The organism is Actinacidiphila bryophytorum (assembly GCF_016916835.1).
In the GTDB taxonomy this organism is placed as follows: Bacteria; Actinomycetota; Actinomycetes; order Streptomycetales; family Streptomycetaceae; genus Actinacidiphila; species Actinacidiphila bryophytorum.
The window spans coordinates 1-50286 of sequence record NZ_JAFFIX010000036.1; the positions used below are offsets into that span (position 1 = coordinate 1).

Consider the following 50286-nt stretch of genomic DNA (forward strand, 5'->3'; position numbering starts at 1 on the left):
GAGGCCGCTTCCCCCACCCCGCCGACCGCCGCCACCCTCCCGCCGGGCGGGACGGCCGAGGCCGCTTTGCCCGCCCACCCCAGCCTGCCGATCCCCGGTTCACCGGAAGATCTTTTCCCCGCGTCATCCCGGGGAGCCGGGAAGTCGTCCTCGCGGGGGCTTCCCGGTGACCCGGAGGCGGGTTCGGCCGCGCAGGCCGAGGGTCTTGCCCCTGGGGGGGAGCCGGGGGCGGGCGGCACGCCCGAGAATCCCTTGCCCGCGTCCTCCCGGGGAGCCGGGGAGCCGGGGGCCGGGGGGGCTGCCCGAGGCGAGGGCACGTTCCCCGGGGCAGCGCAGGGGGGGCGGGTCGTGGTCGGGGTCGAGGATGCCGTCACGTTGTTGAGTTCGCCGCTCGGCGGGATGGACGCCGCCGATCTGCGGCGGCTGGGAAGGGCGCTGCGGGAGGAGGAGCGCGCGGCCGGCGCCGCCGTGCCGCGCCCTTCGGACGAGCTGATCGCCGAGGCCGTCTCGGAGCCGGAGCGGCTGGCCGCGCACGACCCGTCGTACGCGCGCGGCGCCCGCCGCGTGGGCGCGCTGCTGCGGGCCGCCCGCGACACCCTGGCAGCGGGCGGCACCGCGGAGGACGCGCTGTGGACGCTGTGGAACGGCACCCCGTGGGCGTCCCGCCTGGAGCGCGCGGCCCTGCGCGGCGGCGCGGCGGGCCGCAACGCCGACCGCGACCTGGACGCGGTGTGCGCGCTGTTCGAGACCGCGGCCCGCGCGGAGGAGCGCACCGGCGGCCGGGGCGCCCTGAACTTCCTGGAGGAGCTGTCCGCCCAGGACATCGCCGCGGACACGCTGGGCGGCCGTACCGTACGGCCGGACGCCGTCCAGTTGATGACCGCCCACCGCTCCAAGGGCCTGGAGTGGCGGCTGGTCGTCGTGGCGGGCGTACAGGAGGGCGTGTGGCCGGACCTGCGCCGCCGCGGCTCCCTGCTGGAGGCGGACCGCATCGGCAGGGACGGCATCGCCCCGCCGCTGAGCCAGGGCGCGCTGCTGGCGGAGGAGCGCCGGCTGTTCTACGTCGCCGCTACCCGGGCGAGCGACCGCCTGCTGGTCACCGCGGTGCGGTCGGCGGCGGACGACGGCGACCAGCCGTCCCGTTTCCTGGCGGAGCTGGGGGTCGAGCCGCAGGACGTGACGCACCGCCCGCGCCGCCCCCTGGCGGTGTCCGCGCTGGTCGCGGAACTGCGGGCGACGACCGTCGACCCGGCGGCCTCGCCCGCGCTGCGCGAGGCGGCGGCCCGCCGGCTGGCCCGCCTGGCGGCGCTGAGCGACGACGGCCACCCGCTGGTGCCGGCCGCGCACCCGGACCGCTGGTGGGGCCTGTACGAGCCGACCCGGTCGGCCGTACCGCTGCGGGACCGCGACGAACCGGTGGCACTGTCGGGCAGCGCGCTGGACCAGCTGGCCAACACCTGCTCCCTGCAGTGGTTCCTGGGCCGGGAGGTCAAGGCGGAACCGCCGGCCACCGCGGCCCAGGGCTTCGGCAACGTCGTGCACGTCCTGGCCGACGAGGTCGCCTCCGGCAGGACGCCGGCCGACCTGGACGTCCTGATGGCCCGGCTGGACTCCGTGTGGGACGCGCTCGCCTTCGACGCGCCCTGGAAGTCCCGGCAGGAGAAGGACAACGCGCGCGCCGCCCTGGAGCGGTTCCTGCGCTGGCACGTCATGGAGCGCGGCCGTACGGCGGTCGCCACCGAGCTGGACTTCGACGTCACCCTCGCCGCGGGCGACGCCCGTGTCCGGATCCGCGGCAGCATGGACCGGGTCGAGACCGACGCCCAGGGCGCCGCTTACGTCGTGGACTTCAAGACCGGCCGCAGCAAGCCGACCGGGGACCAGGTCGCGCACCACCCGCAGCTCGCGGTCTACCAGCTGGCGGTGCGCGAGGGCGCGGTCGACCCGCTGTTCGGCGGGAGGACCCCGCCGGCGGGCGGTGCGGAGCTGGTGCAGCTGCGGCTGGGCGCGACCCGCCGCGAGGGCGGCGAGGCCCTGCCCGCGGTGCAGCGGCAGGAGCCGCTGACGGGGGAGTGGGCGCAGGAGCTGCTGGCCACCGCGGCAGGCCGGGTGCTGGACGAGCGCTTCACCCCGGCGACGGGCCAGCACTGCACGCACTGCGCTTTCCGCGCGTCCTGCACGGCACGTCCCGAGGGCCGGCACGTCGTGGAGTGACGGGGCCTTGCCGGATACCCGGGCCGGGTAATTGTCAGCGCCCGGGGCTATGTTTGCCGTACAACCAGGGGCGGGGGTCGCGCGTCCAACGCGCGCGTAGGTGTGCAATCCGAGGGGGGACGGCCGATGCCGGCCAGGAGCAGGACCATGGCGGCCGTGTGCGCCGCCACCGCGGCGACCGCCGCACTCACCGGCTGCAACAGCACGGACGACTCGTCGGCGCCGCTGGTCGTGCCGGCGGCGACGACGTCGGCGGACCCGGCGGCGTCCGCGGCACCGGGCAAGGACGACCCGTTCTCGTCCATGACGGCCGACGGCATCGTCTCCCTCGCGGAGGCGAACATGCGCAAGGCCGGCTCGATGACGGTGAGCGTGAACGCGATGGAGGAGGGCAGGGTCCTGCAGATCAAGGCCTCGCTCACGGACACCGGCAAGTGCGCCGCCGCCCTGCGCACCGGGACCGCGTCGATGCAGCTCATCAAGACCGACGCCACCCACGCCTACCTCAAGGGCAATGCCGCCTACTGGCGGATCGCGGGCGGCGCCAAGGGCGACAAGGTGGCCGCCACGATCGGCGACCGGTGGGTCAAGCTCAACAAGAAGGTGCTGGACAGCCCGTCCCTGGGCGAGTTCTGCTCCTTCGACGGCCTGATGACGGACATGCTCTCGGACGGCGAGGACGACAGCGACGCCGAGGTCGTCAAGGGCGCTCCGACGACCCTCGACGGGCAGCAGGTCCTCCCGCTGGTCGAGAAGCTGGACGACGAGACCGACACGCTGTACGTGACCACCGGCAAGACGCCGTACGTCGTCAAGCTGGAGGGCCTGGGCGGCGACTCGCCGGGCTACGCGACCTTCACCGACTTCGGCAAGAAGCCGCACATCGCGGCGCCGCCCGCCTCGCAGACGCTGGACATGGCCGACCTCGGCATCGACCCGAACGGCATATCGGTCTGACCTGCGGCCCGCCGCGTGACCAGGAGGCCGTCCGGGGCCTGCGATGTCCGCGGTTCCGGATAGCCTCCATGAGGTGGCAACCCGCATCGAATCGCCCGAGCAGCTCAAGGAGCTGCTGGGCATCCCCTTCACCCCGGAGCAGACGGCGTGCATCACCGCGCCGCTCGCCCCGGGTGTGATCGTGGCCGGTGCGGGGTCGGGCAAGACGACGGTGATGGCCGCCCGGGTGGTGTGGCTGGTCGGCACCGGGCAGGTCGCACCCGAGCAGGTGCTCGGCCTGACCTTCACCAACAAGGCGGCGGGCGAGCTGTCGGAGCGGGTGCGCAAGGCGCTGGCGCAGGCCGGCATCACCGAGCGCGACCCGTACGAGCCGGGCGCCCGGCCGCCGGGGGACGGGCCGCAGGAGCAGGGCGAGGGCGCGGCCGGCGACCCGAACATCTCGACCTACCACGCCTTCGCCGGGCAGCTGCTCAAGGACCACGGCATGCGGATCGGCCTGGAGCCGACCGCCCGGCTGCTCGCCGACGCCACCCGCTACCAGCTCGCGGCGAAGGTGCTGCGCGCCGCCCCCGGGCCGTATCCGGCGCTCACCAAGGGCCTGCCGACCCTCGTCGGCGACCTGCTCGCGCTGGCGGGCGAGCTGGCCGAGCACCTGGTGCCCGCCGAGGAGCTGCGCGCGTACGACACCAGGCTCGCCGGGCAGCTGTCCGCGCTCGACCCGGCCAAGCGCGGCAACGCATGGGTGCGGGAGGTGCGCCAGGCCGTCGCCGCCCGCCGCGACCTGGCAGAGCTGGCCGCGGCCTACCGCGACGGCAAGCGGCGCCGCGACCTGCTGGACTTCGGCGACCAGATCGAGCTGTCGGCGCGGCTGGCGCAGACCAGACCGGAGGTCGGTGCGCTGTTGCGCGAGCAGTACCGGGTGGTGCTGCTCGACGAGTACCAGGACACCTCGGTCGCCCAGCGGCTGCTGCTCGCCGGGCTGTTCGGGGGCCGCAGCGGGCACGCGGTGACCGCGGTCGGCGACCCCTGCCAGGCCATCTACGGCTGGCGCGGCGCGTCGGTGGCGAACCTGGACGACTTCCCGCGGCATTTCGCGCACCCCGACGGCCGGCCCGCCGCCCGCTACTCGCTCAGCGAGAACCGCCGATCCGGCGGCCGGCTGCTCGACCTGGCCAACACCCTGGCCGAAGAGCTGCGCGCCCGCCACGAGGGCGTCGAGGCGCTGCGCCCCGCCCCCGGGGCCGAGCTGGACGGGCGGGTGCGCTGCGCACTGCTGCCGACCCAGCAGGAGGAGACGGCGTGGCTCGCCGACTCCGTCGCGCACCTGGTGCGCACCGGCACACCCCCCGGCGGCATCGCGGTGCTGTGCAGGACCGCCGCGCACTTCCCGGAGATTCATGCCGCGCTGGTGGCCCGCGACATCCCCGTCGAGGTGGTGGGCCTGTCCGGGCTGCTGCACCTGCCGGAGGTCGCCGACCTGGTCGCGGTCTGCGAGGTGCTGCACGACCCGACCGCCAACGCGGCCCTGGTCCGGCTGCTGACCGGACCGCGCTGGCGGATCGGCCCGCGCGACCTGGCCCTGCTGGGCCGCCGCGCCCGGCTGCTCGTACGCCACGGGGCCGGCGCCGCCGAGGGGCGCGACCCGCTGGCGGCGGCGGTGGAGGGCGTCGACCCGGCCGAGGTGATCTCGCTCGCCGACGCCCTGGAGACCTTCCTCGACGCCGACCCGGACGACGGGCTGCCCTTCTCCGCCGAGGCCCGGGTGCGCTTTGCACGGCTGGCGGCCGAGATACGGGACCTGCGCAGGGCGCTCGCCGACCCGCTGATGGACGTGCTGCACCGGGTGCTGGCCACCACCGGGCTGGACGTCGAGCTGTCCGCCTCCCCGCACGCGCTGGCCGCCCGCAGGCGCGAGACGCTGACGTCGTTCCTGGACGTCGCGGCCGGTTTCGCGGCCCTGGACGGCGAGGCGACACTGCTGGCCTTCCTCGGCTTCCTGCACACCGCGGCGCAGTACGAGAAGGGCCTCGACAGCTCGCTGCCGGGTGGCGAGAACACCGTCAAGGTGCTCACCGCGCACAAGTCCAAGGGCCTGGAGTGGGACGTGGTGGCCGTCCCCGGGCTGGTCGCCAAGGGCTTCCCCAGCGAGCGCGGGCGCGAACTGTGGCCGGTCAACGCCAAGGTGCTGCCGCACGGGCTGCGCGGTGACGCGGCGACGCTGCCCGACGTGCCGGAGTGGACGAAGGCCGGGCTCGACGGCTTCCGCGGCGCCATGAAGGAGCACCAGCGCGTCGAGGAGCTGCGGCTCGGCTACGTGACCTTCACCCGGCCGCGCTCGCTGCTGCTGGGCTCGGGGCACTGGTGGGGTCCGACGCAGAAGGCGCCCTTCGGCCCCTCGGTCTTCCTCGACGCCCTGCGCGAGCACTGCGAGGCGGGCCACGGCGAGATCGAGGTGTGGGCCGACCCGCCGGAGGAGGGCGCGGCCAACCCCGCGCTCGAAGCGGTGCAGGAGCACGCCTGGCCGCTGCCGCTCGACCCGGTGGGCCTGCGCAGGCGGCGCTGGGCGGCGCGCACGGTGCTGGCGTACACCGAGGAGGAGGCGGTGGAGGCGCGCGGACCCGGGATTCCCGGTGCGCGCGGCGAGTCCGGCGTGCCCGCGGAGCCCGGGGCGGACGGCGCCGGCGGCGGTCCCGGGGCGCAGGACGGCCTCGACCCGGCCGAAGCCAGGCTCGTCGCGTCCTGGGACCGCGACCTGGACGCCCTCGCGGGCGAGCTGCGCAGGGCGCGGGCCACCGTGAGGGACGTGCCGCTGCCCGCGACGCTCACCGCGAGCCAGCTCATGCAGCTGGCCGCCGACCCCGACGGGCTCGCCCGCGAGCTGGCCCGCCCCATGCCCCGCCCGCCGGCCCCCGCAGCCCGCCGCGGCACCCGCTTCCACGCCTGGGTCGAGTCCCGCTTCGACGCCCGCCCGCTGTTCGGCCCCGAGGACCTGCCCGGGATCGAGGGCGGCGACGACATCGCGGACGAGGCCGACCTCGCGGCGCTCAAGGACGCCTTCCTGCGCAGCCCGTACGCCGACCGCACCCCCTACCGCGTCGAGGTCCCCGTGCACCTCACCCTGGGCGGCCGGGTCGTCAGGGGCCGGATCGACGCGGTCTACCGCGGCCGCGCGGATGAGACGTCCGACACGTACGGCGACCCGGACGCGGCGGCGGACACGTACGAGATCGTCGACTGGAAGACCGGCCGCAGCCCCGCCGCTGCCGCCGACCCGCTGCAGCTGGCGATCTACCGGGTGGCCTGGGCGGAGCGGCAGGGCGTACCGCTGCACCAGGTGAGCGCCGCCTTCCTGTTCGTGCGCACCGGCGAGGTGGTACGCCCCGCGCACCTGCCGGGCCGCGCGGAGCTGGAGGAACTGCTGGCCCCGGGGGACTGAACCGGTGGCTGCGGCACGTACCGGCCCCGCGCGGACCCGTACCCCGGCCGCAGCGGCCACCGGGCTAGGCTGCATGTGGCGCGCTCCAGCTCGGACGACGCGGCGTATCCATACCGTCACCGGGAATTTCCCTGCCTGCCGGCGGTTGGCACCGGGTGGACGACAGGGTGGGCGCCTGCGGTATGCCACACCACGTACTTCGGGGAGATGGAAGCAGCCTTGACCGGACTCGACGCGACGGACCGACCGCTGGCACTCACGTACTCGGGGGTGGACCGCGCCGCGCACCACCGCATGGACGAGGCGTGGCTCGCCGCGGCCTGGAGCCACCCGACGACCCGGGTGTTCGTGGTCTCCGGCGGGCAGGTGCTGGTCGAGGACGGCCCCGACGGCCGCACGGAACTGGTCATGACCCCGGCGTTCGACGCGCCGGAGACCGAGATGCACCGCTACTTCCTGGGCATCGCCCCCGACGGTGTGCGCTACTTCGCGCTGCAGAAGGACGCACTGCCCGGGCGCATGGACGGCGCGGCAAGGGCCGCGGGCCTGCGCGAGGTCGGCGGGCTGCTGTCGCCCCTGGAAGCCGGGCTCATGGTGCACGCGGTGGCGCTGGAGAACTGGCAGCGCATGCACCGCTTCTGCTCCCGCTGCGGCGAACGCACCGTCATCGCCGCCGCGGGCCACATCCGCCGCTGCCCCGCCTGCCTGACCGAGCACTACCCGCGGACCGACCCCGCGGTGATCATGCTGGTCACCGACGACCAGGACCGCGCGCTGCTCGGCCGCCAGCTGCACTGGCCCGAGGGCCGCTTCTCGACGCTCGCCGGCTTCGTCGAACCCGGCGAGTCCATCGAGCAGGCGGTGCGCCGCGAGGTCGCGGAGGAGGTCGGGGTCACCGTCGGCGACGACGTCAGCTACGTGGCGAGCCAGCCGTGGCCCTTCCCCTCCAGCCTGATGCTGGGCTTCAACGCCCGCGCGGTCTCCTCCACGATCACCGTGGACGGCGAGGAGATCCACGAGGCCCGCTGGTTCTCCCGCGAGGACCTGCGGGCGGCCTTCGCCTCGGGCGAGGTGCTGCCGCCGTTCGGCATCTCGATCGCCGCCCGGCTGATCGAGAACTGGTACGGCGCCCCGCTGCCGCGTCCGTGACGGCCGCGGGGCTGCCCCGCCGGTACGTTCCGCGCCGGAGCGTCAGGCGCCGAGCGCCTGCTTGACCTGCGCCAGGCTCGGGTTGGTCATCACGACCTCCGCGCCACCGGACGCGGGGACGATCTGCAGCGTCGGCACGGTCTGGTTGCCGCCGTTCGCCTTCTCCACGAACGCCGCCGACTCCGGGTGCTCCTCGATGTTGATCTCGGTGTAGGCGATGCCCTCGCGGTCGAGCTGCCCCTTGAGTCGGCGGCAGTAGCCGCACCAGCTGGTGCTGTACATCGTCACGGTGCCCGGCATCGGTGTTCGCTCCTCGTCGCGAGAGAAATCTGTCAGCCCTTCAACGCGCGTGCGCTCCCGCGCATTCCACCGCACCCTCTTCCGCCGCAGCCTGTGGATAACTTTCCCGGCCTGTCGGCGAGACCTGGCACAGTGGCGGTTGTGACTGCGACAACCCACGAATCGCTCTTCCCCGCGGTGCCCGACTCCGCCGACGCGGTGCTCGAAGGACTCGACCCCGAGCAGCGAGCCGTCGCCACGGCGCTGCGCGGCCCGGTGTGCGTGCTGGCCGGCGCCGGGACCGGCAAGACCCGGGCGATCACCCACCGGATCGCCTACGGGGTGCGGGCCGGCATGCTCCAGCCGGCCAGCGTGCTCGCGGTCACCTTCACCGCGCGGGCGGCAGGCGAGATGCGCGGGCGGCTGCGGCAGCTCGGCGCGGGCGGGGTGCAGGCCCGCACCTTCCACTCGGCTGCGCTGCGCCAGCTGCAGTACTTCTGGCCGCGGGCGATCGGCGGCGAGATGCCCCGGCTGCTGGAGCGCAAGGTCCAACTGGTCGCCGAGGCCGGCGCGCGCTCCCGCATCCGTCTTGACCGCAACGAGCTGCGGGACGTCACCGGCGAGATCGAGTGGTGCAAGGTCACCCAGACCGTCCCCGAGGACTATCCGGCGGTCGCCGCCAAGACCGGGCGCGACGTGCCGCGCGACCCGGCCGAGATCGCCCGCATCTACACCACCTACGAGCAGCTCAAGCGGGACCGCGGGGTCATCGACTTCGAGGACGTGCTGCTGCTGACGGTCGGCGTGCTGCAGGACCGGCCCGACGTGGCCGACACCGTCCGCTCGCAGTACCAGCACTTCGTGGTCGACGAGTACCAGGACGTCAGCCCGCTGCAGCAGCGGCTGCTCGAACTGTGGCTGGGCGGCCGGGACGACCTGTGCGTGGTCGGCGACGCCTCGCAGACCATCTACTCCTTCACCGGCGCCACACCGGACTTCCTGCTCGGCTTCCGCGCCCGCTACCCGTCGGCCACCGTGGTCAAGCTGGTCCGCGACTACCGCTCGACCCCGCAGGTGGTCGGCCTGGCCAACGGGCTGCTGGCCCAGGCCCGCGGCCAGGCGGCCGCGCACCGGCTCGAACTGGTCTCGCAGCGCGAGTCCGGCCCCGAGCCCGCCTACGCCGAATACGCCGACGAGCCGGCCGAGGCCGAGGGCGCGGCCCGGCGGATCAGGCAGCTCATCGACTCCGGGGTGCGGCCCAGCGAGATCGCGGTGCTCTACCGCATCAACGCCCAGTCGGAGGTCTACGAGCAGGCGCTCGCCGACGCGGGCGTGCCCTACCAGCTGCGCGGCGCCGAGCGGTTCTTCGAGCGGCCCGAGGTGCGCGAGGCGGGCCTGCTGCTGCGCGGGGCGGCCAGGGCGTCCGCCGACCCCGAGGACACCGCCACGGTGCCCGAGCAGGTGCGTGCGGTGCTCAGCTCGCGCGGCTGGGCCTCCGAGCCGCCCGCCGGCTCCGGGGCGGTCAGGGACCGCTGGGAGTCGCTTGCCGCCCTGGTGCGGCTGTCGGAGGACTTCGCCGCCGCCCGGGCCGACGCGACCCTCGGCGACTTCGTCGCCGAGCTGGACGAGCGGGCCAACGCGCAGCACGCGCCGACGGTCGAGGGCGTCACCCTGGCCTCGCTGCACGCGGCCAAGGGCCTGGAGTGGGACGCCGTCTTCGTGGTCGGCCTGACCGAGGGCACCTTGCCGATCACCTTCGCCAAGACCGACGAGCAGATCGAGGAGGAGCGGCGGCTGCTCTATGTCGGCGTCACCCGGGCACGGCTGCACCTGGGGCTGTCCTGGGCGCTGTCCCGCTCGCCCGGCGGGCGCGGCGGCCGGCGCCCCTCACGTTTCCTCGACGGCCTGCGGCCCGGCTCCGCGCCGCGCGGCGCCCGCGGCGCGGGTGGCGGCGCGGGCGGGGTGGAGCGCGGCTCCGGCGGGCGCAGGAAGCGCGGCCCGGTGCTGTGCCGGGTCTGCGGGCGCACCCTGTCCGACGCCGGCGAGATCAAGCTGATGCGCTGCGAGGACTGCCCCTCGGACCTGGACGAGGCGCTGTACGACCGGCTGCGGGTGTGGCGCACGGCCCAGGCCAAGGCGCTCGGGCAGCCCGCCTACTGCGTCTTCACCGACAAGACGCTGCTGGCCATCGCCGAGGTCAGGCCGGAGGGCGCGGCCGAGCTGTCCTCCATCCCCGGCGTCGGCGCCCGCAAGCTCGACAGGTTCGGCCCCGACGTGCTGGCGCTGTGCGCCGGCCTGGAACCGGGCGGCGAGGACGGTGCCGAGGACGGCCCTGACGACGGCCCTGACGACGGCCCTGAGGACGGTGCCGAGGAGGGGTTCGCGGACGGCCCGGAGGAGGGCTCGGCGGAGGATCTGAAATCTTCTGCAGAAGAAGCTGATAAATAGTTTGCGCATCCCGCGGAGGTCCCCATAGCCTTCACGAGCGCGGTTGGGAACGGCTCTTCCAAGAGCCCACCCGGTCGTGATGTACTAGGCAAGTACGGTCCTTCATCCTTACGAGACGCCGAGAGGAGGCGAGCCCAGTGACCAGCCAGCTGATTACCCAGAAACTGACCGATCGCTCGGTCGTCGCCACCTGCCCGCTCGGCATCTCGCTGCCCGCCACCGGTCTCATGTCCGCCGCTCTGCTCCCGGTCCTTCCGACCCGTGTGCGCAGCGAGCGACCGACCGAGGCGCCCGCGGTAGCGGCGGCGGCGAAGGTGAAGGCGCATGCCTTTACCTCCGCGGCGGCGGCCAACGGCGCCGGCAACGGCACCGCCAAGGGCGCAGAAGGCGCCAATGGCTACGCGAACGGACAGCAGAAGACGCAGCAGTACGGCAAGTGGGCCTTCCGCGGGCTCGAACCCTGGAGTGATCCAGCCTGATAGCGCATCAGGTCGGCACCTCAGGGCCGCGGAATCCCAGACCGGGATCCGCGGCCCTTCTGTTTTCCCCAGAAGACAGCGTCTCCACGGAGACACCACCGACGACCGGCCGACCGGCCGGACCGACAGACGAGGAACGAACCCACCGTGCATACCGCCCAGCACGAACCGTCCGGACCCACGCCAGACCTGAGCCGCCCACCCGCACAGCCCCCGGAGAACACCTTGCTGCCCCTCACCGAGCTTGACGACGAGATCGAGCGCCTCGGCGTGCCCGTCCCGTGCCGCACCTACGACCCGGAGGTCTTCTTCGCCGAGTCGCCGGCAGACGTCGAGTACGCCAAGTCCCTCTGCCAGACCTGTCCGGTCCGCGAGGCCTGCCTCGCCGGCGCCAAGGACCGCCGCGAGCCCTGGGGTGTCTGGGGTGGCGAGCTGTTCATCCAGGGCGTCGTCGTACCCCGCAAGCGGCCGCGCGGCCGCCCGCGCAAGGACGCGGTTGCGGCATGAACGCCAGGAAGCTTCCGACGCCGGGGACGATCGACCGCCCCCTCACCCACGACCCGATGAATCAGGCCCCGATGACACCCTCCCGCACCGAACAGACCGCACGTACTTCCGACGCGATGGCGTCGCATCAGAACAGGAACCACGAAATGCAACTCATGCCTGAAGCCCTGGCCCGTGCCCATATGCAACAGCGGCTCTACGAGGCCGAGCACGAACGCAGGGCATCCCGGCTGATCGCCGCCCGGCGGCTGCAGCGGCGCGCGGAGCGCGCGTCCCTGCGGGCCCGGCGGGCACTCGCCCTGGCCGTGATGCAGTAGGCGTCACGCCTGAACAGCACCGGGCGCCGCCACGGCGCCCACCACCACCGCACCACTACCGCGGGGCCGGTCCGAAAGGGCCGGCCCCGCGCCGCGTTATGCCGACAAATACGGCAGGTGCGGAGGTATCGTCACCCAGTGGATCAGAAGAACGCATCGACCACGACGACATGTGCCCGCTGCGGCACCACCCGGCCCGGTCTGCCCGTGACGTGGACCTGCTCCGTCGAGAACGGCCGCCGTGTCCACTTCTGCGACGACTGCGCCCGCAAGCATCTGCGCAGCATCGAGAGCCGGCTGGACTCCGCCTGGTGGTAGCGGGCCTCAGGCGGACTCGGCCGCGCCCTCCGGGTCGAAGCCGGGCAGCCACTGGCTCAGCTCCGCCCGCAGCCGCACCGTCGCGCCCAGCTGGCAGAGCACGCCGACGGTGCTCAGTGTCACCCGGTGGATCAGCAGATACGACGGCGGCAGGTTCAGCTGCTTGCCCAACTGGTGGGCGGGGGAGCGCGGGTCGGCGATCCTGGCCGCCTGCGCCCGCATCCACGCCCGGTCGAAGGAGAACTCCTCGCGCCCGGCCGGCTCGATGATCGGCTTGAGGTAGTCGAGCACCGCGTCGGAGTCGAGCGTGATCGTCGGCTTGACGAAGCCCTCCTCGCGCAGCATGGCGTGCACCTGCTCCGCGTCCCCTGCCAGGGCCAGCCGCAGCGCGGTGCCGATGGGCAGCGGCAGTCCCTCGGGCAGCCGGTCGACGGTGCCGAAGTCCAGCACGCCCAGCCGCCAGCCCGAGGCGGGGCCGTCGTCGGTCAGCAGCCGGAAGTTGCCCGGGTGCGGGTCGGCGTGCAGCAGGCCCGTGCGGGCGGGGCCGGCGAAGAGGAAGTGCGACAGCAGCTGCCCCGCCCGGTCGCGCATCTCCCGGCTGCCCCCGGAGATCACCTCCGACAGCGGCACCCCGTCCATCCACTCGGTGACCAGCACCTGGTCGGCCTGGTGGACCACGTCGGGCACCGCCACGTCGGGGTCGCCGGCGAACTCCACGGCGTGGACATGCTGCGCCCGCGCCTCCAGCTCGTAGTCCAGCTCCTCCTCGACCCGGGCGCGCAGCTCGGCCAGCAGCGGCTTGACGTCCATTCCCGGGATGAGCGGCCCGAAGAGCCGGGCGACCCGGCCCAGCTGCGCCAGGTCCGACAGCAGTGCGTCCCCCGCGCCGGGATACTGCACCTTCACCGCGACCTTGCGCCCGTCGCTCCACACCCCCCGGTGCACCTGCCCGATCGAGGCCGCCGCGGCCGGCACGTCCTCGAACTCGGCGAAAAGGGAGCGCCAGTCCTTGCCCAGCCGCTCGGCCAGCACGCGGTGCACGGTGCGGGCCGGCATCGGCGGGGCGGCCTCCTGCAGCTTGGTCAGCGCGGCCCGGTAGGGGCTCGCGACGTCCTCGGGCAGCGCGGACTCGAAGACCGACAGGGCCTGGCCGAACTTCATGGCCCCGCCCTTCAGCTCGCCGAGGACCTTGAACAGCTGCTCGGCGGTGCGCTCCTGCAGCTCGACCGCCACCTCCTCGGCCGGCCTGCCCCCCAGCCGCTTCCCGAGGCCGAGTGTGGCCCTCCCGGCGAACCCCAGGGGGAGCGCTGCCAGCTTCGCGGTCCGGGTCACCGCCTTACGCGGAAGATCAGACATGCGCTCCTCATTTCGGCTCGGTCCCTTCGCCATTGTGCCCCTCCCCACCGACGCCCCGGTCAAGAGCGGGTCAGCATCCTTCGGCTGTCCGGTTTTGTGCGTTTCTGTCCGGCAGCTCTTCCTGATCGGCGTCCGCCGCCGCCGATCGTCACTCTCCGTGTGCGACTTCTTCAGAATGCCCCATTCCGTCGCATCCTCGACCGGGTTATCCACAGGTTGTGGGGAATAGTCGTTCAATATGCGTAAGAAGGGAGGTGATTCCGATGCCAACCGGCCTGGGGGCAGGACTTCCCCCGCGTCCAGCAGGTACGGTCGAGAGCGTGTCCGCCGATCCAGCGCGAAATCTCGCCAGTCAGCCCACCCGCGGCCACCGGACGAGCGCGGTGGAGGTACGCCGCAGCGCCCGGCGCCGGCAGACGGTGTCCGCGTACCGCGACGGCGACCGCACGGTCGTCCTCATCCCGGCCCGGATGTCGGCCGCGGAGGAGCAGCGCTGGGTCGCCGTGATGCTGGAGAAGCTGGCGGCCCAGGAGAGCCGCAGGATGCCCGGCGACGACGAGCTGGCCGCCCGCGCGGAACGCCTCTCCGAGCAGTATCTGAGCGGCCGGGCGGTGCCCGACACGGTCCGCTGGGTGACCAACCAGAACTCCCGCTGGGGTTCGTGCACCCCCTCCGAGGGCAGCATCCGCCTCTCGCACCGTCTGCAGGGCATGCCCGAGTACGTCATCGACTACGTGCTGCTGCACGAACTGGCGCATCTGCTGGTGCCGGGCCACGGTCCGGCCTTCTGGAAACTGCTGGAGTGCTACCCGCGCACCGAGCGGGCGCGCGGCTTCCTCGAAGGCGTCGTCGCCGCCGACCGGCTGCCGCACGCGCCCGCGGGCCGGGACGGCCGAGGGGAATAGCCGCTGTCGTCCCGACCGGTTAGCCTGGCGCAACGCACCAGCAGCGAGGACGGGATGGGGGCCGGTCGATCCATGGCCAGGGAATTCCAGCGTGGCCACAAGGCCAAGATCAGCGATCTGACCGCAGGGACGGATCTCTATGTGGGGGTGTCGATCACAGGCCCCGGCCTGAGCTTCGACATCAGCTGCTTCGGCCTGGACGCCAAGGAAGAGCTGTCGGACGACCGCTACTTCGTCTTCTTCAACCAGCCGAAGTCCCCCGAGGAGTCGATCCAGCTGCTCGGGGCGCAGGCAGGCGACACCGAGTCCTTCCGGGTCACCCTGGACCGCATCCCGGCCGCCGTGCAGCGGCTGTCCTTCACCGCCACCATCGACGGCGCCGGGCAGATGTCCCAGGTCGCCCCCGGCTACCTGCGGATCGTCGCGGGCGGCGAGGAGGTCGCGCGGTACGCCTTCACCGGCACCGAGTTCAGCACCGAGCGGGCCGTGATGCTCGCCGACATCTACCTCAAGGACGTGTGGCGCTTCGCCGCGGTCGGCCAGGGCTTCGACGGCGGACTCGCCGCGCTGCTCCAGCACTTCGGCGGCGAGGTCGCCGAGGAGGAGCCGGCGTCGCAGCAGTCCGCCGCACCCGGCTTCGCGCCCCCCGTCGCTGCCGCGCCCGCACCGGGCTTCGCCCCGCCCGCCGGCGGCCCCCCGCCGGCCCCGGCGCCCGCGCCCGCCCCCTCCTTCGGCGCGCCCCCGCCGGCCCCGGCCCCCGCGCCGTCCTTCGGTGCCCCGCCGCCCGCCCCTGCGCCCGCGCCCGCTTTCGGCGCCCAGCAGCCCGGCGGCCCCGCGATGCACCAGGCGCCCACCATGGCCGCGCCGCTGGCGCCCGCCCCCGGCCAGCCCGGCCCGCCGCCCTTCGGGCAGGTCCCGCCGCCAGGGCCGACGCCGGGCCAGATCCCCGGCCAGCCGGCCCCGCCAGGGCCGCCCGGATACGCCCAGCCGCCCTTCGGCCAGCAGCCGCAGCCCGGATACGGCCAGCAGCCCGCCTTCGGCCAGCAGCCCGGCGGCTATGCGCCGCCCGCCACCCAGGCGGTCGGCATGGCGGTGGCCATGCAGAAGTACCGCGAGCTGCCCACCGGGCAGCGCTGGACGCAGCAGAACCCGAAGATGATGCGCGCCGACCTCAGCCAGGCCGGCGGCCAGCCGGTGCTGGCCCGGCAGGGCAGCATGGTGCTCTACCAGGGCAAGGTCGACTTCGGCTACAAGGGCGCGGGCTTCACCGGCCGCATCGTCGGCAACATGACTGGCCAGGAGATGCAGCTGATGCGCTGCACCGGGAACGGCCAGGTCTTCTTCGCCGAGAACGCGGCCTATCTGCACCCCGTCGAACTGCAGGGCGACGCCATCTGCGTGTCCGCGGAGAACGTGCTCGCCTTCGACGAGAGCCTGCAGCACGAGGTGCGCAGGATCGAGGGCCACGGCATCCCCGGCGGGGCGCTGTTCACCATGCAGTTCCAGGGCACCGGCACCGTGATCGTGAAGACCCACGGCACCCCGGTCGTCCTGCCCGTCACCCCGACCACCTACGCCGACAGCAACGCGATCGTGGCGTGGTCGTCGGCCGCCCAGGTGATCGTCTCCAGCCAGGTGCGGCTGCGCAGGACCGCCTACCCCGGCCACAGCGGTGAGACCGTGAACCTCCAGTTCCGCGGCGCTCCCGGCAACTTCATCGTCGTCCAGCCCTACGAGGTGTGACCCGCCATGGACCAGCAGATGATCGCGGGCTACGCACCCACCCCGGTGGCCGCCCGGATGGAGAACCACGGCTCCTCGATGCTCAAGGTCGCCATGGTGACCGGCCAGGACCTCTTCGCGCGCACCGGCTCGATGGTCGCCTACGAGGGCTTCGTGCAGTACGAGCCGAACCCGCCCGCCGTGCGGCAGATGGCCTCGGCCTGGCTGACCGGTGAGGGCACACCCGTCATGAAGTGCAGCGGCGACGGCCTGCTCTACCTCGCCGACTACGGCGCCGACGTGGTGTGCCTGAACCTCAACAACGAGTCGGTGTCGGTCAACGGCACCAACCTGCTGGCCTTCGACGCCCATCTGACCTGGGGCGTCGAGCGGGTCAAGGGACTGGCGAAGTTCGCCGGGCAGGGCCTTTTCAACGTCGGGGTGTCCGGCAGCGGATGGGTCGCCGTCACCTCCCGCGGCACCCCGATCGTGGTGGACTGCGGCAGCGGCGCCGACGAGACGTATGTGGACCCCGACGCGCTGGTCGCCTGGTCGTCGGGGCTGAAGATGAAGGCCAAGCGGAGCTTCAAGGCGTCCTCGCTGATCGGGCGGGGCAGCGGGGAGGCCTTCCAGATCGCCTTCTCCGGGCAGGGCTTCGTGGTCGTACAGCCGAGCGAGGACAGCACCGACCGCCTGCGGGCGCGGGGCTGAGGGGGAGCGACAGATCATGCAGAGTCCGCTTTTCGCGTTCACCGAGGTCCAGAACCAGGACCACTACAGCCTGCAGAACTCGTACCTGCTGCGGGTCCGCCTCGACGGCAACTCCGGCCCCGACTGCCTGGCCCGCAAGGGCTCGATGGTCGCCTACCAGGGCATGATCGAGTTCGACGGCGAGTACCAGTCGCACCAGCAGCGCGGGGCGCGCTACCGCACCGGTGAAGGCCTCGACCTGATGCGCTGCTCGGGGCAGGGCACCGTCTACCTGGCCAACCTCGCCCAGCAGATCCACATCCTCGACGTCGACCACGACGGCCTGACCGTGGACAGCGCCTACGTCCTGGCGCTGGACTCCGGGCTGCACTGGGACGTCATCGCGGTCGACAGCCAGTTCGGCCTGTCCGGCACCGGGCAGTACAACCTCAACATCTCGGGCAGCGGCAAGGTCGCCCTGATGACCTCGGGCAAGCCGCTGCTGATGCCGGTCACCCCCGACAAGTACGTGTCCTGCGACGCGGACGCCGTCGTGGCCTGGTCGAGCAGCCTGCGGGTGCAGATGCAGGCGCAGACCAGCAGCAGCTCGGTCTTCCGCCGCCGCGGCAACACCGGAGAGGGCTGGGAGCTGAACTTCGTCGGCCAGGGATACGTCCTGGTGCAGCCCAGCGAGCTGATGCCGCCGCAGAACATGCCGCTCGGCGGCGGCCTGCGCGCCCAGTACGGCCTCGGCCCGCAGGGCTCGCACGCGCAGAACCAGGGCAACATCTGGTCGAACTGACCGCCTCGCCCGCCCGTGACCCGCGCACAGCAGGTCACGGGCGGCGGCATGTCACAGCAGTGCGCGCGTCCTGGCCAGCAGCGAGCGCACCGAGCCGTCCGCCGTCGCCTCGGCCTCGTCGTAGCCGAACCAGCGCAGGTCGAGGGACTCGTCGCTGATCACCGGGGCCGCGCCCTCGGGCGCGAGCGCCGCGTACTGCACGTCCAGGTGCCAGGCGCAGGGCGTCTTGTGCCGGTCGAGCTGCAGCGGCTGCGGAACCAGCAGCCGCAGGCCCCCGATACCGGACTCCTCGACGCCCTCGCGCAGCGCGACCTCGGCGACCGTGGAGTCCTGCGCCTCGCAGTGGCCGCCCATCTGGAGCCACATATTCAGCTTGGCGTGCAGCGTCAGCAGCACACGCTCCCGCGGCGGGTCGATCACCAGCACGCCGGCCGTGATGTGCCCGGAGGCGCAGGGCTTCCACATCCCGTCCGGGTGCGCGGCCAGATACGCCAGGTAGTCCTGGCGCAGCCCGTCCTGGCCGGGGTCGGGCGCGTCCCAGGAGTCCAGGACGCGCACCGCGTCCTCGTGCAGCTCGCTCACCGGCCGCTCTCGCCGTCGCCCGAGCCGCCCTCGTCCTCGCCGTCGGCCTTGCCGCCCTTGCCGTCGTCGCTCGCAGGGCGCTCGGCTGAGCCGTCCGCCGAGTCGTCCGCCGAGCCCGGGCCGGACTTCTGCGCGGCCTCGCCGAGCATCCGGTCCAGCTCGGAGAAGTCGAAGTCCGGGGAGTCGCGGTGCACGAACCCGTCGGGGTCGTCCAGGTCCTCCGCGGTCGGCAGCATGTCGGGGTGCGCCCACAGGCCGTCGCGCCCGTCCACGCCGTGCGCGTCGGTCAGCGACGCCCACAGCCGGGCCGCGTCCCGCAGCCGCCTGGGCCGCAGTTCGAGCCCGATCAGGGTCGCGAAGGTCTGCTCCGCCGGGCCGCCGGTCGCCCTGCGGCGGCGCAGCGTCTCGCGCAGCGCGCCGGCGGAGGGCAGGTGCGGGGCCGCGGCGGCGTGCACGACCGCGTCCACCCAGCCCTCGACCAGCGCGAGCGCGGTCTCCAGGCGGGCCAGCGCGGCCTTCTGCTCCGGGGTGTCCTCGGGCTGGAACATGCCCTGCTGCAGGGCCTCCTGCAGCTGCTCGGGCTGCGTCGGGTCGAGCTGGCCCACCGCCTCCTCAAGCCGGGCGGTGTCCACCTTGATGCCCCGCGCATAGCCCTCGACGGCGCCGAAGAGATGCGCCCGCAGCCACGGCACATGAGCGAAGAGCCGCTGGTGGGCGGCCTCCCGCAGGGCGAGGTACAGCCGCACCTCCTCCTGCGGCACCCCCAGGCCCGCGCCGAACGCGGCCACGTTGGCCGGCAGCAGCGCAGCCTTGCCCGCGGGGCCGAGCGGCAGGCCGACGTCGGTGGAGCCGACGACCTCGCCGGCCAGGGTGCCCAGCGCCTGCCCGATCTGCGAGCCGAACATCGCCCCGCCCATCGAGCGCATCATGCCGAGCAGCGGGCCGGTCATGGCCTGCATCTCCTCGGGCAGCACGTCGCCCATGGCGCCTGCCACCCGCTCGGCGACCGGGTCGACGAGTTCCTTCCACACCGGCAGGGTCGCCTCGACCCATTCCGCGCGGCTCCAGGCCACCGCGGCGCCGGAGCCGGAGGGCAGCGACGTGACGCCGTCGAGCCACAGGTCGGCGAGCCGGACGGCCTCCTCGATCCAGGCGCGGTCGGCGCGGCCCACGGAGGTGTCCTTGACGCCGTCCGGGGTGCCCTGGGCGACCGTCTGCCGGGCGATGTCCTTGGCCATGTCCCAGTTCACGGGACCGCCGTCGTAGGAGAGCATCTGGCCGAGCTGCTGGAAGGCGGCGCCCAGGTCATTGGGGCCGAGCGAGCCGAACATCGCGGCGAACGGGTTGTCGCCGCCGCCGGCGCCGAACGGGTTGCCGCCGCCGAAACCGAAGGGGTTCGCCGGCTGACCGCCCCCACTGCCGCCCTTGCGCTGCTTGCCTTCGTCGCCGTCTTCCGGCTCCTCGGGAGGGACGCCGAATCCGAATGGAGTGTCGCTCACGGGATTCCTCGGATCTGTGTCGTGGTGGGCTGTCGTGGTGGGCCGGGTGTGATGGGCTGTACCTCCAAGCCTAGACACCTGTCCGGCAGGATGGCTGCGTACGTCGTAGCAGGTACAGCTGAGTACGCAACTGAGACAACCGTGGGAGACACCCGGTGAGTTCCCCAGAAGCACACGTTCGCCCAGAGCGGAGCGCCGCCAGGAGCGCCGCGGGACCGGTGGTCGCGATCACCGGCGCCGCCTCGGGAGTAGGCCTCGCGCTGGCCTCCCGGCTGGTTGATTCCGACCAGGTCAAGAAGGTCGTGGCGATCGACGAGCGGCGCGGGGACCTGCCGGGGGCGACCTGGCGGGTGCTCGACGTCCGCGACCCGGCGATCGCCGAGAAGCTGCGCGGCGCGGACGTCGTGGTGCACCTGGCGCTCGACCTGGACCTGGAGTCCGACGCCAAGGCGCGGTCCGCCTTCAACGTGCGCGGCACCCAGACCGTGCTGACCGCCGCCGCGGCGGCCGGCGTGCACCGGGTGGTGCTGTGCACCTCGGCGATGGTCTACGGGGCGCAGGCCGACAACGACGTGCCGCTCGCGGAGGACGCGCCGCTGCGGGCCACCTCGGAGGCCAGTTTCGTGGACGACCTGCTGGAGATCGAGCGGCTGGGCCGCAGGGCGCCGCGCGCCCACCCCGGGCTGAACGTGACGATACTGCGGCCCGCCGTGCTGGTCGGCGGCACCGACACCGCGCTGACCCGCTACTTCGAGTCGCCGCGGCTGCTGGTGGTCGCGGGCAGCCGGCCCTGCTGGCAGTTCTGCCACGTCGAGGACCTGGTCTCCGCGCTGGAGTACGCGGTGCTGGAGAAGGTCGACGGGGAGATGGCGGTCGGCTGCGACGGCTGGCTCGAACAGGAGGAGGTCGAGGAGCTGAGCGGAATCCGGCGCATGGAGCTGCCGCCGGCCATCGCCTTCGGCGCCGCCTCCCGGCTGCACCGGCTCGGCCTGACGCCGTCGCCCGCGGGCGACCTCGCGTACACGATGCACCCGTGGGTGGTCAGCGGCAGCCGGCTGCACGAGGCGGGCTGGCGGCCGAAGTGGACCAACGAGGAGGTGCTCGCCGAGCTGCTCGAAGAGGTCGCGGGCCGTAATTCGGTGGCCGGGCGGCGGCTGGGCCGCAAGGACGCGACCACGCTGGGCGCGGCCGGTGCCACGGTCGCCCTGGTCGGCACCGCCGCGCTGGTCCGCAGGGCGCGCAGGCGGCGCGGCATCTGAGGCCGGGGCCGTACCCCGGGCCGTACCGCAGGCTGTACCGCCGACCCCGGCGCCGCAAACAGCGCGGCCGCCGATAATGGAAGGCCCTTTCCGTATCGCGGGCAGATGAGGCAGCATGGGCGGCATGGCATCCACCGACGACTCCGGCCCGATCAGGCTGCTGGCCGTCCGCGACACACCGCTGTCGCTGGACGAGGTCTTCACGGCGGTCGGCGACGACGCGGCCGGCGGCACCGCGCTCTTCGTCGGGACGGTACGCGACCACGACGGGCACGGCGGCGCCGCGGTCACGGGGCTGGCCTACTCGGCGCACCCCTCGGCCGAGCAGGAGCTGCGCCGGGTCGCGGAGAAGGTCGCGGCCGACTTCCCGGTCCGCGCGCTGGCCGCCGTGCACCGGGTGGGCGACCTGCGGGTCGGCGACCTCGCGGTGATCGTGGCGGTGTCCTGCGCGCACCGCGGCGAGGCCTTCGCGGCCAGCCGCCGGCTGATCGACGACCTCAAGAGCGAGGTGCCGATCTGGAAGCACCAGACCTTCGCCGACGGCACCGAGGAGTGGGTGGGCTGCTGAGCCGCCGGGGCCGAGCCTGCCCAGAGCCGCTGTGCCGTCCAGTGCCGCTGAGCCCGGCAGAGCCGCCGAGCCCGCCGGAGCCGCTGAGCCCGGCAGGGGGAATTCCGGTTGCGTAACCCCGTGGCCCGGCAGAGCGTTGACCCGTTGAGTCGTTAATCTGCTCATAGGTCCGTTTTGCTGGTGTGTGGGGTCGGGAGTTCACTGTGGCAGCACTCGCTTGGTTGCTCATTCCGCTGGTCGGTGTCCTGGTCGCCGTGGTCTGGGCACGCTGGGCCGCCCGTGCCCGCTCCACCGCCGACGGCGCCTCGCTCGCCGGCTACGAGCGGTTCCGTACGGCCATGCAGCCCGGCGAGGCGCCGCCGCTGCGGCTCAAGGAGGGCGAAGCGGGCGAGTCGGGCGCGACCGACGCCGAGCCTGTGTGAGGCCTGTGCCCCGCCGGTGGGCGCGGCCCTTTCGGCGTACTCGTCCGGACTCACCCGGGGAGCCGAATCGCCGGCCGGTCACGTACTGTCGTTCCATGCCCAGCCGTACCGCGACGCTGCTCGCCTCGACACTGACGCTGATAGCGCTGCTGAGCGTCGCGCTGCTCGTGCCGACCCCGTATTCGGAGATGTCGCCGGGTCCCACGGTGAACACCCTGGGCACCTACGGCGGCGACACCGTGATCCAGATCTCGGGGCGCAAGACCTACCCGGCCGACGGGCACCTGAACATGACGACGGTCCGGGTCACCGGCGCCGACTACCACATGAACCTGATCGAGTCGGTCTTCGGCTGGCTGCGGCACGACGACAAGGTCGTCGAGCACGACACGCTCTACCCCAAGGGGCAGACCGCCGAGCAGGCCGACCAGCAGAATGCCGAGGAGTTCACCCAGTCGCAGGACAGCGCCAAGGTCGCGGCACTCGACGAGCTGCACATCCCGGTGCCCTCCCGGGTCATCGTGGGCGCGGTCGTCAGCCGCGGCGCCTCGCAGGGGCTGCTGCACGCCGGTGACGTGATCAAGGCGGTGGACGGCACCAAGGTCGCGCAGGCCGACGACGTCGCCAAGCTGGTCACCAAGCACCAGCCGGGCCAGCAGGTGGTCTTCACCGTGGTGAACGCCGCCGACGCCAAGGGCAGGTCGGCCGACGGGCTGCCCACCCACCAGGTGACGATCACGACGAGGAAGTCCGCCGACGACGGGCCGAGCCGCGCGGTCGTCGGCATCCAGGCCGGCGTCGAGCACCTCTTCCCGTTCCCCATCGACATCAAGCTCGCCGACGTCGGCGGCCCCAGCGCCGGCATGATGTTCGCGCTGGGCATCGTGGACAAGCTCACACCCGGCGACATGACCGGCGGCAAGTTCGTGGCGGGCACCGGGACGATAGCCGACAACGGGGACGTCGGCCCGATCGGCGGCATCAGCCTGAAGACGATCGGTGCCCGCGACAAGGGCGCCCAGTACTTCCTCACCCCGGCGGACAACTGCGGCGAGGCGTCCAAGGACGTCCCGCACGGCCTGACGCTGGTCAAGGTCAAGACCCTGGACGACGCCATGGCCGCGCTGGCGGACATCAAGTCGGGCAACACCGCGGACCTGCCCAGCTGCACCAAGAGCTGACCGGGCGGGCTACGCCTCGAAGGTCGCCTTCAGCGCCGTCGCGAGGCCGGGCACCAGGTCGGCGCCGGTCAGCACCTCGGAGGCGGTGTCCTTCTCCCGCAGCCGCACCGCCGACTCCCGCGCGCCGTCGCGCAGCACCGCGACCGTCATCCGCACCTCCTGCCGCTCCGGGTGCGCGGCCACCCACGACGCCAGGGCCGCGTCGTCCAGGTCGTCGGGGATCGAGGCCTCGGCGGACGGCGGCAGCATCAGCCGCTCCACGGTCAGCGCGCAGCCGGCGATCACCTCGGGCCAGGCGATGGTGGCGAGGAACTCGTCGAGCGCCGTGCCGGACGGCAGCTCCTCCTGCTCGATGGGGGTCAGGGAGCCCGCCGCGCTCTCCTCGCCGATACCGAGCTGGTCGGCGAGCCCCGGCTCCTGGCTGCGCAGCTGGGCGGTGTCGACAAGGGCGAACAGCCGGGCCGGCTGGTCCCAGCCGAGGCCGGCCGCGTACTCGTCGATCTCCAGTACGGCGCGGGTCAGCGGGTTCGCCGCGAGGGGTGTTCCGTCGGTCGCAATGTTGGACATGGTGGGTATCCTCCCCCTTCCCCCGCCGGAATCGGGAACCGGCCAAAGCGTGGTGAAGTTGCATCTGTGGGAGTCCGACCCGGGACACCGCAGAAAACGCTGACATTTCGAGGTGCGCAACCCTTGGTATTCCAGATGCCGGACCGCGGCGAAGGGGCGGCAGGACCCAGCGGCACAAGAGCCGGACGCCCCTCCCGCAGGGTCGTCGCGCTGATCGTCGTGCTCGGCGTCCTCGCCGTGCTGCTCGTCGGCTTCGCGACCTTCGCCGGTCTGTGGACGGACTGGCTCTGGTACCGCTCGGTCCACTACTCCTCGGTCTTCTCCACCATGGCCTGGACGAAGATCGGGCTCTTCGTCGTCTTCGGGCTGTTCATGGCCGGAAGTGTCGGCTCCTCGATGTACCTGGCGCACCGGCTGCGCCCGCCGCTGAGCGCGATGTCCAGCGAGCAGCAGAACCTGGACCGCTACCGGATGGGCATCGCGCCGTACAAGACCCGGGTGCTGCTCGGGGTCAGCGCGGTCGTCGGGCTGATCGCCGGCGGCTCGGCCGCGACCCAGTGGCGGCTGTGGCTGCTCATGGTCCATGCCACGCCGTTCCACACCAAGGACCCGCAGTTCCACAAGGACGTGTCCTTCTACACCTTCGACCTGCCCTGCTACCGCTTCCTGCTGAGCTTCGGCTTCGCCGCGGTGATCCTCTCGCTGATCGCCGCGACCGCGGTGCACTACCTCTACGGCGGCCTGCGGATCACCTCGCCGGGCGCCCGGGCGACGTCGGCGGCCACCATGCACCTGGCGGTGCTGCTCGGCCTGTTCGTGTCCCTCAAGGCGGTCGCCTACTGGCTGGACCGCTACTCGCTCGCGGTGCGCTCCAGCGGCTTCAGGAGCGCCGACAAGTGGACCGGGCTGCGCTACGTCGACGCCAACGCCTACCTGCCGGCCAAGACGATCCTGTTCTTCATCGCGGTGATCTGCGCGCTGCTCTTCTTCGCCACCCTGTGGCGGCGTACGTGGTCGCTGCCGACCATCGGTTTCGGCCTGATGGTGCTCTCGGCGATCCTGATCGGCGGCCTCTACCCGGCCATCGTGCAGAAGTTCCAGGTGCTGCCGAACGAGGCCGCCAAGGAGGCCCCCTACGTCCAGAAGAACATCGACGCCACCCGGGCCGCGTACGGCCTGACCAAGACCGAGGTGACCCCCTACCCGGGCAAGCCCTCGGCCGCCACGCAGGCCGCCGCGGGGAGCCCTGCCGCCGCCGGCACGCTGCGGGCCGACGCGGACGCCTCGGCCAGCCTGCGGGTCCTCGACCCGAACGTGGTCTCGCCCACCTTCCAGCAGCTCCAGCAGGGCAGCGACTACTACCAGTTCCCCTCGACGCTGGACGTCGACCGGGCGTCGGCCGGCGGCACGGGCCAGGACAGCGTGATCGGCCTGCGCGAGCTGAACGTCAAGGGCATACCCCAGAACAGCTGGATCAACGACCACTTCAAGTACACGCACGGCTACGGTGTCGTCGCCGCCAAGGGCAGCGAGGTGACCAGCCAGGGCACCCCCTCCTTCACCGAGCAGGGCCTGCCGGGCGGCGCCGACGCGGGCGGCGTCCAGCAGCGGATCTACTTCGGCGAGCAGACCCGGCAGTACTCGATCGTCGGCGGCCCGACCCCGGAGCTGGACTACGCCGACAAGGGCCGCGAGACGACCACCGCCTACGCCGGCAAGGACGGTGTCAGCCTGCGCAACCCGCTGACCCGCGCCGCCTACGCGGTCAGCTTCGGCGAGCCGAAGATCCTCTACTCGGGGGCCATCGGCAAGGACTCCAAGATCCTCTACAACCGCACACCCAAGGAGCGGGTGGAGGCGGTCGCGCCCTGGCTGACCATCGACGGCGACCCCTACCCGGCGGTCGTCGGCAAGAAGGTGGAGTGGGTCGTGGACGCCTACACCACCAGCAACAGCTACCCGTACGCCTCCCGCACCACCCTCGGCGACACCACGGCCGACTCGCAGACCGACAGCCAGCGCTCGGTGGTCGCCCGGCAGAACCAGGTCAACTACATCCGCAACTCGGTCAAGGCCACCGTCGACGCCTACGACGGCACGGTGACCCTCTACCAGTGGGACACCGAGGACCCGGTGCTCAAGACCTGGATGAAGGTCTTCCCGCACACGGTCAAGCCGAAGGCGGACATCCCGGCCGACCTGCTGGCGCACCTGCGCTACCCCGAGGACCTGTTCAAGGTGCAGCGGGAGATGCTCTCGACCTACCACGTCACCAAGGCGGCCGACTTCTCCAGCGGCAGCCAGGTCTGGGCGGTGCCCGACGACCCGGCGGCCAAGGCGGGCAAGGCGGTGCCGCCGTACTACATGAGCCTGCGGATGCCCGGCCAGAGCGCCAAGTCCTTCTCGCTGACCACGACCTTCACCCCCAGCGGGCAGAACCGGCTGAGCGCCTTCATGGCGGTCGACGCGGACGCGGCCAGCAAGGACTACGGCACCATCAGAGTGCTGCAACTGCCCACCAGCCCCACGGTCGACGGACCGAAGCTGGTGCAGTCGAAGATCAACGCCAACAGCAAGTCCGCCCCGAAGATCAACGAGCTGAAACGCTCCGGCTCGGACTCCACCGTCGAGTACGGCAACCTGCTGACGGTGCCGCTGGACGGCGGGCTGCTCTACATGGAGCCGGTCTACGTGCGCACCACCGGCGTCGACTACCCGCAGCTGGCCAGCGTGGCGGTGCTCTACGGCAACGAGATCACCTACCAGCCCACGCTGTCGGCGGCGCTCGACGACCTGTTCGGCCCGTCGGGGGCCGACCCGTCGGCCAAGACGCCGGAAGCGCCACCGCCCGCCGCCAAGGCGCCGCCTTCGGCCGCCAAGGGCGACCCGGCGCTGCACCAGGCGCTCGCCGACGCGCAGAAGGCGTACGAGGACGGGCAGGCGGCGATGAAGAAGATGGACTGGGACGCCTACGGCGAGGCGCAGCAGCGGCTGGGGGACGCGCTCAAGCGGGCGCAGGCGGCTTCGCAGACCGCCGCGAAGAAGGGCTGAACGGGTGACACCCCGCGTCGTGGTACGGTTGGGACACAACGACGCGGGGTGGAGCAGCTCGGTAGCTCGCTGGGCTCATAACCCAGAGGTCGCAGGTTCAAATCCTGTCCCCGCTACTGCATGAAGTAGGCCCGAAGTCAAGTGACTTCGGGCCTCTTCGCTTGTTCGGGTGAAGCCGGAGCAACGGTGTTTGGCATGCCGTCATGTCGGGAAGTCGACAAAACGCTGTAGAGACCAAGTGGGTTGCGGTATACCAGGTGTACGCCGGTAGCAGGTGGTGCGACGATGGAGCTCATGGGGGATGGTGCAAGGCTGCTGAACGCTCGTCAGAACCGTGGTCGCCATGGTCCGGCGGGCGACCTGGCGCTGCCCGCCGCAGCCGCGGCCGTGCCGGTGCCCGCACCCGCGGAGCCGGCCGTGCTGCTGCCCGCACCCCGCGAGGGCGACGCGGTCGCCCTCCCCGACCTGGTCCCCGCACTGCCCGCCGACCTGCCCGACGAGGACGCGCTCGCGCTGCGCGAGGAGGCCGAGATCGAGGCCCGCCACCGGCGGGCCGCCGAGCACGGCGACCCCTTCGCCATGAGCGCGCTCGGCACCCTGCTGCTGCGCCGCGGCGACCTCGACGGCGCCGAGCCGTATCTGCGCGAGGCCGTGCAGCACGGCGACCGTGCCGCCGCCAACAACCTGGGCCTGCTGCTGCACCAGCGCGGTTACGCCGACGAGGCGGCCGGCTGGTGGCGGATCGCCGCCGTCGCCGGCTCCGCGCCGGCCGCGCACGCACTCGGCCGGCACTACCGCGAGCGCGGCGACGAGCCAGGCGCCGAGTACTGGCTGCGCCAGGCCGCGGAATCCGGCCACGCGCTGGGCGCCTACGCGCTCGCCGACCTCCTCGACCACCGGCGTGACGCCGGCGCCGAGCGGTGGTTCCACGCCGCCGCGGAGCACGGCCACCGCGAGGCCGCCTACCGGCTCGCCCGCTACTGCGCCGAGCGCGGCGACACCCACGAGGCCGAGCAGTGGTACCGGCAGGCCGCGGCCCGCCGCCACCGCAGGGCCGCGCTGCGGCTCGGCATGCTCCTCGAAGAGCGCGGCGAGACCAAGGAGGCCGGGCACTGGTACCTGACCGCCGCCCGCGACGGCGAGGCGCGGGCCGCCTGCGCGCTGGCCTTCCTGCTGCGCGACGCCGGCGACCTCGACCAGGCCGCGACCTGGTGGCGCCGCGCCGCACAGGCCGGCGACGGCAACGCCGCCAACGCGCTCGGCGCGCTGCACGCCCAGGAGGGCGAGACGCAGACCGCCGAGCGCTGGTACCGCGCCGCCCTGGAGGCCGGCGACGTCAACGGGGCGTACAACCTCGGCCTGCTGTGCGCGGGCCAGGGCCGTACCCCGCAGGCCGAGCAGTGGTATCGCAAGGCCGCCTACGCCGGGCACCGCGAGGCCGCCAACGCGCTCGCCGTCCTGCTGCTGCAGCACGGCGACGCGTCCGGGGCCGAACCGTGGTTCTCCAAGGCCGCGGAGGCCGGCAGCATCGACGCCGCCTTCAACCTGGGCATCCTGCACGCCGGCCGGGACGAGGCGGACGCCGCCCGTGGCTGGTACGAGCGCGCGGCGGCGGCCGGGCACGCCGGTGCGGCGCTCCAGGTCGCCATAGCGCTCCAGCGCGAGGGCGACCACCACGGCGCCGAGCGGCACCTGCGCTGCGCGGCCGGCGGCGGAAGTCCTGAGGCGGCCTTCCGCCTCGGTGCGCTGCTCGACCGGCGCGAGCGGGAGCAGGGCGAATCCGAGGTCATGGCCTCGGAGGCCGACGAGTGGTACGAGCGGGCGGCCCGGCAGGGCCACCGGCGTGCCCAGGTGCGCCTGGGCATGACCGCGGCGCAGCACGGCGACGTCGAGCAGGCCGCGCACTGGTACCGCCTCGCGGCGGAGGCGGGCTCACGCAACGGGGCCTTCAACCTCGGCCTGCTGCTGGCCCGCGAGGGCAGCGAGTCGGAGGCCGCGCTGTGGTGGACACGCGCGGCCGAGGCCGGGCACGGGCGTGCGGCCCTGCGCATGGCGCTGCTCTCTGCCCGCCACGGGCGTCTCACGGACGCCCGCGCCTGGTGCGACAAGGCCGTGGCCTGCGGCCCGGCCGAAGTCGCCGAACGCGCCACCCGCCTGACGGCAGCCGTCAACCAAGAGCTCTCCGCATAGAGGGTGCCCTTACGCGGAGGGGGTTCGCTTCCGCTGGCCACGCCGGCTGCACGGCCCCCTCCGGCCAGGGATGCGCTTCCGCGGGCCGCGGTGGCTTGCGGGGTGCCTCTTCGGCGGGGCCGAGCCATCCGCTGGCCGCGGGGGCTGAGGGGGGTGCCTCTGCGTAGGGCGGTGCCCCCCAGGGGCGCGGGGAACGGCGCGCTCAGCCCCCGCCGGGGCGCGGGTCGTCTCCGTCCGAAAGGGGCTGTTCGGTCCGTGCCGGACCACCGGCGGGTGGTGGGTTGCGCGCGCAGTTCCCCGCGCCCCCGGGGTTGTGGCGGTCCGTCGCCACGTGCCGGTGGGCGGGGGTTGGTCGCGCCGTTCCCCGCGCCCCTGAAGTGCGCCGCCGGCCGCGGCGGCACCGCCTGACCCTGGCGGGGGTGCCCTTGCCCGGGAGGGCGCCACCCAGGGGCGCGGGGAACTGCGCGCTCAGCCTCCCCCAGCGCTTCGCCTGGGGGTGCCCCCACTCGCTTCGCTCGCCGGCGGGTGGTCCGTCTCCGGACGGAAGAGCCCCTTTGGGTCGGTGACGACCCGCGCCCCGGTGGGGGCTTGGCGCGCAGTTCCTCGCGCCCCTGAAAAACGCTCACCGCCCTGCGCAAGGGCGCCGCTGGGGGTGTGGGGGCGTCGATCAGGCACCCACCTGGGAAGGGATTTGCGTTGATCGATTCGCGCGGGCTATCGTGAAGGCACAACGACGCGGGGTGGAGCAGCTCGGTAGCTCGCTGGGCTCATAACCCAGAGGTCGCAGGTTCAAATCCTGTCCCCGCTACTGCGAAGAAGAAGGCCCGGAGGCTCACGCCTCCGGGCCTTCTTCTCGTTCGGGCAAAGTCCGGCCGGATCGGGTGGGGGGCGGGGCGGGGGCGGGGGATGCTGGGGGGAGGACGAGGTGACGGGTCCTCAGGAGGCGGGATTGTTGCGCAGACGGCGCGGGCGCAGCCCGCAACACGGGGGACCGGAGGTCAGCGGACGCTGGGACGAGTGGTGCGCGGCGGCCGGCAGCGGGCGGGCCGCCGAGGCCGAGGTGCTGCTGGCCCGCCTGGCGGCGCTCCCCGCGCAGGGGTCACCGCACGAGCGCGCCGCGGCCCTGGCGGCGCTGACCGCGGCGCCGCCGAGGCTGCTGCTGCTCCTGGACCGCGCGGCCAGGAGCCCGGGTGCCGCCCAGGCGGGCGGCAGCGATGTGCTGGGCCTGCTGCTGCGCTCGTTCGCGGCGGACGGCCGGGTGCGGGAGGCCGCGGTGGAGGGCCTGGCGGGCTGCGGGGGGCCGGCGGCGGTGGCGGGGCTGGCGCTGCGCTGCGCCGACTGGGTGGACGCGGTCAGGGCGCGGGCGAGGGCGGCGCTGCTGGTGCGCAGCGCCCCCGAGGAGGTGGCGGCGGCGGTGCGGGTCCTGCTGCGGCTGGCGGACCGCAGCCGTACGGGTGCGCTGCTGGCGGAGTACCGCGGCCTGTTGTGCGGGGCGCCGCACCGCAGGGCGGTGCGGGTGCTGGTGGCGGACTCCGACCGGGCGGCCCGCCGTTTCGGTGTGGCGCTGGCGCTCGAACTGGGCGAGTACGCCCGCGGGGACCTGCTGCGTACCGCGCTGCGGGACCGCGACCAGGTGTGCCGCACGCTGTGTGCGCAGCGGCTGCTGGACCTGGAGCCGGACCAGGCGGGCCGGCTGCTGCTGGCCGGGGACGCGGCGGTGCGGGAGCTGGCGGTGGCGGCGCTGCCCGCGGACGTGCCGGCGACGCGGCTGGTGGCGCCGCTGGCGGACCGGGCGCGTATGGTCCGGGTGACGGCCCGCTGGCAGCTGTACGGGCGCGGTGAGCCGCCGTCGGCGGTCTACCGCAGGCAGCTGGGCCGGGCGGGCAGGTCGACGCCGGTGCGGCTGCTGGCGGGCCTGGCGGCGGGTCTGGGGGAGTGCGGGGACGCGGCCGACGTGCCCGCCCTGATGCGGCTGCTCGACCAGCGCAGGGCGGCGCCGCCGATGGTGCGCAGGGCCGCGGTGCGTGCGGTGGGGCGGCTGGCGCCGCAGGGGGAGCTGGTCGGGCTGCTGGGCCCGCTGGCCATGGACCCCGACCCGGGCGCGGCCCGGGAGGTGTTCGCGGCGCTGGCGGCCCGTGCACCTGACGAAGTGCCGGTGGAGATCCGCTGGATCGGCAGTGTGCGCCCTGAGGCGGCGGTGCGCCGGGCCGCGGCCCGTATCGGAGGGGTGCACCCGCGCCCGGCGCGGGCCTACGAGCAGTCGGGGCACAGCCCCCGGTAGGTGACCTCGGCGGCGGAGACGGTGAAGCCGAAGCGCTCGGCCGCGGGGAGCGCGGCGAGCGGGTCGCCGTGCGGGTGGACGTCGCGGACGGTGCCGCAGCCCGAGCAGACCAGGTGCTGGTGGGGGCGGTGGGCGTTGGGGTCGTAGCGCTTGGCGCGCCCGTCGGTGGCGACCTCGACGACCTCGCCGATGCTGACCATCTCGCCGAGGGTGTTGTAGACGGTGGCGCGGGAGATCTCCGGCAGCCGTGCGATGGCGCGCGCGTGCACCTCGTCGGCGGTCAGGTGGACGTGGTCGCCGTCGAGGACCTCGGCGACGACCCGCCGCTGGGCGGTGAGCCGCCAGCCGCGTTCGCGCAGGCGTTCCAGCAGGTCACTCATGGGGATCAGCCTACCAGCGGGAGTCCGGGGTGCGAACAGGTCCGCAACTGACCCGCTTCTTGACTTAGACGGAGTCCAATGTACGATCGGGTCCGGTATCAGCCACTGGGGCAGCCGACGACGCCGAGGGCAGGGAGACGTACGTGACGGTTCAGGAGACGGGTCCGCTGACCACCGAGGCCGGGGCGCCCGTGGCGGACAACCAGAACAGCGAGACCGCGGGTCCTGCGGGGCCGGTGCTCCTGCAGAGCCAGCACCTGCTGGAGAAGCTGGCCCACTTCAACCGGGAGCGGATCCCGGAGCGGGTGGTGCACGCCCGCGGCGCCGGCGCGTACGGCACCTTCACGCTGACCCGCGACGTGTCGCAGTGGACCCGGGCGGCCTTCCTGTCCGAGGTCGGCAAGCAGACCGAGACCTTCCTGCGCTTCTCGACCGTCGCGGGCAACCTCGGCTCCGCCGACACCGTGCGCGACCCGCGCGGCTTCGCGCTGAAGTTCTACACCGAGGAGGGCAACTACGACCTCGTCGGCAACAACACCCCGGTGTTCTTCATCAAGGACGCCCTGAAGTTCCCCGACTTCATCCACACCCAGAAGCGCGACCCGTACACCGGCTCCCAGGAGGCGGACAACGTATGGGACTTCTGGAGCCTGAGCCCGGAGTCCACCCACCAGGTGACGTGGCTGTTCGGCGACCGCGGCATACCGGCGACGCTGCGCCACATGAACGGCTACGGCTCGCACACCTACCAGTGGAACAACGAGGCCGGCGAGGTCTTCTGGGTCAAGTACCACTTCAAGACCGACCAGGGGATCAGGAACCTCACCCAGGCCGAGGCCAACCGGATCGCCGGTGAGGACCCCGACCACCACCAGCGCGACCTGCGGACCGCCATCGAGCGCGGCGAGTTCCCCTCGTGGACGGTGCAGGTGCAGGTGATGCCGGCGGCCGACGCCGCGGCGTACCGCTTCAACCCGTTCGACCTGACCAAGGTGTGGCCGCACGCGGACTACCCGCCGATCGAGATCGGCCGGCTGGAGCTGAACCGCAACCCGGAGAACGTCTTCGCCGAGGTCGAGCAGTCGGTCTTCTCGCCCGCGCACTTCGTGCCCGGCATCGGCCCCTCGCCGGACCGGATGCTGCAGGGCCGGCTGTTCGCGTACGGTGACGCGCACCGCTACCGGGTCGGCGTCAACGCCGACCACCTGCCGGTCAACCGCCCGCACGCCACGCAGGCCCGCACCCACGCCAGGGACGGCTACCTCTACGACGGGCGGCACAAGGGCGAGCGCAACTACGAGCCGAACAGCTTCGGCGGCCCCGAGCAGACCGGCCGCCCGCTGTGGGAGCCGGTCGAGGTGTCCGGGGCGACGGCGTACGGCGCGGCGCCCGTGCACGCCGAGGACGACGACTTCGGGCAGGCCGGCGCGCTGTACCGGCTGATGTCGCAGGACGAGCAGGCCCGGCTGGTGGAGAACCTGGCGGGCTTCATCGCCAAGGTGTCGCGGGACGACATCGCGGCCCGTGCGGTGGACAACTTCCGCCGCGCGGACGAGGACTTCGGCAAGCGTCTGGAGGTCGCGGTCCAGGCCCTCCGCGGCTGACCCGGCGCTTGACCGAGAGGCCGGAGGGGCCGGACGCCATGGGGCTCCGGCCCCTCCGTCGCGCCTGGCCCGGCGGCGGAGTCAGGCCGGGATCGCGGACTTCAGCGGCGCCCAGCAGCGGATGATGTCGCGGACCGAGACCACGCCGACCGGGTCGCGGCCGTCGAGGACGATCAGATGGCGGAAGCCGCCGTGCAGCATGGCGGTCGCGGCCTCCTCCAGGGTCCACTGGGGGGCGGCGAAGACGACGTCGGTGGTGGTGTGGGACTCGGCCAGCTCCTGGTCGGGGCTGAGGCCGGAGCCGATGGCGTTGAGCACGTCGCGCTCGGTCAGAATGCCGAGTCCGCAGGTGTCGGTGTCGAGGACGATGGCCGCCCCGACCCGGCGGGCGGACATCAGCTGGGCGGCCTGGCGGAGGGTGTGGGCGGGGCCGATGGTCAGAACCACCGTGCTCATCGCGTCGCGGACCAGCATGGGCAGGCACCTCCTGGTGGTGTGTGCAGCCGTTCCGTGAACGGATTCACAAATTCACAAGCGGGAGTACCTTCATAGTCACACGCGTCCCTGCGGTGGGCAAGGGTGCATGCACAGCGAGTAGTCCGAGGTCAGGAACCGCCGAGGTAGCCCAGGAGGTCCTCGTGCAGCAGCCCGTTGGAGGCCGCGGCATTGCCGCCGAAGGGACCGGGCTCGCCGTCGAGGGAGGTGAAGCGGCCGCCCGCCTCCCGGACGATGACGTCGTTGGCCGCCATGTCCCACAGGCTCAGCTCGGGCTCGGCGCAGATGTCGACCGATCCCTCGGCCACCATCATGTACGGCCAGAAGTCGCCGTATCCGCGGGTGCGCCAGCAGTTGCGCGACAGGTGCAGGAAGCCGTCGAGGCGCCCCTGCTCCTCCCAGCCGCTCAGCGAGGAGTAGGCGAAGGACGCGTCCTCCAGCCGGCTCACCCGCGACACGTGCAGCCGGGTCGCGGACGACAGGCTGCGCCCGGTGTAGGCGCCGCTGCCCTGCGCCGCCCACCAGCGGCGGCCCAGCGCCGGGGCGGACACCACGCCCACCACGCCCTCGTCGCCCTGCTCGCCGCGTACCACCAGCGCGATCAGGGTCGCCCACACGGGCACGCCCCTGACGTAGTTCTTGGTGCCGTCGATGGGGTCGACGATCCAGCGCCGGGGCCCGCTGCCCTGGCTGCCGTACTCCTCGCCGAGCACCGCGTCCCGCGGCCTGGCACGGCCCAACTGGCCGCGGATCAGCTCCTCGGCCTCCTTGTCCGCCTCGGTGACCGGCGTCAGGTCCGGTTTCGTCTCGACCTTCAGGTCGAGGGCCTTGAAGCGGGCCATGGTCGCGGCGTCGGCGGCGTCGGCCAGCACATGGGCCAGCCGGAGGTCGTCGTTGAAGTCGGGCATGGGCCGAACAGTAGCGCGGCGCGGTGCGGGCCGGGCCGACGCGGGACCTTGACAGACCCCGGCGCCGCGTCAATTCTCCGAGGACGGCCGTCCGTCCGCCACACCGCCACCCTCGCGGTGGCCCGGAGGCACCGCCTGGAGGCACCGATGCCTACCGTGCGAGACGCACTCATGGACGCGGCCTTCGCCGCGCTCGGCGAACGCCCCTGGGAGGCGGTCAGGATGGCCGAGGTCGCCGCCGCCGCAGGGGTCTCGCGGCAGACCCTCTACAACGAGTTCAGCAGCAAGGACGGCCTGGCCAGGGCGCTGGCCCGGCGCGAGGCCGACGCCTTCCTGGCCGGCGTGGACCGCTCCTTGGCCACCGCCCGCCGCGCCGGCGCGGACGCGGGCGAGTGCTTCGCCGCCGCCGCGGGCTGGACGCTGCGCTCGGCCCGCCGCAGCCCGCTGATCCGCGCGGCCCTGACCCAGTCCCCGCCGCCGGGGCCGCCGGCCGCGGAACCGCCGCGGGCGCACACCAGGGCGGCACCGGAGGCCGGCCGCGGCACGGGCAGCCCGCTGGTCGACGCCATGCACGCGCGTACGGTCGAGGCGCTGGTCCGCGGCTACCCACGGCTGCGCCCCGAGGACATCGGCTGGGCCTGTGAGGCGGCGCTGCGGCTGACCCTGTCGTACGTGATCGCGCCGGCCGCCGACGACCGGGAGTCGTGCCTGCGGATCGCCCAGCTGGTGCGCAGCCTGCTGTCGTGGCCTGCCGGGCCGTCAGCGCGGCCGGTTCCGTAGGGCGTTGCGGGTGCCTGGCGCGGACCGCCGTGGCGTCAGTGCGAGGAGCCGGAGATCTGCAGGCCGATGACGCCGACCAGGACCAGGGAGATCGACACGAGCTTGAGGGCGCTGACCAGGTCGCCGAGGAAGGCCATGCCGTAGATCGCGGTGCCCGCCGCACCGATGCCGGTCCACACCGCGTAGGCCGGGCCGACGTCGAGCTTCTTCAACGACAGGGTCAGCAGGCCGAAGGAGCCGAGCGCGAAGACGCAGAACGCGATGGTGGGCCACAGCCGGGTGAAGCCGTGCGACAGCTTGAGGCAGACCGCGAAGCCGGTCTCGAAGAGACCCGCGACCACCACCAGAAGCCAGGCCATCCGGGCGCCTCCGTTTCGGCTCGTTCGGCTCGTACCGCTGCTGCCCCGCCCGGCCGTCGGTCCGTGCACCGGCGGGTGCGCTGTCGATCATCACACAGCGGACCGGGGAAGTGAGGCCGCCCAACCGTACCGGTCAGTCCCCCTCGCGGCGCTCCCGGGTCGCCAGCAGCCGCCGCAGCGAGTCCAGCCGGGCCGGTTCCGCATGGCCTCCGGCCACCCAGGCGTCCAGTGCGCAGTCCTTCTCGTCGTGCGAGCAGCCGCGCGGGCAGTCCTCGGTGCCGGGCTCCAGGTCGGGGAAGGCGTGGATGACCCGGGAGGGGTCGATGTGGTGCAGCCCGAAGGACCGCACCCCCGGGGTGTCGATCACCCAGCCCGCCGCGCCCTCGGGGCCGTCGCCGGGTAGCGGCAGCGCCAGGGCGGAGGTGGTGGTGTGCCGGCCGCGCCCGGTCACCGCGTTGACCACGCCGGTGGTCCGCTGACGCTCCACCAGCGCGTTGACCAGGGTGGTCTTGCCGACGCCGCTGTGGCCGACGAAGGCGGTGACGCGGCCCGCGAGGCGCTCGCGGATCTGGTCGACGCCGCCGGTCAGGAAGTCCTCCCGGTTGGTGACCACATAGGCCAGGTCGAGGGTGCCGTAGGTCTCCAGCAGCGGCTGCGCCGGCGCCAGGTCGGACTTGGTGAGCACCAGCAGCGGGTCGAGCCCGGCGTCGTAGGCCGCCACCAGGCAGCGGTCGATCATCCGGGGGCGGGGTTCGGGGTCGGCGAGCGCGGTGACGATGGCCAGCTGGTCGGCGTTGGCCACGACCACCCGCTCGAAGGGGTCGTCGTCGTCCGCGGTCCGCCGCAGCACCGACCGGCGCTCCTCGACCCTGACTATCCGGGCCAGCGTGTCCTTGGCCCCCGACAGGTCGCCGACCACCGCGACCCGGTCGCCGACGACCGCGGACTTGCGGCCCAGCTCGCGCGCCTTCATCGCGGTGACCTCGCGGTCCTCGACGAGCACGGTGAGCCGGCCGCGGTCGACGGTCAGCACCATGCCCTCGGCCGCGTCCTCGTGCTTGGGCCTGATGGTGGTCCGCGGACGGGTGCCCCTGCTGTTGGGGCGGACTCTGACGTCGTCCTCGTCCGGGTTCTTGCCGTAGCGCCGCACCTGTCAGCCCTGCCCCGCCGGCACGCCCAGCATCGAGGTCCACAGTTCGGGGAAGTCCGGCAGCGTCTTGGCGGTCGTCGCCACGTTCTCCACCCGGACGCCCTCGACGGCCAGGCCGACCACGGCGGCCGCGGTGGCCAGCCGGTGGTCCTCGTAGGTGTGGAAGTCGCCGCCGTGCAGCGGGCGCGGGCGGATCCGCAGCCCGTCGTCGGTCTCGGTGACGTCGCAGCCCAGCGCGCCCAGCTCCTTGGCCAGGGCCGCGAGCCGGTCGGTCTCGTGCAGCCGCAGGTGCGCGATGCCGGACAGCAGCGACTCGCCGTCGGCGAGCGCGGCGACCGCGGCGATCACCGGGGTCAGCTCGCCGACGTCGTGCAGGTCGGCGGTGATGCCCCGGACGCGGCCGGTGCCGCGGAAGGTCAGCGCCTGGTCGGTCTGCTCGTAGGAACCCCCCATGCGGGTGAGGATCTCGCGCAGCGCGTCACCCGGTTGGGTGGTCCTGCGCGGCCAGCCGGGTACGGTCACCTGGCCGCCGGTGACCAGGGCGGCGGCCAGGAAGGGCGCCGCGTTGGACAGGTCGGGCTCCACCGTGAGGTCCCGGCCGAGCAGGGCGCCGGCGGTGACCCGCCACACGTTGCGGGCGCCGCCGTCCTGCGGGGCGTCGACCCGGGCGCCGGCCTTGCGCAGCATGTCGACGGTCATCCGGATGTGCGGCACGGACGGGAGCGTACGTCCGGTGTGCCGTACTTCGAGGCCCTTGTTGAAGCGCGGCCCGGACAGCAGCAGGGCGCTGACGAACTGCGAGGAGGACGACGCGTCCACGTCGACCGCCCCGCCGGTCAGCGACCCCGCGCCGTACACGGTCAGCGGCAGCGACCCCCGGCCCTCGTCGTCTATCCGCGCACCGAGGCTGCGCAGCGCGTCGATCACCCCGCCCAGCGGGCGCTCGTAGGCGCGCGCGTCGCCCTCGAAGCGGACGGGGCCGTCGGCGAGTGCCGCGACCGGCGGCAGGAAGCGCATCACGGTGCCCGCGTTGCCGACGTCCACGGTGGCCGGGCCGTGCAGACCTGCGGGGATGATGCGCCAGGCCTCGCCGCCGTCGGGGTTGACGGTCTCGTCGATCTGCACGCCCATCGCCCGCAGGGCGTCGGCCATCAGGACGGTGTCCCGGCTGCGCAGCGGGCGGCGCACCCATCCGGGTTCCGCCGAGTGCGCGGCCAGCACCAGGGCGCGGTTGGTCACCGACTTCGATCCCGGCACCGTGACGGTCGCGTCCACGGCACCGGGCGCGGTGGGGGCGGCCCACCAGAGGGGGGAGTGCGCGGCGCTGTCGGTCATGAGGCCCAGCGTAGTGGTTCGGGTACGGGGAGATAAGTCGGCGAATGAGCCGAAACCTCCCGGAAACCGAGGGTCACCCGAAGGCAGCCACGACCGGAATGTCTGATTCCGGGCTGCGGGGCGTCACCTCCTGGCCATCGGCGGGTGCCGCAGCCGGTGTCCCGGGCGGGCCGCCCGGGTCAGCGTGCCAGCAGCCAGCGCCCGCCGCCGACCAGCGAGCACAGCGCGATCCCGTAGAAGAACAGCAGCCACAGCGCGGCCGGCGTGCGGGTCAGCCGGGCCAGCTGGTCGGCGTCCGAGGAGCCGCTGCGGTCCCTGCGCCGGCTGCTCTGCAGCTCCGCGACCGGCCGGGCGCCGCCGGCCAGCAGGAACCACACCACCAGGTAGGCGAAGGCCGCCTGCACCTGCGCCTTGGTCAGCCACGACACCAGCAGGAAGAGCGCCCCGGTCAGCACCACGGTCAGCGCCCCGTACGCGTTGCGGATCATGACCAGCATCACCAGCAGCAGCGCGGTGGCCCCCCACAGCAGCGCGGTTATGTGCCCGGCCGCCAGCAGGGCCGCGCCCGCCAGGCCCAGCAGCGGAGGGGCCGTGTAGCCGGCCGCGGCGGTCAGGATCATGCCCAGGCCGTGCGGCTTGCCGCGGGAGACGGTCAGGCCCGAGGTGTCCGAGTGCAGGCTTATGCCGTCCAGCCGCCGCCCGCTCAGCAGTGCCACCAGGCCGTGCCCGCCCTCGTGCGCGATCGTGACCGCATTGCGCACGATCCGCCACACCCCGCCGGACAGCACCGCCGCCAGCGCGACCACCGCAGTGGCGCCGATCAGCCAGCGCGGCGGGTCGGCCTGCGTCCCGGTGAGCCGGTCCCACATCTCGCTGAGGTTCGCGACGTTCATTCGGCGCCCATTCCCTTTGCTCGTCCCGCCACGGCTCCGGCCGCGCGTTTTCTCGTACGTCCTTGCGATCCGGCCGCCGTCCGGCCCGGTGACCGTGGCAGTCTGGCACCCATGTGCGGTCGATATGCGGCGAGCCGGAAACCGGAAAACCTGACGGGCCTCTTCGGGGTCACGAAGTGGGAGCCCACCGAGGCGCTCGCCCCTGACTACAACGTGGCGCCGACGAAGGACGTCTATGTCGTACTGGACCGCCCGGTGCGGGACTCCGGTTCCCCCGAGCCGGTACGCCAGCTGCGGGTGCTGCGCTGGGGCCTGGTGCCGTCCTGGGCGAAGACCCCTGACGTGGGCGTCAAGATGATCAACGCGCGGGCCGAGACCGCGGCCGAGAAGCCGTCCTTCCGCCGCGCCCTGGCCGCCCGGCGCTGCCTGATACCGGCCGACGGCTACTACGAGTGGGTCACCCAGGCCGGCGAGCTCCAGCTGGAGCAGCAGGGCAGGCGCAAGCGGGCGCGCAAGCAGCCGTACTTCGTCACACCCGCCGACGGCTCGGTGATGGCGATGGCCGGGCTGTACGAGTTCTGGCGCGACCGCACCCTGCCCGACGACCACCCGCGGGCCTGGTGGACCACCTGCACGGTCGTCACGACCGCCGCGGAGACCGGCGAGCTGGCCGGCTACGACGGCCGCGGGCCGCGCGCCCTGGCCGACATCCACCCCCGCATGCCGCTGATGATCACCCGGGACAAGTGGGACGCCTGGCTCGACCCGGCCACCACGGAGCCCGACGCGCTGCGCGGCCTGCTCTCCCCGCCGCCCGAGGGCCTGATGCGGGCCTACCCGGTGGGCACCGCGGTGAGCAACGTCGCCAACAACGGACCCGAGCTGCTGGACGAGCTGCCGGCGCCCGAGGAGGAGACACTGTTCTGATGGCCGACCCGTCAGGAACATCCGCACCGCCCGCCCCGGTCCCCACCCGCACAGAGGAGGCCGCCACCCCCGCGGGCCCCGCCCGGATCACCTGGTACGGAGCGAGCCGCCCGCGCAGCGTGCTCGCCCTGGGGCACGGCGCCGGCGGCGGCATCGAGGCGCTGGACCTGGTCGCGCTGGCCGCCGAGCTGCCCGCGGCCGGTGTGGTCGTCGCCCTGGTGGAGCAGCCCTGGCGGGTCGCGGGCCGCAAGCTCGCCCCCGCGCCCGCCACCCTCGACGCCGGCTGGACCGCCCTGTGGCCCGCGCTGGCGGAACCCGGCCTGCCGGTCGTCGCGGGCGGCCGCAGCGCCGGCGCCCGGGTGGCCTGCCGCACGGCCGGGAAGCTGGGCGCCGCCGCCGTCCTGGCGCTGGCATTCCCGCTGCACCCGCCGGGCCGCCCTGCCTCCTCCCGGGCGGCCGAGCTGACCGCCGCCGCGGCAGCGGTGCCGCTGCTGACCGTGCAGGGCGGGCACGACCCCTTCGGCCGCCCCGCCGAATTCCCGCCGGGCCACGAGCCGGTGGAGGTGCCGCAGGCCGACCACGGCTTCGGTGTGCCCAAGCGGGCCGACATCACCGTGCAGCAGGCGCTCGCGGTGCTCACCGGGGCTGTCGCCGACTGGCTGGCGGGCCTGGGGCACGCGGCCCCGCGGGCGGCGGCCACCGCCCGTACGCCCCGGGAATGACCACCGGGGCGGCAGCGTTGTGCGAGGCGGAAGACGCAAGAAGCCAGTGACGACGCTTTGGCGATTTGGCGATTTGGCGAGAGAGGCATCCGCATGGTTTCAGCCGCATGCCGGCCCCGGGCCGAGGCAACCGCCCAGCAGGCGGCAGCCGCGCCGTTCGTGAACTGGGCCGACTGGCCCGTCGCGGGCGACGGCAAGGACGCAGGCAAGGGTGGACCAGGCGCGTCACTCGCCAGTGCAATATCCTCCGAGACGAGCGTGTCCGCTTTGGGGCTCGCTGGCGTTTCTGAGGAGGTGGGTCCGGTCACCGGCACCGACGACAGCACGGCGGAAACCGCGGGTGCGTCCGGTCAGGTATCGCAGGAGAGCAGCGCGGAGCGCACCGAGCGTTTCGAGCGGGACGCCCTCGGGTTCCTCGACCAGATGTACTCGGCCGCGCTGCGGATGACCCGCAATCCGGCCGACGCGGAGGACCTGGTGCAGGAGACGTACGCGAAGGCGTACGCGTCCTTCCACCAGTTCCGTGAGGGCACCAATCTGAAGGCCTGGCTCTACCGCATCCTCACCAACAGCTTCATCAACTCCTACCGCAAGAAGCAGCGTGAACCGCTGCGCAGCGGTTCCGAGGACATCGAGGACTGGCAGCTCGCCAGGGCCGAGTCGCACATGTCGACCGGACTGCGGTCGGCCGAGGCGCAGGCGCTGGACCACCTGCCCGACTCGGACGTGAAGGCGGCGCTGCAGGCGATCCCGGAGGAATTCCGCATCGCGGTGTATCTCGCGGACGTCGAGGGCTTTGCCTACAAGGAGATCGCGGACATCATGGGAACGCCCATCGGCACGGTGATGTCCCGACTGCACCGCGGGCGTCGGCAGCTGCGCGACCTGCTGGAGGACTACGCCCGTGACCGCGGGCTGGTCCCGGCGGGCGCGGGAAGTGAGAAGGGCGCGGATTCATGAGTTGCGGCAACGCGCATGAGACGGACTGCTCGGAGGTGCTGGGCCACCTCTACGAATATCTCGACAACGAGATGTCCGATGACGCATGTACGAAATTCAGGCAGCACTTCGACGAGTGCCACCCCTGCCTGGAGAAGTACGGGCTCGAACAGGCCGTGAAGAAGCTGGTCAAGCGGTGCTGCGGGTCCGACGACGTACCGACCGACCTGCGGTCGAAGGTCATGATGCGGATCGAGATGATCCGCGAGGGCGAGTCGTCGGCCGCCGAGCCGGCCTCCTAGGCCCTCCCTGCCGGTCGGCCGCCGCGCCACGGGGCTGTCAAGGCGCTCGTCACGCTGTCGCCCGTACGGGCGTATCGCCGGTGTTCCGCGGTGCCGCGGCGGGCGCCGCCCTATCGTTCTGAGCCCCGGGGGACCTCCCCCGGGGCCAGGGCTCCGATGGGGCCGCGTCCGCCGCGTGCTTGCCGGAGGAGGCCGCTCGCAGTGCCGATGCCGTGCGACGCCGTGTCCCGCCGCGCGGGCCGCGCAGAATCCTTTCTGCCCCGCCTGTGCCGCGAGCCGCGGCCATGAGCCTCATCACGGCGCTGGTCGCCGCCATGCAGCTCAAGGACCCGTACACACGCGGCCACGGCGACCGGGTCGGCCAGGCCAGCGCACTGATCGGCGTCGAACTGCGGCTCGCCGACGACATGGTGGCCGCGCTGCGGCTGGCCGGCACCCTGCACGACATCGGCAAACTCGGGGTTCCCGGAGGCCTGTTGCGCAAGCCCGGGCCGCTGACCGCCGCCGAGCGGGAGACCGTGCAGCGGCACCCCGGGCACGGCTACGCGCTGGTGCGCGGCTCCGAAGTGCCCGCGGTGGCCCGGGTGGCCGTACTGCACCACCACGAACGCCTCGACGGCCGCGGCTACCCGCACGGCCTGGCCGGGCGGCACATCCCCTGGCCGGCCAGGATCGTCGCCGTGGCCGACGCCCTCGACGCCATGACCTCCACCCGCAGCTACCGGCAGGCCCGCTCCGTGCCCGCCGCCCTGGCGGAGCTGCGCAGTTGCGAGGGCAGCCAGTTCGACCCGTCCGTGGTCGACGCGCTCGCCCGCGCGCTGGCCCGCCACCCCTGGCCCCCGCCGCCCCCGCCGCCCGCGCTGTACGCGGTCCGCGGCGGCCGGTCGGCGTCCCTGTAGGCCGTACGGGTGAGTCACACTCACCCGGGTGCCCTCACACACCTCACCTGGGCATGGTTGGATGCCCACGGGGATGGCAAGGAGGCAGGGTGAGGGCCGCCGCGGGACGCCGGTGGCCGACGAGCACGGGGTCGGGCTGAGACAGCGGCCAAAATGTGCAAGGTTGGTGTCGTACCGGCCTGTCCGACGGCGTGCGGGCGGTACGAGAAGGGGCCGCACTCAGGTGGTGCGAGTCCCCCCGGGGGACGTGATCGTGGTGCGGGAAGGCGACGTCCTGGCAGTGATCGGCTGAGCGGGCAGGCGGGTAACGACGTTGAAGATCTTCGGACGAGTGCGGCACCGGCCGTCGCCGACCTGGCGCCAGGCCACCGACCAGGCGTTCTCGCTGATCGACGACGGCCGCTACGACGACGCGGGCGCACTGCTGACCCGTGCCGCCGACCTGGAGCCGTGGCTGTCCGAGTCCTGGTACAACCTGGCGCTGCTGCACAAGTTCCGCCACGACTGGGCGCAGGCCAGGATCGCCGGGCTGCGGGCCGTCGCCCTGCTCGACCGGCCCGTCGGCGCCCCCGACTGGTGGAACCTGGGCATCGCCGCCACCGCGCTCCAGGACTGGCCGCTGGCCCGCCGCGCCTGGCAGGCGTACGGCCTGCGGATGCCGGCCGGCACCGGCTCGCGCAGCGGCGAGGAGTCCGCGCGGCTCCCGCTGGGCAGCGCGGCCGTACGGCTCTCGCCCGAGGGCGAGGCCGAGGTCGTGTGGGGCCGCAGGCTCGACCCGGCGCGGGTCGAGGTGCTCTCCATCCCGCTGCCCTCCTCCGGGCGGCGCTGGGGCGAGGTCGTGCTGCACGACGGGGTGCCGCACGGCGAGCGCGACACCGCCGCCGGGCACGGCGGCGGGTCGGTCTACCCGGTCTTCGACGAGATCGAGCTGTGGGCGCCCTCACCCGTCCCGACCTGGCTGGTGCTGCTGGAGGCCGACACCCCGGCCGACCGGGACGCGCTGGAACGCCTGGCGGCCGAGGCCGGCTATGCCGCGGAGGACTGGTCCTCCTCGGTACGCCTGCTGTGCCGCACCTGCTCCGAGAGCCGGATGCCCACGGACGACGGGACCGCGGCGCGCGACCCGCACGACCACGGTGAGCCCGGGCACCCCGGGCATCTCAGCCACCTGAGCGAACACGCTTCGGGTGATCAGTGGTCGCCCGAGCGGGAGTGCGGGGTCGCGGCCCCTGCGGGCCTGGTCCGAGGCCTTCTCGACGGGTGGGTCGCCGATTCTCCCGCTGCGCGGGCTTGGCGGGACCTGGAAGAAGTTTGCTGACCGGGGGTTCCCCCGACCTGCCCCTTTCCCCGGGTTCCGGGATCTTCTCCCGGTGGTGGGCTGGCCGCGCAGTTCCCCGCGCCTCTGAAAGCAGTTCCCCGCGCCTCTGAAAAACGCTCACCCTGCGAGAAGAGGGCACCCCTCAGGGGCGCGGGGAACTGCGCGACCAGCCCGGGCCGGGGGAAGGCGACATGGCACCGCAGGTGGCAATCACCTGAGAGCCCCCGGCCAGGGAAGGTCAGGGAAGCGGGGGGCAGGCCTGCCAGGGGGCCGTACCCTGGACCGATACTCGACCCCCGCCTGGAAGGCGTACCGCTCAGATGTCCCAGCAGCACACCGAGACCCCCACCACCTCTCCGGAGGAGCTGTTCCTCGACGACGTGACCGACGCGGAGGCCCGTGAGCTGGCTCACCGGGAGCGCGGCACGGTGCGTCCGATCACCGTCGTGGGCAATCCGGTGCTGCACCGGGAGTGCCAGGACGTCACCGACTTCGGCGACGACCTGCTCGCCCTCGTGGACGACATGTTCGCCAGCCAGCGCGCGGCCGAGGGCGTCGGGCTCGCGGCGAACCAGATCGGCGTGGACCTGAAGGTCTTCGTCTACGACTGCCCGGACGACAACGACACCCGGCACGTCGGCGTCGTGTGCAACCCGGTGCTGGACGACCTGCCGGCCGACCAGCGGCACCTGGACGACTCCAACGAGGGCTGCCTGTCCGTGCCGGGCGCGTACATGGAGACGCCGCGCCCCGACTACGCGGTGGTCCGTGGCCAGGGCCTGAACGGCGAGCCGGTCGTCGTGCGCGGCAGCGGCTACTTCGCCCGCTGCCTGCAGCACGAGACCGACCACCTCTACGGCCGGCTGTACATCGACCGGCTCTCCAAGCGCGACCGCAAGGACGTCATGCGCCAGATGGCGGAGGCGACCCCGAAGTTCGCGACCGTGCCCAACGACTAGGCCGCGCCGGGAGCGTACGGCTCAGAAGTCCTCGTCGAGCGCCACCGTGCCCTCCACCGCCACCTGGTAGGCGGAGGGGCGGCGCTCGAAGAAGTTGGTCAGCTCCTGGACGCCCTGCAACTCCATGAAGGGGAAGGGGTTCTGCGACCCGTACAGGGCGGGGAAGCCCAGCCGGGCGAGCCGCTGGTCGGCGACGCACTCCAGGTAGGCGCGCATGGACTCGGTGTTCATGCCGGGCAGCCCGTCCCCGCACAGGTCCCGGCCGAACTGCAGCTCGGCGTCGACCGCTTCGCGCAGCATGTCGGTGACCTCCTGGCACAGCGCGTCGTCGAAGAGCCCGGGGTCCTCCTTGCGTACGGTGTCGACCACGTCGAAGGCGAAGCTCATGTGCATCGTCTCGTCCCTGAACACCCAGTTGGTGCCGGTGGCGAGGCCGTGCAGCAGCCCGCGGGAGCGGAACCAGTAGACGTAGGCGAAGGCGCCGTAGAAGAACAGCCCCTCGATGCAGGCGGCGAAGCAGATGAGGTTGAGCAGGAAGCGGCGGCGGTCCTCGCGGGTCTCCAGGCGGTCGATCTTCTCGGCGCCCCGCCCGTCGAAGTTGGCCATCCAGCGGAAGCAGAACTGCGCCTTCTCGCGGATCGACGGGATCTCCTCGACGGCGTCGAAGGCCGCGGCCCGGTCGGCGGGATCGGGCAGGTAGGTGTCGAGCAGCGTCAGGTAGAACTGGACGTGCACGGCCTCCTCGAACAGCTGGCGGGACAGGTACAGCCGCGCCTCGGGGGAGTTGATGTGCTTGTAGAGGGTGAGCACCAGGTTGTTGGAGACGATCGAGTCGCCGGTGGCGAAGAAGGCGACCAGCCGGCCGATCATGTGCTGCTCGCCGGGGCTGAGCTTGGCCAGGTCCGCGACGTCGGAGTGCAGGTCCACCTCCTCGACCGTCCAGGTGTTCTTGATCGCGTCGCGGTAGCGCTCGTAGAAGTCCGGGTAGCGCATGGGCCGCAGGGTCAGTTCGAAGCCCGGGTCGAGCAGGTTCTTCACGGGTGTGCTGGTCATCACTGGCAGGCCTCGCAGGACTCGGGGTTTTCCAGGGAGCAGGCGATCGCGTCGGCGTCGGCGGTCGCGGGTACGGGCACGGATACGGCCGCGGGGGCGGGCGCCTGGGCGGCGCGGGCGATCCGGGTGGCCGGGCGGGAGCGCAGGTAGTAGGTGGTCTTCAGGCCCTGCTTCCACGCGTAGGCGTACATCGAGGAGAGCTTGCCGATGGTCGGGGTCTCCAGGAAGAGGTTCAGCGACTGGCTCTGGTCCAGGTAGGGGGTGCGGGCCGCGGCCATGTCGATGAGCGCGCGCTGCGGTAGCTCCCACGCGGTGCGGTACAGCTCCCGCACCTCCGCCGGGATCCAGCTCAGGCCCTGCACGCTTCCGTTGGACTCCCGCAGCGCCTCCCTGGTCTGCGCGTCCCACACCCCCAGCTGCTTGAGCTCGGCCACCAGGTAGGAGTTGACCTGCAGGAACTCGCCCGACAGCGTCTCGCGCTTGAAGAGGTTGGAGACCTGCGGCTCGATGCACTCGTAGGACCCGGCGATGGAGGCGATGGTCGCGGTCGGCGCGATCGCCAGCAGCAGCGCGTTGCGCATCCCGTGTGCGGCGACCCGCTCGCGCAGCGCCGCCCAGCGCTCGGGCCAGGCGAACTCGACACCGTAGTGGTCGGGGTGCAGCACACCGGCGGCGGTCCTGGTGCGGTCCCAGGCCGGCAGCGGCCCGCTGCGCTCCGCCAGGTCGCAGGAGGCCTCGTACGCGGCGAGCATCACGCGCTCGGCGATCCGCGTGGACAGCGCGCGGGCCTCGGGCGAGCCGAAGGGCAGCCGCAGCTTGAAGAACACGTCCTGCAGGCCCATCACGCCCAGACCCACCGGCCGCCAGCGGGAGTTGGAGCGGCCGGCCTGCTCTGTCGGGTAGAAGTTGATGTCCACGACCCGGTCGAGGAAGGTCACCGCGGTGCGGACGGTCTCGTCGAGCCGCTGCCAGTCGATGCGGCCGTCAGGGGTGACGAAGGCGCTCAGGTTGACCGAGCCGAGGTTGCACACCGCGGTCTCGGAGTCGTCGGTGACCTCCAGGATCTCGGTGCACAGGTTGGAGGAGTGGACCGTGTGCCCGGGCAGGGCGGTCTGGTTGGCGGTGCGGTTCGCGGCGTCCTTGAAGGTCATCCAGCCGTTGCCGGTCTGCGCCAGGGTGCGCATCATCCTGCCGTACAGCTCGCGCGCCGGGATCGTCCGCTGCGCCAGCCCGGCCGCCTCGGCCGCCCGGTAGGCCGCGTCGAACTCGTCGCCCCACAGGTCGACCAGCTCCGGCACGTCGGCAGGCGAGAACAGCGACCAGGGCGCGTCGGCGTCGACCCGGCGCATGAACTCGTCCGGCACCCAGTGCGCCAGGTTCAGGTTGTGGGTGCGGCGGGCGTCCTCGCCGGTGTTGTCCCGCAGTTCGAGGAACTCCTCGATGTCGGCGTGCCAGGTCTCCAGGTAGACCGCGGCGGCGCCCTTGCGCCGACCGCCCTGGTTGACCGCGGCGACCGACGCGTCGAGCGTCTTGAGGAAGGGCACGATGCCGTTGGAGTGCCCGTTGGTGCCGCGGATCAGCGAACCCCTGGCCCTGATGCGGGAGTAGGGCAGCCCGATGCCGCCCGCGTGCTTCGACAGCCGCGCCACCTGCTGGTAGCGCTCGTAGATCGAGTCCAGCTCGTCCAGCGGCGAGTCCAGCAGGTAGCAGGACGACATCTGCGGGTGCCGCGTACCGGAGTTGAACAGCGTGGGCGAGCTGGGCAGGTAGTCCAGGTGGCTCATCAGCCGGTAGAGCGCGGCGACTTCGTCCACGGCCGCGGGCGAGTCGTCCTCGGCCAGGCCCGCGGCGACCCGCAGCATGAAGTGCTGCGGTGTCTCGATCACCTTGCGGGTCAGCGGATGCCGCAGCAGGTAGCGGCTGTAGAGGGTGCGCAGGCCGAAGTAGCCGAAGCGGTCGTCGGCGCCCTCGGCGAGCGCCTGCTCCACCAGCGCGTCCAGCCGGGCCGCGTGGCGTACGACGAAGTCCGCCGTACGGTCGGCGACCAGGCCCTCGCGGTGGCCCACCGCGACGGAGGCGGTGAAGGAGACCGCCCCCTGCGAGGCGGCCTCCTCGGTGACGGCGAGCGCCAGCAGTCGGGCGGCGAGCCGCGAGTAGGCCGGGTCCTCGGAGATCAGCCCCGCGGCCGACTCGGTGGCCAGCTCCCGCAGTTCCGCGGTCCCCGCGGCGCCGCTGCGCCCCCGCAGCGCTGCGGCGGCGACCCGGCCCGGGTCGGTGTCGGGCAGGTCGGTACAGAGCGCGACGAGGGTGCGCAGCAGGTCCTCGCCGGCGGTGTCGCCGCCGGGGAGGCTGTCGGAAATGGCTGCGGGGGCTTCTGGCGCGATGGTCACGGTGGTGCGGTCTCCCTCGTACGCGGCGGCGGCCGCGCGGGGGAGGGGCGGAGGGGGCCGGGCACACCTGCGGGCGTGCGGGACCGCGTCCGCAGGCCCAATCCGCGAGGCCCGGACTCGTCGGCACCCCCGGTCCATCGACCGTGCGGGCGCCGGCTGCCGGCAGGCGATCGGGCTGTGCGGGGCGTGCGGGCACGCCTCGCTCACCGTTGCGGGGCAGCGCCGGATTCGCACCGGCTTCCCCTGCGGGCAGCGGACTTGAGAATACATCTTGTGCCGCGTTCTGGGCTCACACCCACATGTTGTGTCGCGGTGCGGTGAGTCAGTACCGTAGGGCCAGCCTCTCCCGCACCTGGGCGGCGCGTTCCGGCGGGCGCCCGGGGGCTTCCCCGCGCTCCGCTGCCCGGATCTCACGGGTAATGCGGGCGTCGTTGCGTGCGCCCATGAGCGGCACGAAGCTCAGTGCCAGGGCGAGGGCGAGTACTGCGGCGATGTCCAGGAGAACTGTCATGAGTCAATAGTCGCCACGGTGCTGTCGGCCGGTAAGTGGCAGCACTGCCGCCCTACCGCAACATCCTGCCATCTGCGATGCTCGGCAGCATGCTGCAGAACGTCGCCGTGGTGCTGCTCGACGGAGTCCACCCCTTCGAACTCGGTGTGGTGTGCGAGGTCTTCGGCCTGGACCGCACCGACGAAGGGCTGCCCGGGTACGACTTCGCCGTCGTCTCCGCGGAAGGGCCGCGGCTGCGCACCCACGCGGGCTTCGACGTCTTCGCCGCCGAGGGTCTCGAACGGCTCGACCAGGCCGACCTGGTGGTCGTACCCGCCGCCGACGACGCCACGTCGCGGGAATTCCCGCGGGACGTGCTCGGCGCGCTCAACCGGGCCGTGGAGCGCGGCGCGACCGTCCTGAGCGTCTGCTCGGGGGTCTTCGTGCTCGGCGCGGCGGGCCTGCTCGACGGGCGGCGCTGCGCGGCGCACTGGCGACACACCGAGCTGCTCGCCGCCCGGCACCCCGAGGCCCGCGTCGAGCAGGACGTGCTCTACGTGGACGACGCCGGGGTCGTCACCTCGGCCGGCACCGCCGCGGGCATCGACGCGTGCCTGCACCTGGTGCGCAAGGAGCAGGGGGTCGCCGTCGCCAACGGCATCGCCCGCCGCATGGTCGTGCCCCCGCACCGGGAGGGCGGCCAGGCGCAGTTCGTGGCCCGGCCGCTGCCCCGGGCCACCAGCGACTCCGTCGGCGGGGTGCTCTCCTGGATGGAGCGCCACCTCGACCAGGACGTCACCGTGGACGACCTGGCCGCCCGCGCCCTGATGTCCCCGCGCACCTTCGCCAGGCGCTTCCAGCAGGAGACCGGCACGACGCCGTACCGCTGGCTCCTGGGCCAGCGCATCTTGCTGGCCCGCGAACTCCTCGAAGGCACGGGCCTCACCGTCGACGCGGTCGCTGCCCGCGCGGGTTTTGGCAACGCCGCGACCCTGCGGCATCACTTCTGCCGCCGGGTCGGCACCACCCCCCACGCCTACCGCCGCACCTTCCGCCCCGACGGCGCCCGTCTCTAGGCCTCCTCTTCCGCAGAGGGCGCTGCTGCCGCAGGGGGCAACCACCAGGGGCGCGGGGCTGCGTCTGATCTGCGGCTGGCGCCGCGTGGGCGCGCGCAACCCACTACGACCGTCGTGTGGCGACGGAC

Annotated in this window: 45 protein-coding genes, 2 tRNA genes and 1 riboswitch; of the genes, 32 read left to right on the forward strand and 15 right to left on the reverse strand. The window is 73.1% G+C overall.

The window, feature by feature from the left end; all coding sequences use genetic code 11:
* Positions 1–348: 348 nt before the first annotated feature.
* The 4 genes from JT723_RS32375 (at position 349) to nudC (ending at position 7756) form a co-directional block, all read left to right on the forward strand.
* Positions 349–2214 (forward strand): PD-(D/E)XK nuclease family protein, encoded by a 1866-nt coding sequence (locus tag JT723_RS32375; RefSeq protein ID WP_372441402.1) that lies wholly within the window; start codon positions 349–351, stop codon positions 2212–2214.
* Positions 2215–2361: 147 nt separating this feature from the next.
* Entirely contained in the window at positions 2362–3171 is an 810-nt protein-coding gene (locus JT723_RS32380) for a hypothetical protein (RefSeq protein ID WP_205048446.1), read from the forward strand.
* 73 nt (positions 3172–3244) lie between these two features.
* Positions 3245–6607, forward strand: a complete 3363-nt coding sequence (locus tag JT723_RS32385) for an ATP-dependent helicase (RefSeq protein WP_205048447.1) — start codon at positions 3245–3247, stop codon at positions 6605–6607.
* 219 nt (positions 6608–6826) lie between these two features.
* The gene (gene nudC / locus JT723_RS32390) at positions 6827–7756 is read left to right on the forward strand and encodes an NAD(+) diphosphatase (protein ID WP_240166543.1); all 930 of its coding nucleotides are present in this window, start codon (positions 6827–6829) and stop codon (positions 7754–7756) included.
* A 42-nt stretch (positions 7757–7798) separates the two neighbouring features.
* On the opposite strand, the gene JT723_RS32395 is transcribed toward nudC, so the two are convergent.
* On the reverse strand, positions 7799–8056 hold the full coding sequence (locus JT723_RS32395; protein ID WP_205048449.1) for a glutaredoxin family protein: 258 nt from the start codon (positions 8054–8056) through the stop codon (positions 7799–7801).
* 141 nt (positions 8057–8197) lie between these two features.
* On the opposite strand from JT723_RS32395, the gene JT723_RS32400 reads away from it, so the two are divergent.
* From JT723_RS32400 to JT723_RS32420, 5 genes are all read left to right on the forward strand, one after another.
* Positions 8198–10483 carry an ATP-dependent DNA helicase UvrD2 gene (locus JT723_RS32400; protein ID WP_251512410.1) on the forward strand — a complete coding sequence of 762 codons (2286 nt, stop codon included), beginning with the start codon at positions 8198–8200 and terminating at the stop codon, positions 10481–10483.
* Positions 10484–10620: 137 nt separating this feature from the next.
* On the forward strand, positions 10621–10962 hold the full coding sequence (locus JT723_RS32405; protein WP_205048450.1) for a hypothetical protein: 342 nt from the start codon (positions 10621–10623) through the stop codon (positions 10960–10962).
* Positions 10963–11151: 189 nt separating this feature from the next.
* On the forward strand, positions 11152–11469 hold the full coding sequence (locus JT723_RS32410) for a WhiB family transcriptional regulator (RefSeq protein WP_307794106.1): 318 nt from the start codon (positions 11152–11154) through the stop codon (positions 11467–11469).
* Positions 11466–11786 carry a putative WhiB-interacting protein gene (locus JT723_RS32415; protein ID WP_205048451.1) on the forward strand — a complete coding sequence of 107 codons (321 nt, stop codon included), beginning with the start codon at positions 11466–11468 and terminating at the stop codon, positions 11784–11786. Before JT723_RS32410 ends, JT723_RS32415 begins: the two co-directional genes overlap by 4 nt.
* Positions 11787–11924: 138 nt before the next feature.
* On the forward strand, positions 11925–12104 hold the full coding sequence (locus tag JT723_RS32420) for a hypothetical protein (RefSeq protein ID WP_205048452.1): 180 nt from the start codon (positions 11925–11927) through the stop codon (positions 12102–12104).
* Between the two features lie 6 nt (positions 12105–12110).
* Here the strand turns inward: JT723_RS32420 and JT723_RS32425 are convergent, their stop codons facing one another.
* A complete protein-coding gene (locus JT723_RS32425) occupies positions 12111–13460 on the reverse strand; it encodes an ABC1 kinase family protein (RefSeq protein ID WP_205048453.1) in 1350 nt (449 codons plus the stop codon).
* Positions 13461–13723: 263 nt separating this feature from the next.
* Here JT723_RS32425 and JT723_RS32430 point away from each other — a divergent pair, with 263 nt between their 5' ends.
* From JT723_RS32430 to JT723_RS32445, 4 genes are all read left to right on the forward strand, one after another.
* Positions 13724–14365 (forward strand): M48 metallopeptidase family protein, encoded by a 642-nt coding sequence (locus JT723_RS32430; RefSeq protein WP_205048454.1) that lies wholly within the window; start codon positions 13724–13726, stop codon positions 14363–14365.
* A gap of 72 nt (positions 14366–14437) precedes the next feature.
* Positions 14438–16108, forward strand: a complete 1671-nt coding sequence (locus tag JT723_RS32435) for a TerD family protein (protein ID WP_205048455.1) — start codon at positions 14438–14440, stop codon at positions 16106–16108.
* Positions 16109–16114: 6 nt separating this feature from the next.
* Entirely contained in the window at positions 16115–16798 is a 684-nt protein-coding gene (locus tag JT723_RS32440; RefSeq protein WP_205048456.1) for an AIM24 family protein, read from the forward strand.
* Positions 16799–16814: 16 nt separating this feature from the next.
* Positions 16815–17579, forward strand: coding sequence for an AIM24 family protein (locus JT723_RS32445; protein ID WP_205048457.1), 765 nt, complete (start codon positions 16815–16817; stop codon positions 17577–17579).
* A gap of 51 nt (positions 17580–17630) precedes the next feature.
* On the opposite strand, the gene JT723_RS32450 is transcribed toward JT723_RS32445, so the two are convergent.
* Both JT723_RS32450 and JT723_RS32455 read right to left on the reverse strand, forming a co-directional pair.
* On the reverse strand, positions 17631–18161 hold the full coding sequence (locus tag JT723_RS32450; RefSeq protein ID WP_251512414.1) for an NUDIX domain-containing protein: 531 nt from the start codon (positions 18159–18161) through the stop codon (positions 17631–17633).
* On the reverse strand, positions 18158–19660 hold the full coding sequence (locus tag JT723_RS32455) for a zinc-dependent metalloprotease (protein ID WP_205048458.1): 1503 nt from the start codon (positions 19658–19660) through the stop codon (positions 18158–18160). Before JT723_RS32455 ends, JT723_RS32450 begins: the two co-directional genes overlap by 4 nt.
* A gap of 155 nt (positions 19661–19815) precedes the next feature.
* On the opposite strand from JT723_RS32455, the gene JT723_RS32460 reads away from it, so the two are divergent.
* From JT723_RS32460 to JT723_RS32475, 4 genes are all read left to right on the forward strand, one after another.
* Positions 19816–20919: an SDR family oxidoreductase gene (locus JT723_RS32460; protein ID WP_205048459.1), complete on the forward strand. Its 1104-nt coding sequence runs from the start codon at positions 19816–19818 to the stop codon at positions 20917–20919.
* Positions 20920–21034: 115 nt separating this feature from the next.
* Positions 21035–21487: a molybdenum cofactor biosynthesis protein MoaE gene (locus JT723_RS32465; protein WP_372441403.1), complete on the forward strand. Its 453-nt coding sequence runs from the start codon at positions 21035–21037 to the stop codon at positions 21485–21487.
* 203 nt (positions 21488–21690) lie between these two features.
* Entirely contained in the window at positions 21691–21909 is a 219-nt protein-coding gene (locus tag JT723_RS32470) for a hypothetical protein (protein WP_205048487.1), read from the forward strand.
* Between the two features lie 95 nt (positions 21910–22004).
* Positions 22005–23090 carry a YlbL family protein gene (locus tag JT723_RS32475; RefSeq protein ID WP_205048461.1) on the forward strand — a complete coding sequence of 362 codons (1086 nt, stop codon included), beginning with the start codon at positions 22005–22007 and terminating at the stop codon, positions 23088–23090.
* Positions 23091–23099: 9 nt separating this feature from the next.
* On the opposite strand, the gene JT723_RS32480 is transcribed toward JT723_RS32475, so the two are convergent.
* A complete protein-coding gene (locus tag JT723_RS32480; protein ID WP_205048462.1) occupies positions 23100–23657 on the reverse strand; it encodes a PPA1309 family protein in 558 nt (185 codons plus the stop codon).
* A 135-nt stretch (positions 23658–23792) separates the two neighbouring features.
* Here JT723_RS32480 and JT723_RS32485 point away from each other — a divergent pair, with 135 nt between their 5' ends.
* The 5 genes from JT723_RS32485 to JT723_RS32505 all read left to right on the forward strand — a co-directional run bounded on the left by JT723_RS32485 (position 23793) and on the right by JT723_RS32505 (position 31179).
* Positions 23793–26708 carry a UPF0182 family membrane protein gene (locus JT723_RS32485; RefSeq protein WP_205048484.1) on the forward strand — a complete coding sequence of 972 codons (2916 nt, stop codon included), beginning with the start codon at positions 23793–23795 and terminating at the stop codon, positions 26706–26708.
* A gap of 42 nt (positions 26709–26750) precedes the next feature.
* Positions 26751–26824 (forward strand) — tRNA-Met (locus JT723_RS32490).
* 169 nt (positions 26825–26993) lie between these two features.
* Positions 26994–28898 carry a tetratricopeptide repeat protein gene (locus JT723_RS32495; RefSeq protein ID WP_205048463.1) on the forward strand — a complete coding sequence of 635 codons (1905 nt, stop codon included), beginning with the start codon at positions 26994–26996 and terminating at the stop codon, positions 28896–28898.
* Positions 28899–29632: 734 nt separating this feature from the next.
* Positions 29633–29706: transfer RNA gene (locus JT723_RS32500), tRNA-Met, on the forward strand.
* A gap of 117 nt (positions 29707–29823) precedes the next feature.
* The gene (locus JT723_RS32505; protein WP_240166544.1) at positions 29824–31179 is read left to right on the forward strand and encodes a hypothetical protein; all 1356 of its coding nucleotides are present in this window, start codon (positions 29824–29826) and stop codon (positions 31177–31179) included.
* Here JT723_RS32505 and JT723_RS32510 read toward each other — a convergent pair.
* Positions 31149–31559, reverse strand: coding sequence for a Fur family transcriptional regulator (locus tag JT723_RS32510; RefSeq protein WP_205048464.1), 411 nt, complete (start codon positions 31557–31559; stop codon positions 31149–31151). The genes JT723_RS32505 and JT723_RS32510 overlap by 31 nt on opposite strands.
* A gap of 143 nt (positions 31560–31702) precedes the next feature.
* On the opposite strand from JT723_RS32510, the gene JT723_RS32515 reads away from it, so the two are divergent.
* Positions 31703–33163, forward strand: a complete 1461-nt coding sequence (locus tag JT723_RS32515; protein ID WP_205048465.1) for a catalase — start codon at positions 31703–31705, stop codon at positions 33161–33163.
* 81 nt (positions 33164–33244) lie between these two features.
* Here JT723_RS32515 and JT723_RS32520 read toward each other — a convergent pair whose 3' ends face one another.
* Entirely contained in the window at positions 33245–33637 is a 393-nt protein-coding gene (locus JT723_RS32520) for a CBS domain-containing protein (RefSeq protein WP_205048466.1), read from the reverse strand.
* Positions 33638–33768: 131 nt separating this feature from the next.
* The gene (hisN, locus tag JT723_RS32525; RefSeq protein ID WP_205048467.1) at positions 33769–34566 is read right to left on the reverse strand and encodes a histidinol-phosphatase; all 798 of its coding nucleotides are present in this window, start codon (positions 34564–34566) and stop codon (positions 33769–33771) included.
* A 147-nt stretch (positions 34567–34713) separates the two neighbouring features.
* Here hisN and JT723_RS32530 point away from each other — a divergent pair, with 147 nt between their 5' ends.
* Positions 34714–35346 carry a TetR/AcrR family transcriptional regulator gene (locus tag JT723_RS32530; RefSeq protein WP_205048468.1) on the forward strand — a complete coding sequence of 211 codons (633 nt, stop codon included), beginning with the start codon at positions 34714–34716 and terminating at the stop codon, positions 35344–35346.
* Between the two features lie 35 nt (positions 35347–35381).
* Here the strand turns inward: JT723_RS32530 and JT723_RS32535 are convergent, their stop codons facing one another.
* The 4 genes from JT723_RS32535 to JT723_RS32550 all read right to left on the reverse strand — a co-directional run bounded on the left by JT723_RS32535 (position 35382) and on the right by JT723_RS32550 (position 39083).
* Positions 35382–35705 carry a DMT family transporter gene (locus JT723_RS32535; RefSeq protein ID WP_033171775.1) on the reverse strand — a complete coding sequence of 108 codons (324 nt, stop codon included), beginning with the start codon at positions 35703–35705 and terminating at the stop codon, positions 35382–35384.
* A 133-nt stretch (positions 35706–35838) separates the two neighbouring features.
* Complete coding sequence (rsgA, locus tag JT723_RS32540; protein WP_205048469.1) at positions 35839–36855, reverse strand: ribosome small subunit-dependent GTPase A; 1017 nt, start codon at positions 36853–36855, stop codon at positions 35839–35841.
* 3 nt (positions 36856–36858) lie between these two features.
* Positions 36859–38190, reverse strand: a complete 1332-nt coding sequence (gene aroA / locus JT723_RS32545) for a 3-phosphoshikimate 1-carboxyvinyltransferase (RefSeq protein WP_205048470.1) — start codon at positions 38188–38190, stop codon at positions 36859–36861.
* 179 nt (positions 38191–38369) lie between these two features.
* Positions 38370–39083, reverse strand: a complete 714-nt coding sequence (locus tag JT723_RS32550) for a M50 family metallopeptidase (protein ID WP_205048471.1) — start codon at positions 39081–39083, stop codon at positions 38370–38372.
* A 111-nt stretch (positions 39084–39194) separates the two neighbouring features.
* Here JT723_RS32550 and JT723_RS32555 point away from each other — a divergent pair, with 111 nt between their 5' ends.
* From JT723_RS32555 to def, 7 genes are all read left to right on the forward strand, one after another.
* Positions 39195–40010: an SOS response-associated peptidase gene (locus JT723_RS32555; RefSeq protein WP_205048472.1), complete on the forward strand. Its 816-nt coding sequence runs from the start codon at positions 39195–39197 to the stop codon at positions 40008–40010.
* Positions 40010–40732 (forward strand): alpha/beta hydrolase family protein, encoded by a 723-nt coding sequence (locus JT723_RS32560; protein ID WP_205048473.1) that lies wholly within the window; start codon positions 40010–40012, stop codon positions 40730–40732. The genes JT723_RS32555 and JT723_RS32560 overlap by 1 nt, the downstream gene beginning before the upstream one ends.
* A 294-nt stretch (positions 40733–41026) precedes the next feature.
* On the forward strand, positions 41027–41692 hold the full coding sequence (locus JT723_RS32565; protein WP_372441404.1) for a sigma-70 family RNA polymerase sigma factor: 666 nt from the start codon (positions 41027–41029) through the stop codon (positions 41690–41692).
* Entirely contained in the window at positions 41689–41973 is a 285-nt protein-coding gene (gene rsrA, locus JT723_RS32570; protein ID WP_205048475.1) for a mycothiol system anti-sigma-R factor, read from the forward strand. The genes JT723_RS32565 and rsrA overlap by 4 nt, the downstream gene beginning before the upstream one ends.
* 284 nt (positions 41974–42257) lie before the next feature.
* Positions 42258–42872 carry an HD-GYP domain-containing protein gene (locus JT723_RS32575; protein WP_205048476.1) on the forward strand — a complete coding sequence of 205 codons (615 nt, stop codon included), beginning with the start codon at positions 42258–42260 and terminating at the stop codon, positions 42870–42872.
* 313 nt (positions 42873–43185) lie between these two features.
* Positions 43186–44190, forward strand: a complete 1005-nt coding sequence (locus JT723_RS32580) for a tetratricopeptide repeat protein (protein ID WP_205048477.1) — start codon at positions 43186–43188, stop codon at positions 44188–44190.
* A 320-nt stretch (positions 44191–44510) separates the two neighbouring features.
* The gene (gene def, locus JT723_RS32585; RefSeq protein WP_205048478.1) at positions 44511–45149 is read left to right on the forward strand and encodes a peptide deformylase; all 639 of its coding nucleotides are present in this window, start codon (positions 44511–44513) and stop codon (positions 45147–45149) included.
* 21 nt (positions 45150–45170) lie between these two features.
* Here def and JT723_RS32590 read toward each other — a convergent pair whose 3' ends face one another.
* The 3 genes from JT723_RS32590 to JT723_RS32600 form a co-directional block, all read right to left on the reverse strand.
* Entirely contained in the window at positions 45171–46202 is a 1032-nt protein-coding gene (locus JT723_RS32590; RefSeq protein WP_205048479.1) for a ribonucleotide-diphosphate reductase subunit beta, read from the reverse strand.
* Complete coding sequence (locus JT723_RS32595; protein WP_205048480.1) at positions 46202–48592, reverse strand: ribonucleoside-diphosphate reductase subunit alpha; 2391 nt, start codon at positions 48590–48592, stop codon at positions 46202–46204. The genes JT723_RS32590 and JT723_RS32595 overlap by 1 nt, the downstream gene beginning before the upstream one ends.
* Before the next feature lie 182 nt (positions 48593–48774).
* Positions 48775–48836, reverse strand: a riboswitch (cobalamin riboswitch).
* 78 nt (positions 48837–48914) lie between these two features.
* Positions 48915–49103, reverse strand: a complete 189-nt coding sequence (locus JT723_RS32600; protein WP_205048481.1) for a hypothetical protein — start codon at positions 49101–49103, stop codon at positions 48915–48917.
* An 89-nt stretch (positions 49104–49192) separates the two neighbouring features.
* Between JT723_RS32600 and JT723_RS32605 the strand changes: the two genes are divergently transcribed.
* Positions 49193–50158 carry a helix-turn-helix domain-containing protein gene (locus JT723_RS32605; RefSeq protein ID WP_205048486.1) on the forward strand — a complete coding sequence of 322 codons (966 nt, stop codon included), beginning with the start codon at positions 49193–49195 and terminating at the stop codon, positions 50156–50158.
* The last annotated feature ends 128 nt before the right edge of the window (positions 50159–50286 follow it).

Bases quoted from the DNA above. Each gene is read 5' to 3' on its own strand.
- aroA (WP_205048470.1), bottom strand. From the start codon at position 38,190: ATGACCGACAGCGCCGCGCACTCCCCCCTCTGGTGGGCCGCCCCCACC.
- JT723_RS32590 (WP_205048479.1), bottom strand. From the start codon at position 46,202: ATGACCAGCACACCCGTGAAGAACCTGCTCGACCCGGGCTTCGAACTG.
- JT723_RS32425 (WP_205048453.1), bottom strand. From the start codon at position 13,460: ATGTCTGATCTTCCGCGTAAGGCGGTGACCCGGACCGCGAAGCTGGCA.
- JT723_RS32605 (WP_205048486.1), top strand. From the start codon at position 49,193: ATGCTGCAGAACGTCGCCGTGGTGCTGCTCGACGGAGTCCACCCCTTC.
- JT723_RS32395 (WP_205048449.1), bottom strand. From the start codon at position 8,056: ATGCCGGGCACCGTGACGATGTACAGCACCAGCTGGTGCGGCTACTGC.
- JT723_RS32510 (WP_205048464.1), bottom strand. From the start codon at position 31,559: ATGAGTGACCTGCTGGAACGCCTGCGCGAACGCGGCTGGCGGCTCACC.
- hisN (WP_205048467.1), bottom strand. From the start codon at position 34,566: ATGCCCGACTTCAACGACGACCTCCGGCTGGCCCATGTGCTGGCCGAC.
- JT723_RS32520 (WP_205048466.1), bottom strand. From the start codon at position 33,637: ATGCTGGTCCGCGACGCGATGAGCACGGTGGTTCTGACCATCGGCCCC.
- JT723_RS32435 (WP_205048455.1), top strand. From the start codon at position 14,438: ATGGCCAGGGAATTCCAGCGTGGCCACAAGGCCAAGATCAGCGATCTG.
- JT723_RS32530 (WP_205048468.1), top strand. From the start codon at position 34,714: ATGCCTACCGTGCGAGACGCACTCATGGACGCGGCCTTCGCCGCGCTC.
- JT723_RS32550 (WP_205048471.1), bottom strand. From the start codon at position 39,083: ATGAACGTCGCGAACCTCAGCGAGATGTGGGACCGGCTCACCGGGACG.
- JT723_RS32600 (WP_205048481.1), bottom strand. From the start codon at position 49,103: ATGACAGTTCTCCTGGACATCGCCGCAGTACTCGCCCTCGCCCTGGCA.
- def (WP_205048478.1), top strand. From the start codon at position 44,511: ATGTCCCAGCAGCACACCGAGACCCCCACCACCTCTCCGGAGGAGCTG.
- JT723_RS32440 (WP_205048456.1), top strand. From the start codon at position 16,115: ATGGACCAGCAGATGATCGCGGGCTACGCACCCACCCCGGTGGCCGCC.
- JT723_RS32480 (WP_205048462.1), bottom strand. From the start codon at position 23,657: ATGTCCAACATTGCGACCGACGGAACACCCCTCGCGGCGAACCCGCTG.
- JT723_RS32380 (WP_205048446.1), top strand. From the start codon at position 2,362: ATGGCGGCCGTGTGCGCCGCCACCGCGGCGACCGCCGCACTCACCGGC.
- JT723_RS32495 (WP_205048463.1), top strand. From the start codon at position 26,994: ATGGAGCTCATGGGGGATGGTGCAAGGCTGCTGAACGCTCGTCAGAAC.
- JT723_RS32445 (WP_205048457.1), top strand. From the start codon at position 16,815: ATGCAGAGTCCGCTTTTCGCGTTCACCGAGGTCCAGAACCAGGACCAC.
- JT723_RS32560 (WP_205048473.1), top strand. From the start codon at position 40,010: ATGGCCGACCCGTCAGGAACATCCGCACCGCCCGCCCCGGTCCCCACC.
- JT723_RS32485 (WP_205048484.1), top strand. From the start codon at position 23,793: ATGCCGGACCGCGGCGAAGGGGCGGCAGGACCCAGCGGCACAAGAGCC.
- JT723_RS32430 (WP_205048454.1), top strand. From the start codon at position 13,724: ATGCCAACCGGCCTGGGGGCAGGACTTCCCCCGCGTCCAGCAGGTACG.
- JT723_RS32575 (WP_205048476.1), top strand. From the start codon at position 42,258: ATGAGCCTCATCACGGCGCTGGTCGCCGCCATGCAGCTCAAGGACCCG.
- rsrA (WP_205048475.1), top strand. From the start codon at position 41,689: ATGAGTTGCGGCAACGCGCATGAGACGGACTGCTCGGAGGTGCTGGGC.
- JT723_RS32555 (WP_205048472.1), top strand. From the start codon at position 39,195: ATGTGCGGTCGATATGCGGCGAGCCGGAAACCGGAAAACCTGACGGGC.
- JT723_RS32535 (WP_033171775.1), bottom strand. From the start codon at position 35,705: ATGGCCTGGCTTCTGGTGGTGGTCGCGGGTCTCTTCGAGACCGGCTTC.
- JT723_RS32465 (WP_372441403.1), top strand. From the start codon at position 21,035: ATGGGCGGCATGGCATCCACCGACGACTCCGGCCCGATCAGGCTGCTG.
- JT723_RS32415 (WP_205048451.1), top strand. From the start codon at position 11,466: ATGAACGCCAGGAAGCTTCCGACGCCGGGGACGATCGACCGCCCCCTC.
- JT723_RS32475 (WP_205048461.1), top strand. From the start codon at position 22,005: ATGCCCAGCCGTACCGCGACGCTGCTCGCCTCGACACTGACGCTGATA.